Origin of the sequence: Photobacterium sp. TLY01 (assembly GCF_021432065.1) — a bacterium.
GTDB lineage: Bacteria > Pseudomonadota > Gammaproteobacteria > Enterobacterales > Vibrionaceae > Photobacterium > Photobacterium halotolerans_A.
On the sequence record NZ_CP090364.1, the window covers coordinates 2,070,076 to 2,127,746 of the forward strand.

Consider the following 57,671-nt stretch of genomic DNA (forward strand, 5'->3'; position numbering starts at 1 on the left):
TTTTCGTGGAAGGCTCGCCTCGGGCCGTCAATGCTGAACTGGCCCGTCTGGTGATGAGTGGTGCCCCGCTGAAATACGTCGGCGTATTTCGCAATGCAGATGTCAATGCGGTCGCCAAACACGCGAACGCGCTGAAACTGGCGGCCGTTCAGTTGCACGGCAATGAGTCGCCGGATTACATTGCCGAGCTGAAAGCCTTATTACCTGCAGACTGTGAAGTGTGGAAAGCCCACGGCGTCAGTCATGCCCTGCCCGACCTGACAGACTGGCCGGCTGACCGGCATCTGCTGGATACTCAGATCGGTAATCAGAGCGGCGGTACAGGTCAGGCATTTGACTGGTCGCTGCTGGAAAACTGCGAAGAGAAAAACCGCATTATGCTCGCTGGTGGTTTAAACCCGGACAATGCCAAAGACGCTGCCGGTAAAGGCTGCCGTGGCCTTGATTTTAACTCAGGCGTTGAAAGCGAACCCGGTAAAAAAGACAGACAGAAATTACTCTCGGTATTCAAGGCACTGAAGCCATAATCACGTGGGCAAACAGCTTGCGGGCTTTGGGCCTGACACAGATGAAAAGAATAGGACAGCAGACACATGAGTAAACTTGACCCGTATTTTGGTGAATTTGGTGGCCAGTTTGTGCCCCAGATTCTGGTTCCGGCCCTGGACCAGCTGGAAGATGCCTTCATTGATGCGCAAAAAGATCCGGCTTTTGAAAAAGAATTTATCGATTTACTGAAAGACTATGCCGGCCGCCCCACGGCGCTGACTTTATGTCAGAATTTAACCAAGGGGACAAAAACCAAACTCTACCTCAAGCGTGAAGATCTGCTCCACGGTGGCGCACACAAGACCAATCAGGTGCTGGGTCAGGCCCTGCTGGCCAAGCGCATGGGAAAACATGAAATCATCGCCGAAACCGGCGCAGGCCAGCATGGCGTTGCGACGGCACTGGCCTGTGCCCTGCTGGGTCTGAAATGCCGTATTTACATGGGTGCCAAAGACGTTGAGCGCCAAAGCCCGAACGTATTTCGCATGAAACTGATGGGCGCCGAAGTCATTCCGGTTCACTCCGGTTCTGCGACCTTAAAAGATGCCTGTAACGAAGCCATGCGTGACTGGTCAGCAACGTACGACAAGGCGCACTACCTGCTGGGCACAGCCGCAGGTCCGCACCCTTTCCCGACCATAGTCCGTGAATTCCAGCGCATTATCGGCGAGGAAACCAAGGCGCAGATACTCGATAAAGAAGGCCGTCTGCCGGATGCGGTGATCGCCTGTGTCGGCGGCGGTTCAAACGCCATCGGTATGTTTGCCGATTTTATCGAAGACACTGAGGTGAAACTGATTGGCGTAGAGCCTGCCGGCTTGGGCCTGGATACCCATATGCACGGCGCGCCGCTCAAACACGGTAAGCTGGGGATTTTCTTCGGTATGAAAGCCCCGTTAATGCAGGATGAACATGGTCAGGTGGAGGAATCTTATTCCATCTCTGCCGGTTTGGACTTTCCGTCCGTTGGTCCTCAGCATGCGCATCTCAATGCCACCGGCCGTGCGGAATACGGTTCAGTGACTGACGATGAGGCACTGGATGCGTTTCAGGCCCTGGCCCGCCATGAAGGCATCATTCCGGCACTTGAGTCAGCACACGCCCTGGCTTATGCACTCAAGCTGATCAAAGAGGAGCCGGAAAAGGAACAGCTTCTGGTGGTGAACCTGTCTGGCCGGGGTGACAAAGATATCTTTACCGTACATAAGATTCTGGATGAAAAGGGAGCCCTGTAATGGACCGTTATCAAGCATTATTCAGCCGTTTAGCGGCCAAACAGGAAGGCGCTTTTGTTCCTTTTGTGACTCTGGGCGATCCGAGTCCGGCACTCTCTTTACAGATCATTGATACCTTAGTTGAATCCGGCGCCGATGCCCTTGAACTGGGCATTCCGTTTTCAGACCCGCTGGCCGATGGCCCGACCATTCAGGGCGCAACGATTCGTGCGCTGGAAGCCGGCACCACGCCAGATACCTGTTTTGACCTGTTAAAACAGGTGCGTGCTAAATATCCTGAACTACCGATCGGACTGCTGATGTATGCCAATCTGGTGTTTGCGGGCGGTATTGATCATTTTTACCGTCGTTGTCAGGAAGCGGGCGTGGACTCTGTGCTGGTCGCCGATGTGCCGGTGAATGAATCCGCAGAATTCCGTCAGGCCGCAGAGAAATACGGGATTCATCCGATTTTCATCGCCCCACCAAACGCCACGGCGAGCACACTGAAAACCGTGGCGGAATATGGCGGCGGATATACCTATCTGCTGTCACGCGCCGGTGTGACAGGGGCAGAAACCAAAGCAGGTATGCCCATTGACCATCTGCTGGCCTCTTTGGCCGAGTATGAGGCGCCGCCTGCGCTGCTCGGTTTTGGTATCTCAGAGCCGGCTCAGGTGTCTGATGCGATCAAGGCTGGTGCCGCGGGTGCGATATCCGGTTCTGCTGTGGTCAAGATTATTGAGCAGCACAGAGAAAACCCAGACGCTTTGCTTGATGCATTAGGACAATTCATCCACAGCATGAAACAAGCCACCAGAAGCTGATTTATCCCTTCCCCAAACCAAGCCCTGGCGTCGTTACATGCCGGGGCCTTTTTGTTAACAGAACCATTACATCCACATCCTCACCCCATAAAAAACCTAATGCATAACCCCACACGCCAGCTGAAGATAAATTGCCTGAAAGCGTAACGGAGGTAGAAAGTAATGCATTACAGCATTGATTATCGCATTATTCTGCTGTAAAACCTTAACCCGCAAAATATTGACTCAAATTAATCAACATTTACGAAACATAAGTCTTTCATCAATTAACAACTTCCACAATAAAAGGTGTTCAAGGTGCTAAAACAACAAGGACTACTTAGCAACATTGGCGTACAGGTTGTCATTGCCATGTGCTTAGGTACATTGGCTGGTGCGATGATGGGGCATTCGGCGAGCATGTTTGCGCCGCTGGGCAGCATTTTCATCCACCTGATTAAAATGCTGGTAATCCCTCTGGTTGCTGTAGCTATCATCTCTGGCGCCGCCGGTCTGGGTAGCAGCCAGTCAGCCGGTAAGATCGGCCTGGTGACTCTGGGTTTCTTTGGCCTGACGTCCGCGGTTGCCGTTGCACTGGCACTGTTTATGGGCGAAGTGTTCCAGCCTGGCATGGGTGTCGACCTGAGCGGCGTTCAGGGTATGTTCGCAAACACTTATGCTGACAAAGGTGACCTGCCTTCGTTCTGGGCAACTATTTTGGGTATGATCCCAACCAACATTTTCCAATCCCTGAATGAAGCAAACATCCTGCAAATTCTGGTGTTCTGCATGTTCTTCGGTCTCGCCGTTTCCAAACTGGAAAAGGAACGCCGTGACCCGCTGATCAACGGTGTGAATTCCATCGTTGATGCGATGGTCTGGATGATCAATGTGGTCATGAAGATCGCGCCTATCGGCGTATTCGGCCTGATGGCTGATGCCGTAGGTACGTTTGGCTTTGATGCCCTGATGGTGGTGTTCAAGCTGTTTGTTGTCTACATCGCTGCCATCCTGGTGTACGGCTTCGTGTTCTACCCGCTGATGATCAAATGCTTCAGCAAGACATCGCCAATCAAGTTCCTGGCTGCAATGAAGAAGCCTCAGGCGGTTGCACTGTCGACTGCGTCTTCCATGGCAACTTTGCCTGTGACCATGGAAACTTGTGAAGAAGAGCTGAAAGTGAAAAACAGCACAGCGGCTTTCGTATTGCCGCTTGGTGCAACCATCAATATGAGCGGTAACGCTATTTATTATGGTCTGGTCGCTATTTTCTTTGCCCAGCTGTTCAATGTTGACCTGTCTATGAGCGCGTATATCGCCATCATCGTCACGTCCACACTGGGCGCCGTAGGTCAGGCAGGCGTACCTGGCCCTTCATTCCTGGTCGTGGCTGTTTTGCTGTCGGCTGGTATTCCTATCGAAGGTCTGCCTCTGCTGTTTGCGCTGGATCGTATCTTCGACATGATCCGTACTGCACTGAATATCACAGGTGATGCTGCCTGTGCTGTGATTGTGGACAGTCTGATCTCTGACGAGCAGAAAGAAGACGTGCGCATGGCAACACAGAACGAAGCATAAACTGCTGCTTCTGCAATCCCAAAAGGCTGTCAGTTGACAGCCTTTTTTATTTTCTGCCGCTTTGGATCCGATTTTCGTTCAAAGTTCCATCAGACCTGGGTCAGACCAGGCGCTTTCTGCTTGCAAGCTACCGCAATATTGATGACCATATGAATACATCTTCCCAACACATGATTTATGATGAATTCAGAAAATAATGTCCCTCGAGGCCAGTTATTACTTCGCACTTTAGCCATGCCTGCTGATACCAATGCAAATGGCGATATTTTTGGTGGCTGGATCATGTCCCAGCTCGACCTGGCCGGCGCCATTCTGGCAAAGGAAATCTCGCGCGGTAAAGTGGTTACCGTCTCTGTCGACAACATTGTGTTTAAAGCACCGGTTGGTGTGGGTGATGTGGTGTGCTGTTATGGCGAATGTAACCGTATCGGGAATACATCGCTCTCTGTGGCCATGGAAGTGTGGGTCAAGCCCGTTGGCAATGACGGGATTGGCGAGCGTTACAAAGTCAGTGAAGCCACTTTTAATTATGTCGCCATTGATGCCAATGGCCGGCCTCGTCCGATCAAGAAAGCCTGATTTATCCGCCCTGACCGCTGGTTGGGGCTTTTTCATTCCGCTATGATAACGGCTGCATTCCACCACAAGTACAGGGAGACAGAACGCATGTGGTACGTCATTTTTTCTCAAGATGTTGAAAACAGTCTGGAGCGCCGTCTGAGCGTTCGCGAAAATCACCTGGCTCGCCTCAAAGCCCTGCAGGATGAAGGTCGTCTGCTGGTTGCCGGACCTATGCCCGCCATTGACAGCGACAATCCGGGTGAAGCTGGTTTTACCGGCTCTACCGTCATCGCCGAGTTTGGCTCACTGGAAGAAGCAAAAGCCTGGGCTGATGCAGATCCTTACATTGAAGCCGGAGTGTATGACAAGGTCATCGTGAAGCCCTTCAAAAAAGTACTGCCGGCCTGATGATGATGAATCGAGCATCCATCAAGGCCCTGTTTGCCGCCGTCATGGCTGCGGTTGTTCTTACCGGTTGTGCTAAATCGCAGGAAGATCTGACCAACGAACTTGCAGAGCGCCGGGCAGCGGTCATTAACTCTAAAGCGCCTTACCCCAAGATTGATCAGTATCAGATCATGAAAGCCAAAGCGCAGCAGAATATCGTTGAAATCACCATTCTCTACGGCGGTGGCGGTAAAGTGGCCCCGACCCAAGCTGCGCAGGCAGCAGCAGCAAACTTCTGCAGTAACCCGGAACTGACCCCTATGGTCAGCGAAGGATTGGGTTATCTGATTCAGATCCTGGATATGCGGGGCAGACCTGTGGTGCAGCAGCCAATCAACGCACAATTCTGTGCCCAGATTGTGGCGCCCGGCTCCTGACCCTTTGCCAGGCAGAAAAATGAGCTACGATAAAAATGCCGGAGAGATCCTCCGGCATTTTTATTTATCGGGCAAACACCATAGCCTTCAGCGCGCTGTCATGGTCCAGATCTTCAAACTCAGGCGGATTATCAAGCCGCTCGATGAACTTCAGTTCAGGCGCTTCGCCTGCCATGCCATCAATCAGAAACTGGGGGGACACGGCTGGTGAATTGACACACGCCAGTACCTTACCATCGGCGGCCAGCATATCCGGTAGGCGGCGCAGGATTTTGGCGTAATCTGTCGTGAGTGCGAAACTGCCTTTCTGGAATGACGGCGGGTCAATAATAATCAGATCATACGGTCCATGCTTTTTCAGTTTGCCCCAGGTTTTAAAGATATCGTGCCCTAAAAAGCTGACCTGGTTCAGATCGTGGCCGTTCAGCCGGTGATTATCCCGGCCGCGCGCCAAAGCCGCTTTAGCCATATCCAGATTCACCACGTGCGCCGCACCACCGGCAATGGCGGCAACTGAAAACCCGCACGTATAGGCAAACAAATTAAGCACTTTGCTGCCTTTCGCCTGATCCATGACCCACCGACGACCATAGCGCATGTCCAGAAACAGGCCGTTATTTTGCTTCTGGCCCAAGTCGAGTTGAAACTTAAGGCCATTTTCCGTCACTTGCTGCCAGGTTTGCAGCTCTCCCCAGATCACTTCCATGGGTGAGCCGAAACGGTCACGGTGCTGCACCAACAGCGAGACTGCACCCGAGCGCTGCCAAATGTCCGTTTGTACCAGCTCGTGAAGTGCAGCTGTCAACGCAGCCAGAAAGTCAGCATCCTGTTCTTTAAACAGGGATATCTGTACCTGCCCGTCAAGCCAGTCGGCCGTCAGTTGCTCCAGTCCGGCCCAGCGCCGGCCGCGACCATGAAATAACCGACGCACTTCATGAGGCGGAGAAGCCAGTTGCGACAGCAAATGTTGACAGAACAGAGGTAAAGCAGAAGCGTCCATGGATCACCCGTATGGAATGAATAATAAATCTCAGTGAATAGCAGTAATAGCGTTAGTCAACACGCGGTTTAACCAGCCCTGAAGGTAACGAAGGCCAGTGAATGTCCCAGGGGGCTGACCACCCGGCCAGGGCGGTCTGCACTTGCGCCCCTTGCCATAACTCGCCTTGTTCAGGCGGACAAATAAAGCAATAGACTTGCCCCTGAAAGGTAAACTGCAGAGCAAATGCGTGTAAATATCCCCGGTCGGCTGCTTCCTGGCCATAAATGTCATCACCGGTAATACCGGCACCGACACTTTTCAGCGCCACCCGGATTTGATGGGTTTTCCCTGTACAGGGTTTACACAGAAACAGCCGGCGGCCATCGCCGGCAGCGGTTGAAATAAACTGGGTAATGGCCGGATTCTCTCGTGTCGTCTCCAGTTTCCAGCTGCGACGACGTGAACGGCTCATATCACCAATCACTGTGCCCTGCTTCTTTTTGGGTTTCTTGCTGCTGATTGCGAGATAAAACTTCTGTACTTCACGACGGGCAAAATTACCCGATAACTCGGCGGCAGCTTTGGCGTGACGGCCCAGCAGCAAAATGCCGGAGGTCATCTTATCGAGACGGTGGATCAGATACAGCTGTTGATCACCGGTTGCCGCAGCGACATCTGCCAACAATGGCTGATCATTGTCATCTTTATGCACACTCACGCCCGCATGTTTGCAAATAACGAGGAAATCCGGGGTTTGATGCAGCAGTGTAAACATGGTTCGCCGTTCAGTTGACTCAGGAAAGCGGCAGTATACCCGCTCTGCTGCCTGACGCCAGCCTTGTGACATCATCCGTTACTGGACGAAAAAAACCAGGAGCATGAGTACCGGACAGACAATGCGCACATACCAGGGCCAGATCCGCCAGAACAGACTGGACTCAACGGCCGGATAGCCTTTGCGGATTTCTTGCAACACTTTGTCTCTGTGCCAGATCCATCCCACCAGCAGCGCGAAAATCATGCCGATGATCGGCTGTGCATAGGCTGTGGTCATGATCACGACCCGGCCGAACAAAGCGTCAAAATTAAAGACAATGACCGCCGAGATGACACAGATGAAGCCACCTATCCACCAAACAGCGGTATGCCGCTTCAGGTTCAGCTCTTCAATGGCACAAGACACAGGCACCTCCAGCATAGAAATGGAAGAAGTCAGCGCCGCAATGATCATCAGTACAAAAAACAGAATGCCGACAATCATGCCCACCGGCCCCATGGTGTCGAACATGGTTGGCAGCACGCTGAAGACCAGTGTATCTGACGCCAGTAATGCCCCGCTTTCGTCATAAATCACAACCCCGTTATGCTGAGCTACAAACATCGCCGGGAGGATCAACATGCCGGCAATAAAGGCGACCCCCGTATCGAGCAGTGCAACCTGCGCCGCTGTTTTCGGTAAATTCGCCGACTTACTCAGGTACGAGCCGTACACCATCATGGTGCACACCCCCAGAGACAGAGAGAAAAACGCCTGCCCCATCGCACTCACAATTAACTTGGGCGACAGATGGCTGAAATCCGGCACCAGATACAACCTCAGACCCGCCCAGGCACCGTCCTGCGTCAATATATAGATCACCATAACCACGAACAGCAGCAGCAGAACAGGCATCAGACGGGTGGACCATTTTTCGATCCCATCGGCGACGCCGCTCCTGACGACCATGACAGTCAGCCACATAAAGATCAGCATGAGTACCAGGTTGCGGCCGCTGCTAAAGGTTTCCAGCCAGTGAGCCAGTGAAACCAGCCCTGCCGCCTCACAAATCGGTGCCAGCAAATATCCCAGCAGCCAGCCGGCAACAATCGCGTAGAAACTCAGTATCAGCGACACTGCAATCATGCCCGCCAGCCCGACCAACCCCATCAGGGCTTTCTGCTGCGGCCAGACTTTCCGCAGTGAAGTGATGGGATCGGCATTGCCATAGCGGCCTATGGTCAGCTCGGCCACCAGTAAGGGATAAGCCAGTGCAAACACCATCAGTAAATACACCATCAGAAAGACGGCGCCGCCATTGCTGGCTGCCTGAGTCGGAAAGCCCCAGATATTGCCCAGACCGACCGCGGAGCCAGCCGCGGCCAGAATAAAGCCTATCCGGGAGCTGAATTGCGCTCTGTTCGCCATACGCGATACTCAAATAACAAGGAGGCTTTTACAAGATAAGACATTCTTCAGCCTAAAATGCCTTCACTATTGATACAAACTACATTAAAAACTGTGTCAACTTTTCGCTTAAGCCTATGTTTTACTGAGATTCGGGTGCAAAATAGAGCACAGGTATGCATATAGAAAGAGACAAGCCGCTTTTATGGATCACGTTTATCAAGTCTTAGCCTGGCTCAGCCTGTTCACCTACTGGGTGGCCATTGCGGCTGTGACGATGCGGGTGGTATTCAAACGTCGTGTGGTGGGTGTGTCACTGGCATGGCTGATGATTATCTACATCATTCCGATTGGTGGCATTATTGCCTACCTCTTGTTTGGCGAGCTCAATCTTGGCAAAAAACGGGCATTGCGTGCCGAAGAAATGTTTGAACCTTTTGCCAGCTGGTTCAAACAGTTATATAACTGTCCCGGTCACCAGCCTCAGCTGATGAAGCTGCATACCAAACCGATTCACGACCTGTGCCGGAACCGCCTGGGTATCCCGGCGTTAGTCGGGAACAGCATGACATTACAAAACACCCCGCAAGCGGTGCTGCGTTCACTGATTTCAGACATCCAACAAGCCCATCGCGCGATTCATCTGGAATTTTATATCTGGCACCCGGGTGGCCTGGCCGACGAAGTGGCGACCGCACTGATTCTTGCAGCTAAACGGGGGGTAAAAGTCAGATTACTGCTCGATTCCGCCGGCAGTATGCGTTTCTTTCGCTCTCACTGGCCGCGATTAATGCAACATGCCGGGATTGAATTAACAGAAGCGCTGGCTGTCAGTCCGCTGCGTATGTTCCTGAGAAGGTTGGATATCCGCCAGCACCGTAAAATTGTTGTCATTGATGCGCAGATTGCCTACACAGGTTCAATGAATCTGGTCGATCCCGCATTTTTCAAAACAGATGCCGGTGTCGGTCAATGGATCGATGTGATGGTACGAGTCACAGGACCTGCCGTCTCAGTGCTCAATTGTATTCAGGCCTGGGACTGGGAAGTTGAAACCGGACAACGCTACCTGCCCCCTGTACCTGAATGCGATGCCACCCCTGCAGACGGCGATATGGACATGATCCAGGTGATTCCGTCCGGCCCCGGCATGCCGGATGAAATCATTCATCAGGTCCTGCTGATCAGTATTTATCAGGCCAGAGAGCGCCTTGTCATCACGACCCCCTACTTTGTACCCAGCGAGCATTTATTGCATGCGCTGATCAGTGCAGCAGAACGTGGCATAGAGGTGCATATTGTCATTCCGGCCAAAAACGATTCTGTCATGGTCGAATGGGCCAGCCGCTCGTTTTTTGCTGAGTTGCTCAATGCCGGTGTCTTGATTCACCGTTTTAACGGCGGCCTGCTGCATACAAAATCGGTTGTTGTTGACGACACCCACTGCCTGATCGGCACAGTCAATCTGGACATGCGGAGTCTGTGGCTGAATTTCGAAGTGACACTAGCGGTCGATAATCCCTTATTCACAGCGCAATTAGCACAATTACAGCAAGAGTATATAAAACATGCCACCCGGATTGATCCGGCAAAATGGCGCCAGCGTTCTTTAGGACACAAATTTCTTGAACAATGCTTTTATATGTTCAGTCCGTTACTTTAAGAAAGAACCAGCTTGCAAAATGCATCGATCATACACCGCCGAAAACGTCATCAATCACGGTAGAGTCAAGGCAGATCTCGCCTGAAAATGCGGGCATTTATGCCTGACTTTCCGGGATAAAAAATAAACCAAAGTAGGTACTTCATATATGCAACTGCTTCTGTTTATCCACATTGAGAACAGGAATCATGCTGCAACGCATAGATAAATTCTGTAAATATTCATAACTGAACTATAAAAAACCATTGATGGGACTTTTTCAGCAATAATCACCAAATACGATTTAAAAATGAAATAATTGCATCATTTCCATTGATAAGAGAAAAGTATTGCTTTGCGCTTTTATATAGCTATCTTTGTATTTACACACAAATCACACACAACAATGAGGGATATGTGATTTTCCGGAAGCTTGTTTCACCGCTTTATCATCATGTCCTCATCACAGGCTTGCTGTTTGCAGGTCTTGCGGCTGTTTTTCCTGTTTTTGCTCTCACGCCACCCCCGTTAACATTAAAAGGACAATCAGCGGAAAATGCCCCCATCGAAGTCCGCCTGACGCGGGATGATATCGCCAGTTTCCCCCAGCAATCCGTCACTACCTCCATGCCCTGGGTCAATGGCAAGGCAACATTTTCCGGCGTTAACCTGCAAACGCTGTTAACGCACTATCAACTCAAACCCGGCACCATACATTTGACGGCCCTGAATCAATTTACCGCTGAGTTAAACTGGCAAGATATGGAAACCTATCAACCTGTACTGGCGGTACGTCACAATGATGAATGGATGCGCGTACGTGATTACGGCCCCTTCTGGCTTGTTTTTGCACTGGATACGTACCCGAACCTCATTGATAAGGGCTTTCTAGAAAAAATGGTCTGGCAGATCAACGAAATTAACGTGGTGCCATGACGTGTTATCTCTGAAATCATTAAAAATTTTTCACTTAGCCGGGATGCCCTTGATGAAAAAGCTGCTTTTTTTTGCAGCTCCCCTGCTGATTGTATTTACTTTTGTGTCTGTGAGTTCTCTGGAATCCAACGCAGAGTCTGTCAGTAAAGATCAGAATCTGGCCAGTTGGTTCATGATGCAACTGGGTGATGAATACAATGAATTCATTTACCAGCTTCAGCGCTATGAGGCCGGGCGTGCAGATCATAACGATGTCTTACTCCAGTATGAAATACTGCTCAGCCGCTTTAATTCCATTCAGGTCAACAGTCAGGTGAACCGCCTTCACAGCACATTTGGCTCATTGCAGTCGTTCAACCATCACTATCAGATCGTGAAAGGCTATGAAGCTTCGCTGCAACAGCTCACCCCACAGAATGTGGCTGAGCTGACCCTGACAATCAAAGATAACTACGATCAGTTGATGAACTATGCATTGAAAACATTCCTCTTTACCAACAATGTGTTGCGCTCAAAACTAGACAAGTTTATTTCTCTGCGCTGGCTGATTCATGCATCCCTGTTTTCCACCTTGCTGATCGGTGTCATGATGATTTATTTGCTGATGAAAGAGTCAAAAACACATCATCAGCTGGCAATGTATGACTCATTAACCGGTATCCATAACCGGCTTTGGCTCAACCGGAAGTTAAAGGATCTGGAGAAAGGCGGCAAAGATTTTGCGTTTTTCCTGATCGACCTGAACGGGTTTAAAGAGGTCAATGATACGCTGGGACATGGTGCCGGAGACCAACTGTTAAAAACAGTCGCGCGGCGACTTGATAACCTGACACACGATGGCATGTATGTCGCCCGGATGGGAGGAGATGAATTTGCGGTGATCCAGGTTTTCCCTCAGTCCGTCAATCAGGCGTATGTGTCGAACTTTCTGATGAACACACTGGACCACGTGCTCAAAATCCCCATTCAGCTCCGCCATCGTGAGTTATCGCTGTCGGCCAGTATTGGCCTGAGCGTGTACACCCCGGGCAGTAAGAGCCTGTCCGAACTGTTGCAGGAGGCAGATTTTGCAATGTATGAGATGAAACAGCAATTCAAAGCGGAGCACCCATACCCAATCACCAACCTGGAACACCCGGCTCCAGATGCCTCCCAAGGGTTTACCAAGCGCCAGTAACCGAAATCTAATTGGCTGACCAGATATCACTGGCCATCACATGGCCCGTTTCCAGCAAGGTTTTTAAATTGCTGATCACCGCAGGCCAGCCCTCACTGACATCCTGATAACTCAGCGAACCCGATTGTAAATCACTGTGGATCACTGTGATTCGGGTATCTTCCCCCAGGTTTTCCAGCGCAACACTCACCTGAGATGAATGCATCACGCCATGATGTCCACCGGTTTCCTGCCAGCTCAGCACTAAATGGTGAGGCGGGTGAATCAAGAGTACTTTTCCCGTCACATCTTCAACTTCGGAGCCATCAGCCCGAATATGCGCCCACCGACTGCCCACTTTCCAGTCAGATTCATTCACATGCCCCCAATATTGCTGGGTCATTTTCGGATCCAGCAAAGCGTTCCAGACATCAGTGTCTTTTGCCGCGATATAGCTGACATATTTGAATTGTTCCAAGCTCATGGGCATACCTCATCGTTGGGCAGCAAAGCAGGCTGCTGAGCCAATCTCCCGCTCTGGGCACTTTGGCTCCGCAACCAAAAACGTATTCAGTCATTCTTTATTGAGCGTAGCACTGAGTGTGTCTGCAAGCCGAACCGGATAGTTACAATAACTTCTTCATTTGCAGCAAAGTCCAGGGTTCACCATTGAAAACACGGGTGGCCCTATCTGCCTGATACGTTTCAAAGCCCATCCCGCGATAACAGTTGACTGCACGAAAATTGTGCTCAAACACTGCCAGTGATACCACCTCGGCCCCGAATTCAGACCCTGCTTTTTCCACTGCCATATCCAGTAACTTCCGGCCATAACCCTTGCCGCGGTCCGATTCATCTGCCACTAAGACGCGACAAATCCGGCAGTGTTTGGGCGATGACTGGTATAACTCAATATAGCCTTTTGGCTGATCCTCGACCTGAAATAAATAGGGATGAACTTCGGGGTGGGCAATATGTTTCTTAATCTGTTCTATGGTCAGAGGAAACTGATACACAGGCCCTCCCCAAAGTAAATTAAACTCCTCATCCGTTACCCAGTCCATGAGCAATGAATAGTCTTGTGTAGTAAATGGACTCAGTTGATACCGGGAGCCTGGCCGTTTAATAAGCATGATCGTCCTTGAACAAATTGATACGGTGTTTAGACAGGTGCAACCGTTCGCAGAAATGGCACCAGGTGACGCTCGGGACCATGACAACAGGCTGAAAAGCGGACTCATTTCCACTCATTAAGTTATCAACACACCAATGCACTGAGTCAAGTTGCACACAGCGTTGTAGCATTACGGCAATTGAGAAGCAGTTCAAGGTTCTAAACCTGATTGATTGCGCTAACTCTCACTTTTCACAGAAGAAATACAGATGGGGGACTGATTCGTACCCTTTTGGGGATATTTTATGCCCATCACAACCCGCAAACTAAATGCGGTTATCATCGGCATCAATATGTTTTTGCTTGCTGGAGTAAAAGACGTATCCGGCTTTTTCCGGATCATTTCATGGTAATAAAAAGGTCACAGCCCCGATTGGCAAGCGCTGTGACCATCATTCGACATCAGAACGACTAACCGTCCAGTGAATTCAGGTCGAGTTCCATGAAAATACTGAGCGGGTGCGACTGATACTGACCGTAAGGCTCACAAACCCGATAGCCCAGGGTCTGATATAAACCAATGGATTCAGGCTGATTCACACCGGTTTCCAGACGGGCAATGCTGACTCCATTGTGCTTCAGGTACTGATGCAAAGCATCCATAATTTGCCGGGATATCCCCAGACCGCGGTAATTATCCAGTACAAACATACGCTTGATTTCGCCGTACTGCCCGTCATCATCCATCATTTTCACCGCCCCAATACCGGCTAACGCGCCGCGTACAAAGGCGCCGACCAGATGAACATTGTCCTTCATGAGGGATTCCTCACTCTCCAGATTGTTCGTCTCAGGCGGGTACAGACTATACATATAATCATCGGACGCGCTGAGGATCCCTCGGACGTCATCACGATTGGGCATAACTTTCTGAATATACATAGTATTAACCAAGCATTAATGTTGTTACTGCTACACAGTCAAGAAATAGTGATCAAAATTTTCATCGCGCCAGAAACCAGCGACGCATACAGCGCCCGAGCGTAAATGTTTCTCTGCGATCTTGCTGACGCGATCCCTCTGGCACCAGTATTGCGGGTACATGAGCGAGCTTTTCTATGAGCTGACAGCCTGCTCCCTGCCGGATTTTGTCTTTCACAAGCTATTCTAATCAGGCTGAATACAAGTGCAACAATCGGAACCAGCCTCACATAATAACAATATTGAAATCGGAATGAGAGCTTAAAACGTAAAGTCATAACATTCTGTGCACTTTCGCACATAGCCACAGACCGGGCAAACTCAGCCTGGGTATTCCGATGCGATAAACCAAACGCTAACGCCATGATCCATGCGCTCATCCGGGAGGCGCACCTTACTACAAGGTCACCTAAGATGCTATCGGGAATGAGACACCTCAGGCGTGAGGTGTCTGGTGTGTGATTTGGCAGTCGTCGGACACTGCCAGGACAGAGGTTTTTCCCGCGGTATCAACTGTGATACTGACAGGAAATTGGGCTTTATTGAGCGACATTCTCGATGTGCTGGAACCACTGACAGCAGAGCGCATTTTATTCCCGTTGCCTGAAACCAGTGAATAGGCAACGCGATCGCCACCTTCAGACCTCATCATGATTGTCACTGAATCCCCGTCCAAACTGCAGCTGAGATCAAATGGCTTTTCGGTCTGGCTTATCGCCAGCGATGGATAAAAACAGAAAGCGGCGATAATCGCCGCTTTATTGATCATAGAGTTAAGCATAATTAATCATTCAACTTTATTTCAATAACGTTATCAGAACTGCTGGATATCAACTTCGTTATTAGACGAGTTACTGATATAAAAGGTGGCTGTATCAGCGCGAGTCTGTTCGATGTCCACTTCATTGTAACGAGAGTCACCCAGGATTTTACCGTAGACACGGGCATCATCTGAGTACTGGTCGATATAGACGTCGTTGTGATCAGCGCCGTAGCCTTTGATGTCCACATACACTTTGTTGTCATCGCCATACTGATCAACATCAACACGGTTATCATCACCACCTTCGATATCCACATCGGCGGTATTGTCATCACCATCTTGGTTCAGAACAACATGGTTATCATCGGCATGATCATCCAGGCTGATTCGACCCGTGTTATCGTCACCGTCTTGCAGCACTTCCAACTCGTTATCTTCTGAGTCGTCGGCTACTTCAACTTTACCGTAGTTGCCGGAACCATCTTGTTCAATGTCGATTTCGTTATCATCGGAACCACCGCTGATATCGACCACTGCTTCATTACCCCAGCTTCCTGGAGATTCCTGATAAATCCACACATCATTGTTATCACTGTAACCTGTAATACTCACATCAGCTTCGTTATCTACCGCCAGTGCACCACCAGAGACCAACAGCGCAGAAATTACCAGAGCTAACTTTTTCATGTGATATTCCTTACATTGTGTTAATGGACTGTAATTTGTTTATTCATTCCGTTGACGATTAGTATTTGCTCATTACCCGATTGATTAATATTAAAACCAGAGTAATTCACATTTGGCTTGTCAATGACGTAAGCCACATTGCCATCACCATCCTGGTTGATGGTTTCGCTAAGCCCTATTCCCGCTTGGGAAAGTACCGCACGATTCTGGTTGCCATTTTGTATAATTGCGCCTTCGTTATTCCACCCGGCCTGATAAATGGCAGCATAATTATCATTACCATTTTGTTCGATATAAGAGAGGTTCCCCCCGCCAATCTGATCAATATTGGCATTATTGTTATAGCCTGACTGTCTGACTAATGCTTTGTTACCTGAGCCAAATAAATGCGTTTGGTTAATTTTCGCTGAACTGTCATATGCATTTATTAATTCAACTTTTGCCGCATTATTAAAGTCATCAGACAATTCAGAAACTCGACTTAATTCATTTTTTGCCAAATCACTTGAGAACGCGGAAAAACTTAAAATAACACCCAATAAGGCTACTGCATTCGAATACTTAAAAGCTTGATACTTCATTGCTGCAACCCTCGAAATCACCTTGTCTTGTTTGTAATTTCAGTATGGTATTTATTTGTCTATTTCCTATGAACTTTATGATGATTATATCTATTTTTTTGCTAGCACTTTATGACTATAAAAACAGTTAAAGACATGAGAACAAAACTTAAAAATCAAATACATAGATAACAACTAGCAGTTAAACCCATGAAAAGAAGAACAAGAAAATGAATGGCTATATTTGTTTTCGAAAATAAATACATATCAAACAAAAAAAGGCAATCACCCGAACAAGATGATTGCCATAGACAGCAAAAAAAGGCCTGGAGAAAAAGAAATACAATGCCTCTAACGACTAAATAATCGGCTGAGTGGTGCCTGAATATTTCTGAATCACAGGATTAGACATATCTGAAGGATTTCTAAGTTTCCACAGATTTGTCTTTATCCCATCGACAACCATTTGTATGACTGCAGAATCTATCGCCGACATAACAGCAACATTTACAGGTTCATTTGTTGTGATGCCCAATTCAGCCTCTAAAAGATCTTTATAATCTATAAATTTAAAAATACCGGTTTGCAGCTCCTGAGACAGGATTGTCTTACTGGTTGTCACACTGAGCAAAATACGGCCACTGCGAATATCCACCGCCCTGACATTCACCGTGACCTGATCAGTCCGGTACTGAGAAGATAACCCGATCCCCAAGTATCTCGCACCCGCGCCGCCGGTCTGAATATTGGTATCGTAAGCAATAATCCCGCCTTCAACCATGATATTGGCTGCCATCAAAGAGGGAAGATGATTACCATGATTTTTCGGTGTCTCGTGTTTACTCTGCGCAGCACGAATAATCTTACGTTCTGTCAGTAAGTTCTGTAACCCTTCTCGCTCTAAGGGAATGAACCACTTAGAATTGAGTAATGCGGTTGTTAACATAGCCGCCCCGCCTTGCGGTACAGCAGTAGAGAAGTTACTGTTCGGCTGAGGTTTATACTGACCGGTTTGATCCCGGAAATCATAAACCGACACATAAACCGGGCCTCGGGGTAAAGGCAAAGAGGTTAAATCTAAATAAGTCGCCCCTCGTGGCATCAGTGTTGGCTCATCTTTAGGGGCAGGAATACTCATAGACTGAGAGCAGCCACCTAAAATTAATGCCGAACACAATAAGGCAATGAGTCTCATGATTGTCTCCTTACATATCCGGCACTAAGCCACTAACTTGAATCGTGGATGTTTCGCCTGTTGCCTTATCCGTGACTTGAATCATCAAAGAACCATTGTTGTCGACGATATTCAACAGGAAATCATCCGTACTGAGTTGCCCTGTATTGCCGTTACCGACATCCGAAAGTAACTGGCCGATGAGACGGGACTCCAGGTTCGCCGCCAGCCTTTGTATACTGCTTTCGTCTTCACCCAGCAAACTGTTTTCTTGTGGCGGTTTATAATCATTAATGGCATTGGCTCCCGCTAATAAATAACTACCATTTAATGGGCTTCCACCAAAATTAGGGTTCACCGGTGTATATATCAGTTCGGTTGCTGAGACATCAATTGTCCAGAAACTCATAAACAATAAACAACATACCTTCCCTTTCATGTGCTGACCTCTTAAATTTCGTCGTAGTCAATATCGAAGGTATCTTTTAAATACCTTTCTATCCGCCATCTCAATACATAATTCTTAACCGCTGAAACAGCCTGATCTGTTTTCTCTTCAATATTCTGCCTTCCCGGAGATAACGCCGTTCTGTATATGATGTTCTGCCGATGAAATACAGTAATAATACTGCCCGATAAGGCTGTCGGCCTTTCTTTCACCGAGATATTTTCTTTTAGCTCATCCAGTTGATCTTCTAACTTTTGTGCAAAGAGAGAATAAAACTCTTCACCCAGTCGAGTCATTGTTCTGTCGATCACTACACCATCAATTTCACGCAAACTATCTAAGCTTTCCAATCGGTCCTGAACTTCTAGCGGCTCATCATTCTCCAGTGAAGGTCCATTCTCAATCGGTTTTGATGATTCAATCGATCCATCCTTTTCTGAACTCACAGCAGGCAACACAATGATCAGACAGGCAATTATCAAATATCGAAATTTCATGATAATAAACTATTGAATGTATGATTCTTAGCCCACATAAACGCCTGCAGGCGGTTCTTGACTTTAATTTTTTTAAACACATTATGAAGATGTGTTTTCACTGTATTTTCACTGACGAATAAAGACTCGGCAATTTGTGAATTAGATGCGCCGGACACCAACAACTGCATAATTTCCTTTTCCCGCGTCGTTAATTCCACGCTCATCTTAGGTATATTGGCTTGCGTGCTTCGGTATTCAGAAATCAGTTCCTGGCATAACTTACGGCTGAACCATAACTCCCCATTTTGTATCTTTAACAACCCTTCAGATAACAATTCAAGCGAGTCACTGGTATAGAAAACACCCACCAGATTCGGCCATTTCTTAAGCTCATCAACTTTTATATCTGTGCACACATTAATTAGAATTTCAGAAGGTATCACTTCTTTATCAGCCATGATGCTCAGATACTTTTCACTAAATTTTGATGTCACGCCGGCAGAATCTAAAACGAACAAAGTTTCTTCAATTTGCCTGGCTGATAACTTACTGATTTCATCCAGTTTGATACAACTTATAGAAAAGGTAAGCTTCTTCACCAAATACTCTTTCAGAATAGAAGACTGGATACTCTCGTCGGACACTAATGCCAATCTAGTGTATGATTTTCTAGACATTCCTACTCGTCCTTTCTTTATTATATTAGCGTTTTAATAAAGTTAACTTTAGTTCACGTCAAAAAAATAACAAACAATAAAGTCACTGTGAAAAACAACAAAAATTAACTCTTTAAAAACATGACGTTACAATAAACCCTGCATTTTATCTCTGATACTTTTTTGTCTTAAAGATCTCAATAAAGTGATATAAAAAATGACCTTCTTATTTTTAGCACTGGAAGTTTAGTTTGGTAGTAAACTTAAGTATTAAATTTCAATTGTCCAGTTAAATTAGATAGTTGATAAAGGCATTTCATGTATAAACATTTTTATCAGAAATATTAGTGTCAATATTTTTTACGTTTGTCTTTTTAGGCAGGCTCACTCTGAGATAGAACGACTCAACATTCACTGTGTGGTATATGGCAATAAAGTGAGCCGCATCGATATCAACATTGGACAAGTAGGAGGATGAATGTAAAACAGTTCAGAAGGAGGGTCGTGCATTTCCGTCTGACTGATTTGTTTGATCTGCATCGAGCTGGAGCAGGGTTTATCACTCGGCTGAGACTGGCCGTCCGCACCCTTCTAGGCTTCTTCACCCTATCTCATTGTGCCAAGGTTCAGGCGAAAAGAAACCGCTGATAGTTCAGCGGTTTCTTCGAATGTGGCGGAGCCAGACAAGGTATAGAGGGATTTTCAAATCCCGGAAAACCCACGCTGAAGCTAAATAAAAAAGCCCTGACTAATGACGGGGACGCCTAGTCGGGACTTTCAAATGTGGCGGAGAGATAAGGATTTATCGCTCGCAAGCTCGCGCCCCTTCGGGCGTTGCCTGAAGGCAACGTGGTCTCGCTTCGCTCGGCTGAGACTGGCCGTCCGCACCCTTCTAGGCTTCTTCACCCTATCTCATTTTGCCAAGGTTCAGGCGAAAAAAAACCGCCGATAGTTCAGCGGTTTCTTCAAATGTGGCGGAGCCAGACAAGGTATAGAGAGATTTTCAAATCCCGGAAAACCCACACTGAAGCTAAATAAAAAAGCCCCGACTAATGACGGGGACGCCTAGTCGGGGCTTTCAAATATGGCGGAGAGATAGGGATTTGAACCCTAGATACGCTATTAACGTATGCCGGTTTTCAAGACCGGTGCTTTCAACCACTCAGCCATCTCTCCTGAATGTGGCGGTGAGGGAGGGATTCGAACCCTCGATACGTTGCCGTATACACACTTTCCAGGCGTGCTCCTTCAGCCACTCGGACACCTCACCAAATTGTTGCCAACGCCTGTCGCGTCGACGGCGGCTAATTTACTGACTTGTGCTAATCGGGTCAAGGTTTTTTCCCAATTAGTTGTACTTTCTTATCTTAAGCGATGATCAAAAGATCAAATCGGTTTTTTCTTAGGCCTAACACACGCTTATTTCTACACTTGTAAGATAATTCTTATTTGAGTCTTACCACTTCGCTATGCGCAATCTCACCGTATTCGTACTCTCGTTCGTCTTATTGATCACCGTCTTTCCCTGCTACGCCAGTGAAGAGCCAGATTCCGCCGCCGCCACACAGCAAACGTCCGATTACAGTGAAGCACTGGACAAACAGATTGCGCTGGCCAAGGAGCTTGAGACAACACCTGATAATGAGAAATTGCTGGAGAAACTGCTTCAGGCACAGGATCAGTTGCAAAAAACGGAAACCTATAAAACGCAAATTGAAAAGAACCGGCAGCTGCTTGATAACTTCAATGAGCAGACGGAAACTATAAAAACGCAAATCAGTGACTTTAATGCCTCAAACTTTCCAGACTTCAGCCAATGGGGTCAGGATCAGCTGACCCTTGAAATCGCTGAGCAGGACAACAAGTTAGAACAGCTTGAATTACAGCGACATAACTATCGCAACGAGATTGAAGACATAGAACGCAGTATGGATGCGTTTCCCAAGCGGGTCGAACAGCTACGTCAGCAGATAGATAATGCCGATAAAGCCCGCAAGCAGGCGGAAAGAGATCGTGATAACCCGCTCTTGCTGGTTCATAACATTGAGTATGAGTTTTATGATACTCAGTTGTCAGCCCTCGAAGCCGAACAATTGACAGGTGATAATCGCCGCACGCTCAGCAAACAAAAGCTCCAGCTGGTCAATGTAGAAATAGAGGCCAGACAAGCATACCGTAACAATCTGCAATTGATGCTGAACCGGCTGCTCAGAACCGATGCCGAACAATCTGCCGTCGATACCGATGAGCTGGTACAAGAGCTGGTCGATCTTCCCCCTGAACTGAAACAACTCAGTGAAGAAAACCGGCGTTATGCCAGTGTGTTATCTTCACTGTCCGATCAACTGGATCAAGTTCAGTTGCAACAGGAAAAAACCGATCAGCAATCAGAACAGGTGGCAAAAACGGCAGAGGATCTGAATAACATGGCCGAGTGGCTGTCTCTCAGCCCGGCTTTCAGTGAAAACATGCGTACCCGGCTCAAGAGACTGCCAGATCCGCCGGATATGTCAGGGCTGGACAATAACATCGCTCAAAATCAGATCCGTAAGTATGAATACCAGCAGCGATATGAAGATCTGACAGAAAGCGCAAAGTCCGCGCCAGAGAAAAACCTGTCAGAGGAACAACAAACGCTGCAATCTGAACTCATTCAGAATAATCTGTCTTTGTTAGAAAAGCTGATCGACAGCAGCGATATTCTGATTTATCAGCAAGCCACCTTAAAAGTTGCCTATGACAAACTGAATTCCTCACTCAACAACCTGAAAAACAGAGCGGCACGCTTGCTGTTCCTGGCCCCGGACAGCAACGCTTTCAGTCTGAAATTAGCCAGCGACACACTGGAAAAATTACAGTGGTTTTTTTCACCAGCCCAGTGGCTGGGACTGCTCAAAATCCCGATGGTCGCCGATCCTGTGCTCCTGACTTTCTGTCTGATCATTGTCGCCCTGCTGATCATCGCCCTCAGCTGGAGTCGTGCACGCTGGAAGAAATACCTGAAAGAAACCAGTCAGTACATCGGGAAAGTGACCAAAGACAAATTCAGCTTCAGTATGATCAATGTCATCTGCTCTGGCCTGTTTGCCTGGCCGGCTCCGCTGGTTGTGGCAGTCGTTGGCGCCCTGTTAAGCGCGCTCTGGCAACTGCCTTTTATCCATCATTTAGGTCAGGCGCTGGCGTTACCATTGCCCCTGGTCATGTACTGCTTCATGAGAGAACTGGTGCGGCCAGACGGCCTGCTCATTAAGCATTTTGACTGGCAGCCCAGCCTCGTCATGCGCTGTTTCGGCCATTACCGCCGATTGATCTGGATCTACCTGCCGATGATGGTTATCCAGAACTTTGCTTTCTATTACAACGACATTGATGTGAACGCCACGCTGGGCCGGCTTGCTTTCATTATCAGTAACTTAGCCGTTAGTTATTTTCTGTGGAAAATGGCCAATGAGCGTATTCCCATGACGTACCGGGATTTACCCCAAGGCCATTTACATCTGGGCCATCACTTATTCTGGTGGCTGTTGATTTTATTGCCGCAGGCACTCAACTATTTTGCACTGATGGGCTATCTGGGTTCGGCGCAACAGCTAATGTCCAAACTCGAATATGCTGCCGTCCTGGGGGTATTTACCCTCCTGGTGTATTACCTGATCAAAAGACTGATGCTGATTCAGCGACGCAGACTGGCTTTCGAGCGGGCCAAAGCAAAACGTCAGGAAATACTAGCGCAACGCAGAGCCGAATTGCTTGAGGGCAAAGAGGAACCCTCCAGCAGTGAGCTGCATATTGAAATTGAAGAGCCGGAAGTCGACTTAGATGTCATCAGCGCGCAGTCGCTGCGGCTTTTGCGCTCACTATTACTGCTGATTTATCTGTTTATTCTTGCGCTCTTGTCATCGGATTTATATCAGGCCACCAGCTTCCTCGAAGACATTACCCTCTGGGATGTCAATGCCAATATTGACGGGATAGAACAGCTCAGCCACATCACGCTGAAAAGTGTGCTGCTCGCGATCCTGGCACTCTGGCTGACGGCCATTCTGGCCCGTGATTTACCCGGTGCAATGGAGTTGCTGGTACTGCAGCATATCAGCCTGAGTCCGGGCACCGGCTATGCGATTACCTCCCTGACCCGCTATATGGCCATTTTCTTTGGCATCATTATCGGTTCGGCATTGATCGGTTTTGACTGGTCAAAAATGCAGTGGCTGATTGCGGCACTGGGTGTGGGTTTGGGTTTTGGCTTGCAGGAGATTTTCGCCAACTTTATATCCGGCTTGATTATTTTATTTGAAAAGCCGATCCGGATTGGTGACACGGTCACCATTCGCGATCTGACCGGGATAGTGGCAAAAATTAATACGCGGGCAACCACTATCGTCGACTGGGACAGAAAAGAAGTCATCGTTCCGAATAAAGCTTTTGTGACAGAGCAGTTTGTCAACTGGTCACTCTCGGATTCCATTACCCGGGTCACCATTGCCATTAGTGTGAAATATCTGGCCGATACCGAGTTGGTCACCCGACTGCTCTTTGAAGCGGCGGATGAATGCGAGCTGGTTCTGGACAATCCTGAACCCGAAGTATTCTTCCTGAGTATTACCGCTGATGCGCAAAATTTTGAAGTACGGGCCTATGCCGCGGAAACCGGCCACCGGCTCAGTTTAACCCATGATCTTCACAGCCGGATTAAGCGTAAATTCCTGGCACACGATATCAGTATTGCGCATCCGCAACTTGAAATTGCCATTAAAAAACAACAGCGCCACCCTTTGAGCCGCTAGCGATCACAACGAAAAAGGCAGTCCGTTGGACTGCCTCTCATCAAAGACGTTTTAGCTCACTGTTTCAGGCCTGCTGGTAGTAACCAGGGACCCTGAACATACGGCGGCATACTTCAAGAAACTGACCGTAAACACCCCCCAGCACACCACTCACCAATGCATTCGTCGCGACCGCAGTCATAATTTGCTCGGGCTCTGCCCCGACAAACCAAAGGATAGCGGCATAGACAGGTGACTGAAACAGCACGTAAGCCAGCATATCGGAGACGAACTTCATCCGGCCTGACGGACTCACTTTTGCTCCGCGGCGGATCATCCAGTCGCGAAAAACACCGTAAGGCCAGGCAATGGCAATGTTCACCGGAATTGACAGTGTCCGGGAGGCCAGCGACTGCTGAAAGGTCATCCCAGAGATAAACACTTCGATCATCATGCCAGTGATAAAGCAGAACACCACCATTGCAAACGTGTCTGCTGCCGCATTGCGCACATTAAATTGTTCTTTCACTGCCGCTCCGAACCATTAACCAGAGATAAAAGCCAACATAGGCAATTCAAAAAGACCATATGACCAGAATCATCATAAATAACCAGTCATTCGTCATATTAAATCAACTTTTAAGTAAAATATCTCACTGTATTAATATTAATGTTGTCTATTTACAACCAATAATCGTGATCAAAGCCGCATCTTTAGCTGCTTGCGCACTACTGACGTGCTACTCAGATCGTATTCACCATTTGTTACGCTCATTTTCTGCATGTTTACTGGTACAAAAGTGGCTATAAATTTCATTTTATCAGTTGATAAAAACAGCTTATCGACAGAAATCAGATGATTGATATAAAAACCAGTGATAAATCATGTATTCCTTTTTCATCAATTTTTTTATTTTGTTTTCATTAGGTTAATGGACAGGTAGTTGCAACATCGGTATCAGACTGGCAATTACCCCTGGTAAAATTGCTTAAAATCGCGAACAGAAGATGCATTTTACTGAGTCACAGCTGAGGATTCTGCCAAATTGAGATAAAAAAGCAGGCTTTTATCGCGGAGATCACAGGGCTAAAAAGAGATTAAACCACAAAAATGAAATTTAATTACGCATCGCAATCCAATCGTCAGCAAAGAAAAAGGGAGCACTAGGCTCCCTTCTGGTTGGTTACGTTGAAAACGGCTTAATAGTTCAGGCTCAGTGTCACACCTGAGAAGTTGCTGTAGCCACGCAGCATCACGTAGTAAGTCTGGCCAGAAGAAACGGCGACATTACAGGTTTCATTGTTCCCACCAACATAAGGACGGCAATCCCAGGATGTCGTGGTGGGCTTGCTGCCGGCTTTCACATACAGGTCTGCATCGCCAGATCCGCCAGTAATACTGACAGAAGCGCTGGAGACTGAAGCGGGAACCGTAAATGTGTAGTGAAGCTCGCTACTTCTGTTACCGGAAAGACCACTGATTGGCTTACCTTTTTCCAGCGTATCACCCGTTGGTGGTGCTACCCCACAAGCGGCATTGACACCGACAGTATTGAAGGCATCGACAACATCGGCAGTGTTATAGCCCAGATCCTGGGTTGCTTTCACAACACCACAGCCACCCTGGTCAAAGGTCGAGTTGGCCGTCCAGTACAGCTGGTTAGCAACCGCAAAAACTTCGAAACCTTTACGGGCATCCCAACCGGCTTTATTGGCCAGTAAGTAGTAAGCACGGTTGAAGACACCGCTTGAATAGTGCACATTCAGACCTGATGTGTACTGCGAAGCATGATCAATTGAGCGGCCATCTCTGGAGGGCTGATCAAAATAACGTAAACCGCCAGACTGTTTGAAAATATCGCTGCCGACGACCCAGTCCACGCTGCCGCGCATATAGAATTCAGCCGCTTCCCCGGCGATATCAGAGAAGGCTTCATTAATACCACCCGACATATTGCGGTATTCCAGACCTGAGTTCTGCTCGGTAAAACCATGGCTGACTTCATGAGCACTGACGTTGATATCCACCAATGGATAGAAGGTAGAATAACCGTCACCAAAGGTCATTGCGCTCCCGTCCCAGAATGCGTTCTCATATTGGGAGCCATAGTGTACACGCATGGTCAGCTGGAAGGTTAACGGTGCCGTATTCAGCCAGTCTTTGTACATATCAAAGACTACCTGGCCAAAATAGTGCGCATCGTTCAGTGGTGAGTACGCGCCATTGATCTGTTTGTGATTATTGGCATTGCTGTCTGTCGGGCAGTTATAACTAAATGCGTTATAGCCTGACGTCGCACCATTCAGATCGACGGTTTTGACTGCACTGTTATTCATGGTACAGGTGGTACCGTTCTTCTCTACCATGAAATTCGGGAAATCGACACCAAACTGGTATTGCCCGGTCTTGGTATTACCGCCAGGGCCAGAACCGGGCGCCTGGATATGAGCAATGCTATCCCAGGTGTCCAGTACATCCCCTGTGTTGGCATCAATAAAGAAATAAGGACGGGATGGCTCTTCAGAAGCAACAAAGAAGCTCACCTGATAAACCAGCTCGGCCAGATTGTTTTCATCCAGACGAACCATCAGTGTCACTTGCTCATTTTCAAGTGGCAGTTCACCGGTGAATTGCGGTGTATGTAATGAAGCATGATGTGATTTCGCAATATTCAGCGCTTGTTTTTCATCAATACTTGCCTGAATGACTGGCAGATCTTGCTCAACATTTTGTGCCATCCGACCATGAACCTGAGTCAGGCCTTGATTACTTGTCGTTGCCACAACGGCAGAATTATAAACGGGTAACCCTTTATAAAGCTGCTGATAGCGGACCTTTTGCTTACCATTTGGTAAAGTGACCGATTTTACAGGTTTAAAACTGTTATTTAATGGTGTCAGTGAACGTGCCATTAACCCTTGCTCCAGAACCGCAGAATCGGTGACGTCAACCATTTCTGCAGCCATCGCCGGCAAGGTGAAAAGTGAACCTAGTGTCAATACAGCCAATGCTTGTTGTTTGTTTGTTTTCATTACTCATTCCTAGAGATTTTAGTGAGCTGCCCTGCTATCCCAACCAACAAACCATTCATAGAGAAAATGCTTTATCGCCAAACTTCTGAGAACATACTGTTTCAGCTCCGTGATACACATGTGCTTTTCAAGAAAGCGATTCAACTTTGGCTCAGCATTTCAATGCTTTGCAAACAAAACAAACAAAAAAACAACAATGAAATGTACAGAAAAATTAACATTTAATTAACAAGAACAACAATAGATAAGAGTTAATACTCTAATGTCAAATAAAATCAACCAGTTGAACTGAGCGTGGTTGTATATAAAGATTTACAATTTAGCGATTGCTAATTTACAAATAGAATGAAAATGAAAAAGGTGATGTAACGAATAAATATAAAATGAATGATGACTCGCAAATATTTATAGCTTGCCCATTTCGCTCAACAGCAAATTAAAAATGTGTTTTTCTTGAATAAACCCGTTCGCTGCCATTTAGAATGAACGACCTTGTTTTCAATATTCAATACAGAATCAATAACAATTCATGAATAAAGACTGAGTCAGGAATGAAAGAATGAAAGAATGAAAGAATGAAGACCAGCTTTAATTTTTCTGGCTGATAAACCATATGGATAAAACTGAAAACCGCCAAATACAAAAAGACCCGCTGATTGCTCAACGGGTCTTTTCTGAATGTGGCGGTGAGGGAGGGATTCGAACCCTCGATACGTTGCCGTATACACACTTTCCAGGCGTGCTCCTTCAGCCACTCGGACACCTCACCAAATTTGAGTTACTGCACTTGCTCAGCAACGGGGCGTAACTATAGTGTTGCCCCAGACTGAGGTCAACCCAAATCATCACATTATCAATCAAGTGGATACTTTTGCAGCACTGACCGGCTCACAGCTCCCTTTTTCCATGTTTTCCCGTCACAAGGCTATGTCTTCTGCTTCTCCCTGCTACAATACCGTTATTCTGCTCACGGACGCTGGAACAGCGTGCCTGCCCATTTGAAAGAGAAACTGATCATGTCTGCGCAACTCTCGGCAATTTTGCAAGACCCTGAACTAAGCCAGCATCTGCTGTCTGAGCATCAAACCCGCGGCTTTGTCACTGCAATGGCAGCGGCCCCTCATTTACTGGATCCGGCTGAATGGCTGGCGTACCTGTGGGGTGGCGATGAAACCTCCCCATTTACCAGTCATGAAGCATTGGAAAATTATGCCAACGCCATCGTTCAGATCTGGAACGATGCGCGTCAGGCCCTGTTGTCCAATCGCTGGGAATGGCCTGAAGGCTGTGATTTGGACGACAGAGAACTGGTCACGCCTGCTACCCGTGAATTTGCCGAAGGTGTATTACAAGGCTGGCAACTGGCGCGGGATGACTGGGAAACCATCATGCCGGAAAACAGCCAGGACAATGCCCTGCTCGGCGGTGTGCTGCTGTCGGTCAGCCTGCTGTATGATCCGGAAAGTGCCATGGCCGCCTTGTCTGAACAAGGCGCCGAAGGTCTGGCACAATTTGAAGAAATCTTCAAAGCCATTCCTCCTATGCTGTGCGGCCTCACTCAACGCGCCCAACAGCTGACTGAAAATCAGTAAAACCACCGCCGGGCAGAAATGACTGCCCGGCGGATGCAACTGACAGGAAACAATCCTCAGTGACTCATCTCTGTCTTTTGCTGGTTGACCTTGCTGTTAATAATTACAACACCGATGACAGCAGTCAAAGCGGCTAATCTGACTGAGTCGTCCATGAACAGCATGATCAGCGCCAAAGCCAGCAGGACCAGTCTGAATGGCTTATTGAGCGGATGGATCAACCGCCCCTCAATTCCCCCCGCAAAAGCGATAATCAGCGCTGCCGTCGTCGCAATAGCAATCACAAAATGCAATGTCTCCCCATCACCCAGGATCAGCCCGGAAAATGCCATCATCGCCGGGATCAGGAAAAAACCCTGAGCCAGTTTAAACGCCTGTACCGCGGATCGCATCGGCGACGCATTGGCAATACCGGCACCGGCAAAAGCTGCCAGAGCAATCGGTGGTGTGACATTTGACGTTTGTGACAGCCAGAAAACGATCATGTGAGCCGTCAGTATCGGTAAGCCAAAATCATTCAGCGCCGGCACTGCCATCACGGACAGCACAATATACGCTGCAGTTACAGGCAGCCCCATCCCCAGAACCACAGCTGCCAGACCAATCAGCAGAAGAACCGACCATAAATGACCACCAGACAACGCCAGCAGGAACTGAGTAAACTGGAGGCCAATACCGGTTTGTCCGACAACACCAACAACGATACCGGCTGTTGCACAGGCAACGGAAATCGGCAGGGCCATCAATGCCCCTTCTTTCATACCTTCAAGCACTTGCCGCAGACTGACACGGCTGGATTTACGGCACAAGGCGGAAACCAGAACAGCCACACACCCTGCAATACCGACCAGTTCCGGCGAGTAACTCATCATCAGTAATGCAGTGACCAGAATCAAGGGGGCGAGAAAATGCCAGCCGTTTTTGAGCACTTCACGCACACCGGCTTTGACATCCATCCCTTCCAGCCCCAGCTTGCAGGCCATCAGGTGAACGTAAAGCAGCGTGCAGGCAAAATACAAAATCGCAGGTGCGATCGACACCAGCAATATTTCGCTGTAAGGGATCCCCGTAAACTGCGCCATCACAAAGGCGCCCGCTCCCATCACAGGCGGCATGATCTGCCCCCCAGTCGATGCTGCGGCTTCAATACCGGCTGCCTGCTCGGGCTTGTAGCCCAGCTTTTTCATCATCGGAATCGTTAACGAGCCTGTGGTCACTGTGTTGGCGATGGCAGAGCCAGAAATAGAGCCTAACGCTGCCGACGCGATCACACTGGCTTTTGCCGGTCCGCCCCGGTATTTTCCGGCAACCGCAAAGGCAATATCGATAAAAAATTGCCCGGCGCCGGTCACCTGCAGAAAAGCACCAAAGAGCACGAAAATAAACACCACCCCGGCCGCAATCGCTAAAGGCGCACCGTACACCCCGTTGGTGGAAAAAATATGGAAGCGGATGAGCTCTTCCAGTTCAAACCCTTTGCTGGCGATGCCAGAAGGCAAGGCATCACCAAACAGGGCATAAGTGATAAAGACCGCCGCTATCACCACCATCACCATACCGACAGAACGCCGGGTCGCTTCCAGCAAGGCAACAATCGTGATCAAACCAGCCAGTTGATCTGGCCCTTTCAGACCATCGAGCAAAAAGCTGATGTCATCATAATCAAACTGAATGATGTGCCAGGTCGCCCAGATGGTGGCAGCCGACAACGCAAAATCGACACAGCGTGCCGCGAGATATAAAGGAAAAGAATGGCTCTCTTTGATTAACGGCTGTGTGAGAAACACTAACACCAGAATCCAGCTCAGGTGTACCGGACGAAAAACAGGCGCCGCTAGCTCTGCCGTCATCCCTTGCCAAATCTGAAAGGCAGACAAAACGATAGCCGCTAGAGCGGCTATTTTCATCAGCATATCAGCAAGCTTTTGCCCGTGCCGGGCCGTGGCTGTCGTTGACATAAAGACTCCAATTCAGCACAAAGGCCGAGAGACAGATCCCTGATCTGTGCGGCCCAGCCTCTGAAAACAACCTTATTTACTGAGACTGCTCATCCAGATATTGCTGGGCACCGGGATGCAATGGCACACCATCGAGTTTCTTCATATTTTCCAGCGTCGTATATTGAGTCACGCTGATGGCTTTACGAATCTTATCCATATTCTCGAAGGCGGTTTTGGTCATCTCATACGCCAGCTTGTTATCCAGATCTTTATTGACCACTAATACATTCCAGATTGCCGGCGCCTTAAAGCTTGCAACGTTTTTATAGGTGTCAGCCGGAGCTTCGATCAATTGATATGAAGGGTTAGCCGCAGTGATTTTCGCCATATCCGCTTCGGTAAACGACAAAATCCGGATGTTACGAGTCAGTGCCAGCTCTGTGATTGCGCCAACGCCCAGACTGCCGACAATCGCTCCGGCATCAATCTGACCATTGGCAATGGCACTGGTAGTCGCGGTGTAATTGAGTGATTGTGCCTGGATATCTTTTTCCTCAACCCCCAAGGCATTCAGAATATTCACCGCGCTGACTCGCGTACCTGACCCCGGCGCACCCAGTGAGACCTTCTTCCCTTTCAGATCGGTAATACTGTGGATATCTGAATCAGCAGGCACCATAAACTGGACAACATTAGGATATAAAGCAAACAAGACGACTGCGTCCATTTTTCTCGGAAAGGGTTTCGTGCCTTCATAGGCCTGCTCGACCACATTGCCCATCGCAATACCCGCCAGTTGCTTATGAGTCGATACTTTGATCACGTTCTCTACTGAAGCGGCAGTGACTTCAGCCCGCATATCAAAGTTATCAATATTCTCACTCCAGATCTTGGCCAGCATGCCGCCTAACGGGTAGTAAGTCCCACTCTGGCTGCCTGTGCCTATGGTGTAATTTTCCGCACTCGCCTGAACAGAAAGTGTCAGTAATGCTGTTGTCGTGAAGGCCAGCCAGCCCTTTCTGAATTGTGTAAGCATAATGATGATCCTGATTATCAGATAGTTAGTCGGGTTATGACATTATTTTTTATCCCACAAATGTTATTGCCTTGTTGGCATATATGATCAACAAAAAAATACTGACAATGAGATCTCAGGTACCACTAAATGTTACAAATATGATTTATTTTGTTATCTATCAGTCAGTCAAGCAGTCGCTCTGTGTGTCGACAATGACTGACGCCAGCTCAGTATCGGCTTTTCACAACCGGACCACGCGAAGTGCGCATCCCTTCACCTAGACTGAATGGCATAAAAAAAGCGACCCTCTGGTCGCTTTTTTTCAGTGAATCCAAATTCTGTTCGGTCAGGCGTTGCCTTTCACTTGCAATTGCAGTGATGCGGCAAAATCCAGCATACGGTTCAGCGGGATCAGCGACTTCACACGGATGGCTTCATCCACAAAGATCTCATGCTTCTCGCCACCTTCGCGTAAAGCCGCTTCAATGGCTTTCAAGCCGTTCATCGCCATCCAGGGACAATGTGCACAGCTTCGGCAAGTCGCACCAGCGCCAGCCGTCGGCGCCTCAATCAGCTCTTTTTCTGGCACCATCTGCTGCATTTTGAAGAAAATGCCTTTGTCGGTTGCAACAATCAGCTTTTGTTGCGGAAGACTTTTAGCAGCTTTGATCAACTGACTGGTAGACCCGACAGCATCCGCTAGAGCAACAACACTCGCTGGTGATTCAGGGTGGACCAGAATCGCCGCATCCGGATGCAGGTGCTTCATGTCTTTCAGCGCTTTGGCGGAAAACTCATCATGAACCACACACTCACCTTGCCATAACAGCATCTCTGCGCCTGTTTTCTTCTGAATGTAACTGCCTAAATGGCGGTCCGGTCCCCAGATGATCGGCTTACCTTCAGCGTCCAGATGCTCGACAATCTCCAGCGCAATACTGGACGTCACAACCCAGTCAGCGCGTGCTTTGACCGCCGCAGACGTATTCGCGTACACCACGACAGTATGATCAGGGTGCGCATCGCAGAATTCGCTGAATTCTTTTTCCGGGCAACCCAGATCCAGAGAACATTCCGCTTCCAGCGTCGGCATCAACACGTGTTTTTCTGGGGTAAGAATCTTGGCCGATTCCCCCATGAAACGCACACCACAAATAATCAGGGTTTTCGCAGGATGTTGATTACCAAATCGTGCCATTTCCAGCGAATCACCGACAAAACCACCGGTTTCCTCGGCCAGGGCCTGGATTTCAGGATCGGTGTAGTAATGGGCGATCAACACTGCTTCTTTTTCTTCAAGCAGCGCTTTGATTTTCGCTTTGTAATCCACCTGCTCGCTTTGAGTCAGTGGAATCGGTTTCGGCGGAAATGGGTACACCATTTCTGAAGGGTCAAATGTCAGGCTCATTACGTCTTGCTCTACCAGCTCGTCCTTACAATCCGCGCATTATACACTGCAATGACGCTGTAATACTAATCTGGATAAGGCATAGCAAGGGTAAACGACACCGCTAACCCAATTTTTGAGAGGTTAGCGGTGAGGCAGAGTCAAAGGCTGACATCTAGTTATTTAAGATTTTTCAGGCTTTTTTCGGCTTGTTGGGATGTTGCAGTATTGGGATATTCTGCCACGACCTGCTGATAGAGCTTTTTCGCGACATCCGGTTTGTTGCCACGCTCGGCTAACACACCCATCTTCAACAGCGCATCGGCGCGTTTATTCGAGTCTTTGAAACTGGCAACCGCTTCGAAGTGTGTTTGAGCATCCGCCATCTTATTCTGGGTAAAATAAAGCTGCCCAAGCCAGTAATGCGCATTGGCCGCGTACACAGAATCAGGATAAGTCGTCAAAAATCCGTTGAACGCCGTTACCGCACCCTCATAATCCTTTTCTTTCAGGATTAAATTCACGGCACTTTCATAGGCGGTATTTTCATCAGCACTGGCAGCATAGGTTTCACCGCCGGCTGCATCTGATTTCTCAGCTTTGGCGGCAGCAGGTTGCTCACGGCTTAATTTGTCAATTTCACGATAGAGCTCGCGCTGGCGTTCCAGCATTTGCTTCATATCATAACTGTTACGTTCAACCATACCGCGTAAATCGCCAACTTCACGGGACAATTCATCAAGTTGACGCTGCATATCCAGTTGCATCTGGCTACGCGCCTCGAACATACGTTCTAAACGTTGCAGACTGCTTTCGCTGCTTGATGAGCTGCCTTTGAGCTCAGAAACAGGAGCAGGTGCGGCGACCACAGGGGTCGCCGCACCAATCAGCAACGTTAATGCGAGATAACGCATCATGTTACTGTTCATTTTCATAACCTTAATTAGTAAACCAGAACCGAACGACGGTTCTTCGCGTAATCGGCGTCAGTGTGGCCCAGTACCAGCGGCTTCTCTTCACCGTAGCTTACGATAGAGATCTGGCTTGAAGACACACCCAGTGCCTGCAGGTACTTCGCAACAGCATTGGCACGACGCTCGCCCAGTGCGATGTTGTATTCTGGCGTACCACGCTCATCAGCATGACCTTCTACTACAATTTTCACACCGCTGTTGTTACGCAGGTATTCAGCATGTGCTTCAAGCATCGCCTGGTAGCTGGCTTGAATTTCAGCGTTGTCAAACTGGAAGTATACAGTTTGTTCCTGACGCAGTTGCTGGTTGCGGATTTCTTGCTCTGACATCGCCGCTGAACCAGAATCTACAGGTGTTACAACTGTGGTTTCTGAGCCAGTGGTGCCAGCGCCAGTGTTCGTTTGAGCGGCAGAACTGTCTGTGCTGTCGGTAGAACTACAAGCAGCCAGAGTAAACATTGGCAGCGCAATTGCCAAACCCTTTAAAACTTTATTCAGTTGCATTTTTTTTCCTTATTTATCGCTATATTGCAGTGAACCCTATAAGAACGGTCCCCAAGATGGCGCTCTTACTCGTCCACTGGTAGCCGGTAAACGAGCCTTAAAACGACCATCAATTGATACCAGAGACAACTCGTTGGATTTGTTATTTACCGAGCTGTAGATAACCATGCCGCCGTTCGGGGCAATGCTTGGCGATTCATCCAAAAATGTTTTTGTCAAAATCTGTACAGCCCCTGTTTTCAAATCCTGTTTGGCAATGTTGTAACCCGAGTCCGATCGGTTCACCATTACCAAATAACGGCCATCTGGAGTCAGCTGACCACCGAGATTTTGCGATCCTTGCCATGTCAGACGCTCAGTCGAACCGTCAGCTAAATTTACTCGATATATCTGAGGTTTACCACCTCTGTCTGACGTGAAAATCATAGATTGACCGCTTGGATCCCAAAACGCTTCCGTGTTGTTAGCACGCCCGTCCGTCACCTGTTTCATCGCTTTCGTCTGTAAGTCCATCACGTAGACTTGCAAACTCCCACTTTTCGACAAGACCATGGCCAGTTTCTTCCCGTCAGGGGAAAAACGCGGTGAACCATTGTGTCTAGGGAATGAGGCGACCATTTCACGGGTGCCATTCGTAATGTCCATGATAAAAATCTGAGACTGCTGGTTTTCAAAACTTACGTAAGCCAGTTTGTTACCGTCAGGCGACCAGGACGGTGACATCAGTGGTTGTTTGGATTTCAGCACCAACTGTTCGTTATAACCATCGTAATCTGCAATGCGTAGCTGGTACGGATAATCCGAATTATCGTCGATGACCACATAAGAAATGCGCGTCAGAAACGCCCCTTTTTCACCGGTCAGTTTTTCATACACCACATCCGAGATCCGGTGCGCGTACTGACGCAGACGGTTGGTTCTGACAGTCGCTCGGTTATTCAGCAAAACGTGATCACTGGTCTGAACCAGTTTGCCGTCTTCCAGACCACGACTCTCGCCATTGGTGAGCTGACCGCGCACCACATCAATCAGCTGGTAATTGATCACATAATTACCATCAGCGTTCTTGCTGACCGAGCCTGTAACCAGTGCATCGACACCTAGTGCAGTCCAGGCGGCATAATTGATATCTGCTTCACTGGTCGGCGTTTGCGGCATGGCATTTGGGGCGACAGGGCTGAATTTGCCACTGCGACGTAAATCCGAGGCAATCACAGACGCCATATCCACAGGTGCGGCACCACCGCCTTCCCATTGAAAGGGAATAATACCGATGGGGCGTGCCGAATCGACACCTTCAGTAATCACCAGTTCCAGTTCAGCATGTGCCAGTTGGCTCATGGTGAGCAGGGCGGCACACAAGCCCAAAATCCAACGCTTCATTAGCTTTCCCTCTTAACTTACTGGCTTCACGGTTAAGCGAATTGAACGCAGTTTTTCCACCACAGCCGGATCTTCTGGCATGGGAAACTGGCTGACTTTGACAACGGCCGCTTTGGCCGCACGACACAAACCTGTATCGCCACCCACATCCGACACATCCAGCAGCAGGCCGCTCACAGACAGTCGCATTTGCAGGTTACATTCTTTACCCGAGAAATTTTGCTCAAACAGCAAATTTTGCTGAATCATCTGCTTGTAAATTTCACCGTAACGGGCCGTTTCATCCGCGATGAACTGCCCTTTCGCACTGCCGCGCTGCTCGGTTTCCGCTTCCAGACCTGCAAACATGTCATTCAGGGCGGCTTCCTGCTGCCGCTGCAGGGCTTTTGCTTCTTTCGCTTTGCGTTCGGCTTCTTTACGGGCAGCTTCTGCTTTACGTGCTTCTTCTTCCGCTTTCTTCTTGGCCGCTACTTTCGCCTGACGATCAGCTTCAGCCTGACGAGCCGCTTCTTCCGCACGTTTTTGCTCTTCAATCTTCTGCTGACGTGCAAGTTCAGCTTTGCGCGTTGCTTCTTCCGCTTCCTGTTTAGCTTTTAACTTAGCCTGACGTTCAGCTTCCGCTTTTTTTGCTTCTTCACGAGCCAACTTGGCTTGTTCGTCTGCCTGACGCTTCGCTTCCGCAGCTTTTTCTTTTTCACGAGAGATCCGTTCCCTTTCCGCATCCGCTTCGCGCGCCGCTTTTTCAGCCTGAAGTTTATCCGCTCTCAGTTTACGAATACGCTCCTCTTCAGCCTGGCGTTGCTGTTCCAGTGCCGCAGCCTGGCGTTCAAGGCGCTCAAGACGCTCTTGCTCCGCTTTTTTGGCCGCATCTCGCTGCTCACGAAACTGACGGGCCTGCTGATTTACCAAAGCCGGATCAACGACAACGGCCTGAATCGTCGAACCCTGAGGTTTGGGCTTCGACATGGTAAAATCCGTTCCCCAAATCAAAGCAGCAATCAGAACAGCATGGAAAAATAACGAAATAATGATGGCAACTGTATAGTTGTTTTTCTTCATTTACGTCCCTACTGCTCCAATGGCTCAGTCATCAGACCGACAGAACCAACACCAGCCTGATTCAAGGCATCCAGCGTTTCGATAATCGCTGAGTAAGGGACTCTGGCATCGCCCCCCACCATGACGGGTGTTTTCGGATTCAGCTGCAATTCGGCTTTCACGCGCGTCAGCAGCTCCGTCAGTTGCAGGCCGCGTATCATGTCATCGTTATTGACGCTCAGACCCAGTTGCCCGTCTTTATCGACTTCAACAATAATAGGGGCACCGCTGTCATTTTCACCGGCCAGTTCAGCGGCCGTTTTTGCCGTCTGCGTGGCCGGTAGCTCGACATCGACACCCTGAGTCACAAATGGCGCGGTCACCATAAAGATAATCAGGAGCACCAGCATGACATCAATGTATGGCACCACATTGATTTCCGCTGTCATCTTGCGCTTTTTCGGTTGATAAGCCGCCATGATGCTTACTCCTGGTTCGCAGCAAACGCCTGACGGTGCAAAATGCTGGAAAATTCTTCCATAAAGGTGGCGTAGTTATGTTCCAGCTTGGCAACCTTGTTCGTCAGTCGGTTATAAAACATCACAGCCGGGATAGCGGCAAACAGACCCATCGCCGTTGCAACCAGTGCCTCTGCAATACCCGGCGCAACCATCGCCAGCGTGGCCTGCTTTACTGCACCCAGGGCAATAAAGGCGTGCATAATACCCCATACGGTACCAAACAGGCCGATATATGGACTGATAGAGCCGACTGTGGCCAGAAACGGCAGATTGGTTTCCATTTCTTCCACTTCCCGCGACAGTGATACACGCATCGCACGGCCAGCACCTTCCATCACAGATTCTGGCGCTTTGCCATTATTACGGTGCAAACGGGCAAACTCTTTAAAGCCTGCATAAAAAATCTGTTCCGTTCCGCTCAGATTATCTTTACGGCTCTGCACTTCCTGGAACAGATGAGATAAATCAATGCCAGACCAGAAACGATCTTCAAAGCGCTCGGCTTTTGAGGCTGCCTGAGACAATACCTGTGAACGTTTCACAATCATCGCCCAGGAGATGACCGACATTCCCAACAGGATCAGCATAACAATTTTGACCAGCAGGCTCGCCTGCAAAAACAAATCCAGAATAGAAAGTTCAGCACTCACTTAGGCTATCTCCGACAGTATATGTTCTGGTATCACAATGGGTTTCATTGAATGAGGGTTGACACAGGCTACCTGAACAGTAGCTTTACACAAGCATTGCCCTTCATTGTTTACTAAAATCTGACAAAATTCGATGGAGGCTCTGCGTACTTTCAACGGCCAGGTACGAACCTTGAGCTGATCGTCTAATCTGGCACCTTTCAGGTAATCAATTTCAAGATGGCGCACCACGAAACTGAAACCTTGCGCTAACATGTCCTGTAAGCTGACCCCAAAACTTCTGAATAGTTCCGTTCGGCCACGCTCAAAAAATTTAAGATAATTGGCATGATAAACAATGCCGCCAGTGTCTGTGTCTTCAATATAAATAGTGATTGGCCAATCAAAGGCGTTTTCTTCTGTCATCCCACGACCACTAATGATGATGCATATCTGACGCCAAAAAAATGACGTCAGCAGGTAATCCAGCCACAACTATACCGGAGTTAATTTGGAGAATGAAACCCCTGACTTTCAGCCGGTATTATTTCCTTTCAATTTTTGACCTTGTCGGTATTTCCGGGAAATACTGTCACATAAAGCACAGCCCGCTATGTTCAGCGGGCTGTGTCATCAAATGCATGTCTTCAGCTCAGTCGAAGCCATAATATGCCCGCTAATATGGGTAAAGCGGCATAAGGCGTGAAAAACAGCTGCCAGTACCAGCGGCGAGGCACAAAACCGACCCCGAAGATAATCGCGGTACAACATGACCAGATGAGCGCCGGAGAAACAACAGGGCCGAAACCGCCGATCGCTTTGGCAAACGAAACAGGATCCCAAAGCACAAGCCCGGCTGTGACCAGTCCCATCATCAGGGCCAGCACATGCAGCGTACCGTGCGCCAGCCAGGCATGGCTTGTTCTGACCCAGGTATCGATGCGATTACTCACTGTCTGATTGGTTTTCAGCATCCATATTCTCTGTCGTTTCTAACCACAGTGCGTTAATAATACCGAACGAGCAGGCTAACAGAACACCCAGAATCCAGGCGAAATACCACATAGTCAGTCTCCTTAGTACAGTGAATTTTTATTGTCTTCGATATATTGCTTATCGAGACGGCCAAACATTTTGTAATAACACCAGCAGGTGTAAGCCAGAATGATAGGAACCATCACAAAAGCCACCACTGTCATAATGTTCAGTGTCAGTTCGCTGGATGTCGAATCCCAGAGTGTCAGACTGTGGTTGGGGATCTCGCTGGACGGCATGATGAACGGGAACATTGCAAAGCCGAAAGTCAGAATAATGCCCGCCATGGTCAGACTGGAGAACAGGAATGCAAAACCTGCCCGTTCAGCACGACACGCCAGAACCGTCAGCAAAGGCATGATCACCCCCAGTGCCGGTGCAATCCACAACAGCGGTTGTGCATTAAAGTTAGCCATCAGCGCGCCGGTCTGGCGAACCACTTCTTTATTCAACGGGTTGGACGCTGCATCCTTCACCAGCTCAGAAGCAATCACATACCCTTCGATGTTTTTCGCCCAGAATCCAGCCAGCACAAAAGCGACTAAGGTGATTAACGCGGTGATCGGCGCAATGTTTCGTGCCCGAGCATGCAGCTCTTCCGTGGTTTTCATCTGCAGGTATACCGCGCCCTGCGTCACTATCATCGCCAGACTGACAATGCCACACAGCAACGCAAACGGATTAAGCAGACCGAAGAATGATCCCTTGTAACTCGGTATCAGCAGCTCACTCAGCACAAAAGGCACACCTTGCAGCAAGTTACCAAAGGCCACACCGAAGATTACAGGCGGCACCAGGCTACCGATGAAGATCGCGCGATCCCACAGGTTACGCCATTTAGGGTCTTCAATTTTTGAACGGTAATCAAAGCCCAGAGGACGCAGCCAGAGGGCTGCCAGTGTCAGCACCATAGCCAGATAAAATCCGGAAAAAGCCGTCGCATAAACCAGGGGCCAGGCCGCAAATAAGGCGCCACCAGCGGTGATTAACCAAACCTGATTACCGTCCCAGTGCGGGGCGATAGAGTTAATCATGATGCGGCGCTCAGTGTCTGTTTTACCAATAATATTGGTCAGCACACCGACCCCCATGTCAAACCCGTCTGTCACTGCAAAACCGATGCACAAGACACCAATCAGCAGCCACCAGATAAGACGTAACACTTCGTAATCAAACATTTTTAATTCTCCTGTCCGTCCCGACTCACTTCATGACTGGGTTATCAGTTAAGTCATGCGGCGCGACATTCTGTTCAAAATGGTAGCGCCCTGTTTTCAGACTGCTTGGACCCAAACGGGCGAATTTCACCATCAGATAGACTTCCGCAATCAGGAAACAGGTATACAAAGCAATGATCGCAGCCATCGATGTCAGTACTTCCGAGACAGCCAGATCAGACGCCGCCATAGCCGTTGGCAAAATTTCACCCACCGCCCAGGGCTGGCGACCATACTCAGCGACAAACCAGCCCGCTTCAATGGCGATCCATGGCAGTGGAATGGCATACAGCGCCGCGCGGAGCACCCATTTTTTCTCAGTGATCTTATGACGGCAGGTTTGGATAAATGCCGCAGCGAATACGCCCAGCATGATAAATCCACAGCCGACCATGATACGGAACGCCCAGAATAACGGCCATACGGTCGGCAAAGAGTCTGCCGCCGCTTGCGCGATATCCTCTTCCGTGGCATCCACGACCCTGTCGGTATAAGGCTTCAGCAACAGGCCATAACCCAGATCGTGTTTCACGGCATCGAACGCAGCAATGTTTTCAGGGGATTTGTCACCCGCACGCAGTTTCTCAAGCAAACCATAGGCCTGCATACCGTTACGGATACGCACTTCATGTTCATCTTTCAGATCACGCAAACCCGTCACTTCAGTGTCGAATGAACGCGTCGCAATAATCCCCATCACATAGGGGATCTTGATGGCGTAATCGGTATGCATGGTGTCCTGGTTAGGTATCCCAAACAAAGTGAAGGCCGCCGGGGCTTCTTCGGTGTGCCACTCGGCTTCAATGGCAGCCAGTTTTGCTTTTTGAACATCACCCAGCTCGTAACCGGATTCATCACCCAGCACGATCACAGACAGAATAGAGGCCATACCGAAAGAAGCTGCAATCGCGAATGAACGACGGGCAAACGGCAGATCGCGGCCTTTAAGAATGTAGTAAGAGCTGACACCCAGAATGAACATGGCGCCAGTGACATAGCCTGATGCCACAGTGTGAACAAATTTCACCTGCGCAACCGGGTTGAGGATCACTTCAGCAAAACTCACCATCTCCATGCGCATGGTTTCGAAATTGAACTCAGCGCCGACCGGGTTTTGCATCCAGGCATTGGCAATCAGAATCCACAATGCAGAGAAGTTTGAACCCAGGGCCACCAGCCAGGTTACCGTTAAGTGCTGGCGTTTGCTGAGACGATCCCAGCCAAAAAAGAATAAGCCGACAAAAGTGGATTCAAGAAAAAAAGCGATTAAAGCTTCAATGGCAAGCGGGGCGCCAAAGATGTCGCCGACGTAGTGAGAGTAATAGGCCCAGTTTGTACCGAACTGGAATTCCATGGTCAGTCCGGTAGCAACACCCAGTGCGAAGTTAATGGCGAAAAGCTTACCCCAGAACTTGGTCATGTCCTTGTAGATTTGCTTTCCGGTCATCACATACACAGACTCCATGATGGCGAGCAGGAACGCCATGCCCAGGGTCAGTGGGACGAACAAAAAGTGGTACATCGCAGTCATTGCGAACTGTAACCGCGATAGTTCGACGATATCAAACATGATAACTCCTTAAGTCACCAGTCTCCCGGTAACGTACGACATAGTGAATCGAGTACGCCCAGCAAGTGTTCTTCAAGATTACCGTCTATTGATTAAAAATTCAGCAATCATTGATAAATAACCTTACAACGAATGATTCATCGATAGGCTATGTAAAACGCCAGCGAACACGCCTGTCTGATTTACAACATCCTTTTCTGACCAGCGAATCGCTCGACAAACCGAATGTTGCAGACTTGTTTCGAATTATAGATTTTAATGTAAAACCACAGCCGAATAAGCTGAAACTAATACTACTGACTTCGCCACACAGGTTCAAAGGTATTTCTTAAAAACGCGCAGATCCGCCAGGCAGATCGCGATTTAAATCGTATAGATAAGGCATTTCCATGCGGGAGATCAAACTTTCCTCAACTGCATATTTTTGTATCTAACACTTTAAAAAAATGTGATTTTTCAATTATAAAATTACAAAAAATGCACGTTTAATCAGTAAACAAAACACCGGGCTCACCAGAAATAACGGGTATATTTTCTCAGTAAAGTTAACCGCTAATCATAGGGGCCTTACGGAGGATAACGCCTGTAAACGGGCGTAAAAACAGTGTGATTAAAATAAAGGCAACAATATTTATTGATTAGTTTTTCTAATCCAAAAATCAAGTGATGACGTCGACTTCAGACAGCGGGTATGACCACACAGGCGGGCAAAACAACGATCACTTCTCAGCAGAGATCAGGGGAGTCCTATTAACATTTCCCGGTTTCGCCATGGCAGTCATGGCGAAGTTTTAAACAATCACTGCCCTGACTTGACCTAACAAAAAAATCAGTCTCTCGTGGGCGGAATCAGGTATTTGGACCGCTTGCGGCATTTTGTCGGTGTAAAGCATCAGGGTTTCACCCACCGGACCCAAATTCACGGACTGGAATTGTTAATGATATGAGATGAGTCAGCCGAATTTACCGGCAAGACCATGCGTGAAAAACAAACAAAAACGGAGCCTTGGGCTCCGTTTTTAACATTTAATGATCGGTATGATCAGCTGTCCGGGATATCCAGACCAAAATGCAGATAGGCGCGATGGGTTGCAATCCGTCCTCGGGGTGTGCGCTGCAAAAAGCCCTGTTGAATCAGATAGGGTTCGAGTACATCTTCTATCGTATCCTTTTCTTCTCCGATAGCAGCTGCCAGATTGTCCAGCCCGACCGGGCCGCCCATAAACTTATCAATAATTGCCATCAGCAGTTTCCGATCCATATAGTCGAACCCACTGCTGTCCACATCCAGCATATCCAGCGCCTGGCTCGCCACCTCGGCGCTGATACGACCATCACTTTTTACTTCTGCATAATCGCGTACCCGCCGTAACAACCGGTTTGCGATACGCGGCGTGCCCCGGGCACGACGGGCGATTTCCAGTGCCCCTTCAGGCGCCATGGACAACCCGAGACACCGGGCACTGCGCTGCACAATATCCTGCAGATCGGCGACTTTGTAGTATTCCAGCCGCTGGGTAATGCCAAAACGATCGCGCAGGGGTGAAGTCAGCGAACCGGCACGTGTTGTCGCACCCACCAGGGTAAAGGGAGGTAAATCGATCTTGATAGAGCGTGCAGCCGGCCCTTCACCAATCATGATATCCAACTGGTAATCTTCCATCGCCGGGTAGAGCACTTCTTCCACCTGAGGACTGAGACGATGAATCTCATCGATAAAGAGCACGTCATTTTCTTCAAGGTTGGTCAGGAGTGCGGCCAGATCACCGGCCTTTTCCAGCACAGGGCCTGACGTAGTCCGGATACTGACGCCCATTTCATTCGCGACAATGTTAGCCAGTGTGGTTTTACCCAATCCGGGAGGCCCAAAAATCAGCAGATGATCGAGCGCTTCAGCACGCAGTTTCGCAGCCTGAATAAAAATTTCCATCTGGCCACGAACATGATCCTGGCCCTGATAATCCTCCAATAATTTCGGGCGGATGGCACGGTCTATGACCTCTTCTTCGCGGTTGACCGGGTAACTCCCCGAGACCAGGCGATCAGCTTCTATCATACAATCTCACTTACACCATGGAGCGCAGGGCTTCACGAATGATCACTTCACTTGGCATATCATCCTGCGCGACCTGAGCCACCACTTTAGAAGCCTGCTGGGGTTTATAGCCCAATGCAATCAGAGCGCTGACTGCTTCATCTTCCGCCCGGTTCTTCTCGGATGCTGCAGACTGCGCCTGACTGGCAGCGGTATCCAGCGCAGGCGTGAAGAGATCGCCCTCGCCCCAGCCTTTCAGGCGGTCTTTCATTTCAACCAGCAGACGTTCTGCCGTTTTCTTACCCACGCCGGGGATCTTCACTAAGGTAGAAATGTCTTCATTTTCCACACAAAGCACAAACTGACTGGCTGTCAGGGCTGACAAGATAGCCAAACCCAGTTTCGGTCCGACGCCGTTGGCTTTGATCACTTCGCGAAATAAATCCCGCTCACTTTTCTTATTAAAACCGTACAGCAGCTGAGCGTCTTCTCTCACCACAAAATGGGTGGCGATGGTGACTTCCTGCCCTGCTTCCGGTAATTCGTAAAAACAGCTCATCGGCATCTGAACTTCATACCCGATTCCGGCGGCTTCAATCACCACTTCCGGTGGCTGTTTTTCTAGGATGATTCCTCGTAATCGGCCAATCACTGCCTTGCCTCTATCTCGCAAATTAAATTGGCTCTAGCATAATAAAGCGCTGGATGGATATCCAGCGCTTTATCAGGGTATGGCAAGAAATGACAGACCAGATCAAGCCTGATGCCGTGACACCAGTGCATTGAGGCTATCGGCGAGCCCTTTTAGGGTTTCAACCCGGTTCGCCAGCTCAGCGCCCTGCTGAGCCACCTGATCCGAAACCTGGTTGGTCTGCACCACACTTTGCGCCACGTCAGTACTGGCCTGATTGAGCTCTTTGAGTGACTGGACCTGAATCCCCAGCGTATCGGCCAGACGGTTCACATCCTCAGACAACCCTGTGATCTCGGCAATAATGCCGCCCAGCTCAGTGGCCGTGGCATGAATGACTTTTTGCCCCTGCTGCACTTCGTTTTTGCTTTTCTCCAGCAAGCTGCGGATCTCTGTGGCTGAAGCATTACTTTTTGCAGACAGCTTCCGGACTTCATCGGCAACCACGGCAAATCCTCGTCCCGACTCCCCGGCTCGCGCGGCTTCAATCGCCGCATTCAATGCCAGCAGATTGGTTTGTTCGGCAACGGCAGTGATCAGCTCAGCAGCCGACATGACTTCATTATTACTGTGCAGGATGCGGGCGATCGCTTCCGTCGAGGCGTTCAGTGATGCCGAGCTGTGCTGGGCCTGAGTTTCTATGGTTCGGCTGCGCTGGCGCAATTCGATCACAGCGCGGTCTGATTCATCCAGCCCTTCTGTCATCTGTCCGAGTTGCTGGCTCATCTGCTCTGCCGCACTGGCCTGCGACAGACAGTTTTGATTGAGATCTTTCACCTGATGATGCAATGCATCCGACTGCTGCTCCAAATCATCGGCTAACTGCGCCAGCTGGCTGGCATTATCACTGGCACGATCCATAATGCTGCCCAAGGCCTGCTCACCCTCTCTGGCTTGCTCAGCCAGTGTATAGCTGGCCCGTTCAGCCTCAGACGATTTTTCCAGCGCGGCTTCTCGCTGACGCACGGTAAAAGCCTGAGCAACACCAATCACAATCAGAGGCAGCAATAAGCCAGACCAGGTTTCCAGCCGTTCTGCTGCCGGCGTTAATACCAAGTGAGGAAAATCGTGGCCGGCCAGAGATTCCTTGATCATCCAACCCGAGATCACGACAACCAACGCACTCCAGATCATGGCTGTGATCGGTCTGGCTGCCAGGAAAAAAGCCACGATCAGCAACGGCATCCAGAAGGCCTGAGTAGAAACAACAATACCGCCACTTTGATAGACGATATTCACAGCATGGATCACCATACCGAGGAAACCTACGTTCACCGCGAGCTCAATCTGTTTCAGCCAGCGGACAAGCAAACCGGCCAGTATTTCACAGCCAATCAGCGTTACAGAAGTGATAACCAGACTGGTGTGCGCGTGACTTGACCATTTTATCCAGCTGTACAGGCCGACAAAAAACGAGATGAGGGTAAAAAATAGCAGGGTATCAACCAGACGGGCCTGCTCGCCTTGCCACTGATGTGCCGAAGGCAAAAACAGGCCGCGCCAAAAAGCGACTGGGGACATTTGGTCATCCTTGTCATTGTTATTTTTGAACTATCCAACAGCTCCGACCACTATATTCAGTTAACAATGAATTAACAAAGAAAAAAGCAGCACAAGGCTGCTTTTTTTGATCCGTCCAACAGAACACATGCCTGACAGGGATATGGATAATCTGACTCAGCAGCACGTGGCTGCTATCTGTATCGTCCCCGTTTTGAACCAGATGCCTGTCCTGCCATCGCCACCAGGGTTTTATGGGTATGGGCATGACAAATCGCCACGGCCAGGGCATCTGCCGCATCCGCCTGAGGCTTACCCGGTAGTTTCAGCATATGGCAGACCATGTGCTGAACCTGTACTTTATCGGCACTGCCCTTGCCAACCACCGCCTGTTTAATCAATCTGGCCGCATATTCGCTGACAGGGATCTGGGCATTCACAGCGGCAACAATGGCGCTGCCGCGTGCCTGCCCGAGCTTCAGGGCTGAATTGGCATTTTTGCCCATGAAGACTTCCTCAATCGCAAAGTCATCGGGCCGGAACTGGGTGATCACTTCAGTAACCCCGGCGTAAATCTGATGCAGCCGCCCCGGAATATCATCGCAACTGGTGCGGATACAACCGCTGCCCAGATATTCCAGTTGCCTGCCCACCTGACGGATAACACCGTATCCCGTGATTCTGGAGCCTGGGTCTATCCCTAAAATAATGGCCATTCAGATTACAACTGTTCCGCCACTTCGTCAGAGATATCACCGTTATGGTATACCTCCTGCACATCATCCAGATCATCCAGTGCATCAATCAGACGCAGCAGTTTGGGCGCCGTGTCTGCGTCCAAATCGGCTTTAGTGGACGGCACCAGGGTGACTTCCGCGTTCTGGGCCTCAAAACCGGCACTGTCCAGCGCGTCTCTCACCGGGCCAAAATCCGCCGGTGTGGTGTAGACATCAATCGAACCATCCTCATGGGTTTCAACATCATCGGCTCCCCCTTCCAGTGCCGCTTCCATGACGGCGTCTTCATCCAGACCCGGCGCGTAAGAAATCACCCCTTTTTTCTCGAACAGGTAATTCACGCTGCCGTCGGTACCTAAATTACCGCCCGCTTTACTGAAGGCATGGCGTACACCGGATACCGTACGGTTGCGGTTGTCTGTCATGCATTCAACCATCACCGCGGTGCCGCCCGGGCCGTAGCCTTCGTAAATGACGGTTTCCATGTTGTCGTCACCTTCACCGCCGGCACCACGGCTGATGGCACGGTTGATGGTGTCACGCGTCATGTTATTCGACAGCGCTTTATCGACAGCGGCACGCAGACGCGGGTTGCTGTCGGCTTCAGGGCCGCCTTCTTTGGTCGACACCACGATTTCTCGGATTAACTTGGTGAAAATTTTGCCACGCTTCGCGTCCTGCGCCGCTTTACGGTGTTTGATGTTAGCCCACTTACTATGACCTGCCATAACAATGCTCCGGATTAATCGAGGGTGTTGTCCCAGCGTTGCGTCACTGGGAGGCGCTGATCACTGTTCAGAACACGGCGAGAGATCGTCCATCAGATGGTAAGAAGCAGACTGCAATGTTTTGAAGAGTGATCGGGCTGGCAGAGTTGCCAGCCCGGATAAACCTGATGGATCAGGCTTCGGTATTTGGTTCGTCTTTCGCAGCCAGTTTCACCGCAATTGCCAGCTCCTCAAGCGCGGCCGGATTGGCCAGACTTGGCGCATCTGTCATCAGACACGCAGCTGCCGTGGTTTTCGGGAAGGCAATCACGTCACGGATATTCTCAGTGCCGCACAGCAGCATGACCAGGCGATCCAGACCAAATGCCAGACCGGCATGCGGCGGCGTACCGAATTTCAGCGCATCCAGCAGGAAGCCGAATTTCAGTTGCTGCTCTTGCGCGTCAATACCCAGAATATTGAATACGGCCGCCTGCATGTCAGCGTTGTGAATACGCACAGAACCACCGCCCACTTCATAGCCATTGATGACCATATCGTAGGCATTCGAATTAGCTGCCGCAGGATTGGCCGCCAGCTCTTGCGCAGTCATATTCAGCGGAGCGGTGAACGGGTGGTGCATGGCATGCAGGTTTCCTTCTTCGTCTTCTTCGAACATCGGGAAATCAACCACCCACAAAGGTGCCCATGCTGATTCGTCAGTCAGTTTCAGATCTTTACCCAGCTTCAGACGCAGGGCGCCCATCGCTTCATCAACCACATTCTTGCGATCGGCACCGAAGAGCAGAATATCGCCAGACTCAGCCTGAGTCCGCTCCAGCAGCTCAGCAACAATCTCTGCGTTCAGGAACTTAGCCACCGGCGACTGCACGCCGTCAAAACCGGCCGCGCGATCATTGACCTTCATCCATGCCAGACCTTTGGCACCATAGATACCCACAAAGCTGGTGTATTCGTCAATTTGCTTGCGAGACAGTTCCGCACCGCCCGGTACACGCAGCACAGCTACGCGGCCTTTCGGATCATTGGCAGGGCCGGCGAAGACTTTGAAGTCAACGTCTTTCAGGACATCAGCCACGTCCACCAGCTCCAGCGGGTTCCGCAGATCTGGCTTGTCTGAACCGTAACGGCGCATTGCTTCTTCGTACTTCATGACAGGGAAAGTACCCAGATCAACGTTCAGCAGTTCTTGCCACATTTCGGTGACCATCTGCTCAGTCACGGCACGCACCTGGTCGGCCGTCATGAACGAGGTTTCGATATCGATCTGGGTGAATTCCGGCTGACGATCTGCACGCAGGTCTTCGTCGCGGAAACATTTCACGATTTGATAGTAACGGTCAAAACCAGACATCATCAGCAATTGCTTGAAGAGCTGTGGTGATTGAGGCAGTGCGTAGAAGCTGCCTTTGTGCACACGGCTCGGAACCAGATAGTCACGGGCACCTTCCGGTGTCGCTTTGGTCAGGACTGGGGTTTCAATATCCAGGAAGCCGTTTTCATCCAGGAAACGACGCACGAAGCTGGATGCTTTCGCACGCAGCTTGATGCGATCGCTCATTTCCGGACGACGCAGGTCCAGATAGCGGAATTTCAGACGCTGTTCTTCGGTGTTCTTCTGGTTAAAGTCCAGCGGCAGCACATCGGAGCGGTTGATGATTTCCAGGCCTTTGGCAATCACTTCTACTTCACCGGTCGCCATGTCTTTGTTGACCTGGCTGTCCGGACGCTGACGGACTTCACCGGTCAGACGGATACAGAATTCATTGCGCAGTTGGTTCGCCACCTCGAAGATATCTTTCATATCCGGGTCAACCACTACCTGAACGATACCTTCACGATCTCGCATATCAATGAAAATAAGACCGCCTAAATCACGACGGCGGTTGACCCAGCCGCAAAGCTCAACGGTTTGTCCCGCATGGGACTTGTTCAGGTGACCACAATATTGGGTGCGCATAAGAATTTCCCGATCTGTTTACTTACAATCCTGTGTGTCCATCCCAAATGGTATGACAGACACCAACTGTGCCAGTTTCAGCCATCATCAGTGCCCGTTGCGGCCTGACTGACGTCCGAAATAAAAATAACGCGGTATTATAAATGAAAAACACCACTGTAGGAAAAACCTCTGGCGTAAATCAAGCAAAATAGCCAGTTTCCAGCCGCGAATGTTGACCGAATGGCGGGATATTCTCCACAATGTCAGCCAATCTCCTATCCGGATGGATAAAAAGTATTCACTAAGGTTTTTCAATGCCCTTTGCTTCCCCCCTTAAGATTGGCATGGCCATGTGGTCACATGCGCCCTGGCAGCGGAGTCTCTATGGTCGCGGCTGCCCTTCAACCGACAGATTAAGCCGGTACGCTGAAACCTTCTCCACGGTCGAAGGCAATACGACTTTCTATGCCACACCTAAGCCGGCCACGGTACAAAACTGGGCGGATGCCACTCCGGATGATTTTCGATTCACTTTCAAGCTGCCGAAAACCATCACCCATCAATATAAACTGATGCACTGCCAGGGCCAGTTGGGTGAATTTTTTCATGTCATGGCGCCTGTGGCAGAAAAAACCGGTATCTGGAAAATTCAACTGCCCGCCAGCTTCGGTCCTGCAGAACTGCCAGCGCTGTCCGCTTTTCTTAAACAGCTGCCGTCAGAGCTGACGGTTGGTGTTGAGGTCCGTCATCCGGCCTTTTTCAGTAAAGGCGAAGAAGAAAAAGCCCTGAACCGGTTGCTCATCGAGCATCAGGCCAACCGGATTATCATGGATACCCGCCCGGTTTTTTCCGCCCCCGCCACCAGCGAGGCCGTCATTGATGCCCACCAGAAAAAGCCCAGAGTGCCGGTTCATGCCATTGCAACCGCCATGCACCCTGTGGTGCGTTTCATTGGTCATCCGGAACTTGACGCCAACGATCCCTTTTTTGCCAACTGGTTACAACGCCTTCCCCTGTGGCTGAGTGAAGGACGCCAGCCTTATTTGTTCATTCATACGCCCGACAACGACTTTGCGCCGGAACTGGCTGTCCGGCTTCATCGCCAGCTGGCACAACAATTGGCCGGCACAGCACAGACCCTGCCCGAGCTGAAATTACCGCAAGGTGGCGACCAGGTATCACTGCTCTGAACCCGGCCTGACCCACCCGGTAAATCCACAAGACAACTGGCGCTATTTTATCTACAATACGCGACTTTTCAGCGGGAGAAGGACTCCCCATAGCCATAAATCGCCGTGCGGCGAGATATGCAGGAAGGAACCGTCCGAGAATCAGATATCAGGTGTGAGGAAGAGATAATGGCTGGCCACGACAATTTGTTCGCCGCCCCGATCGATAAATTGGGTGATTTTACCTTTGACGAACGCGTCGCCGAAGTATTTCCGGATATGATCCAACGCTCTGTGCCGGGATACAGCAATATCATCTCCGCCATTGGCATGCTGGCCGAGCGCTTTGCGATGCCGGATTCCACGATTTATGATCTGGGCTGTTCACTGGGCGCTGCCACGCTGTCCATGCGTCGTCATATCAAGCAGCCCGGTTGCAAGATCATCGGTGTCGACAACTCCCGCGCCATGGTGGAACGCTGCCGTCTGCATATTGACGCTTACCGTTCCGACACCCCGGCAGACATTATTGAAGCGGATATCCGGGATGTGGAGATTCACAATGCCTCTGTGGTGGTGCTGAATTTCACCCTGCAGTTTCTGGCACCGGAAGATCGCCGCCAGCTGCTGGAAAAGATCTATGCCGGCCTGCGTCCGGGCGGCATTCTGATCCTGTCTGAGAAATATGTCTTCGAGAACGGGCAGGCACACGAATTGCTGATCGACCTGCATCACGATTTTAAGCGTGCCAACGGCTACAGCGAGCTGGAAATCAGCCAGAAACGCAGCGCCATTGAGCATGTCATGCGTCCGGACAGCATCCCGGCCCACCGTGAGCGCTTGGCCGATATTGGTTTTCGCAGCGTAGAAGTCTGGTTCCAATGCTTCAATTTCGGCTCTATGTTTGCCATCAAGTAATCAACCCATTAAAGGTAATTTTGACGCGTCATGTTTAGCTTTTCAGAATTCTATCGCTTATTGGCCAATGACGAGCAACTGCGTCCCTGGCTGAACAGTTTGCCGCAGCAATTATCCGACTGGGAAACCGCCCAGCACGGCGACATGGCCCGCTGGGTTCGGGCGCTGAAAAAGTTTCCTACCGATAAGCCGGACTTTATCGACCTGAAAACCCAAGTCAGTGTGATGAATGAAGTGCCGGTTGCCGAGGGTGAGCAAAAACGCCTGGAAAGCTTACTGCGTCTGCTGCACCCCTGGCGTAAAGGCCCGTACCATATCCATGGTATTCACATCGACACCGAATGGCGTTCCGACTGGAAATGGGATCGGGTTCTGCCGCACATCTCGCCGCTCAAACACAGGAAAGTACTGGATGTCGGTTGTGGCAACGGCTATCACATGTGGCGCATGCTGGGTGAAGGTGCCGCACTGACGGTGGGTATTGATCCGTCGAACCTGTTCCTGATCCAGTTCGAAGCAATCCGTCGCCTGATGGGCCAGGATGAGCGGGCTTACCTGCTGCCGCTGGGTATCGAACAACTACCGGAGCTGAAAGCATTTGATACCGTTTTCAGTATGGGCGTGCTCTATCACCGCCGCTCGCCGCTTGACCACTTGCTGCAACTGAAAAATCAGCTGCGCAAAGGCGGTGAACTGGTGCTGGAAACCTTAGTGATTGAAGGCGATGAGAATGCTGTGCTGGTCCCGGGCCACCGTTATGCTCAAATGCACAACGTCTACTTTTTCCCGTCCGCCAAAGCCCTCAAAGTCTGGCTGGAAAAAAGCGGTTTTGTCGATGTGCGGATTGTGGATGAAAGTGTCACCACCACAGATGAGCAACGCTCTACCGACTGGATGACAAATAATTCACTGCCGGAATATCTCGATCCAAAAGATACCTCAAAAACAATCGAAGGTTACCCTGCCCCAAGACGTGCTGTGCTGGTGGCCGTAAATCCTGACTAAGTGTTAACAAAAGGGTGCTACCCGCATCCTTTTTTGTACGCTAAACTACGGCCCCCTAAAGAAAAATAAATAATTACACGATATCCACTTTTGGGAGAAAGCATGCTTGGCCGCAGCGTTACCTTGATTGCATTGACATTAATTTCCGGCTGCTCAATGCTGAAAACCGAACCCAGCCCGCAGCGGGAAACAAATACACTGACTGCGATTGAAATGATGGAAACCAATGTTCATTTTCGTCTGAATCGCATGTCGCAACAAATAAATGAACAAAATGAAAACATTGCTAAGTTAGAAAAAGAGCTATCATCAATGTCAGAAGAACTGAATAAAGTTGCTTCTGTTTCATCGTCTAAACCTGAAGTCATTGTTGAGAAAAAAATAGTGCCGGTACCACAAAAAACTATTGATATCGATCCTAAAACTGCCCATGGCAAAGTTATCCTGGGCGAAGAAGAATGGATCTGGCTGGACTCAGTGCAATCCTTTTTTAAAGCACGGGTTGACACGGGTGCGACAACCTCTTCGATCAACGCACTGGATATCCAGATCTTTGAACGGGATGGCAAGCAGTGGGCCAAGTTCAATCTCAGCCACAGCGGCGAAGAGAATCAGCCTGCCGATCAAATCGTGGAAGCCCCGATTGTCCGCTGGGTGAAAATCCGTCAGTCTTCCGCCGATGATACCGAGCGGCGCCCCGTCGTTGAAATGTGGCTGAAACTCGGCAAATTGCATGAAAAAGCACAGTTTACTCTGGCAGACCGTACGCAAATGACTTATCCGGTCTTGCTAGGGCGGGAATTCTTTAAAGATGTCGCACTGGTCGATGTCGGGAAACAATTCATCCAGGGACGATAACCGTTTTCATCGTGGGGCATGACAACCTGTCATTGCCCCATTTTCGTTTTCATCGTTTCGTTTGCTTCAACCAATAAAGGAAAAATTAGAGGTTGTCATGACGTCAAGAATTCCATTTTATTTTCTCATCACCTTGCTCGTCATTGCCGGGACAGCGCTGAGTCTCTACCGCCATGATATTTATGGTGTGCCTTGGACACCGGGCGAAGAACGTGCCTTGTGGGAACTGGAAGCCAGAGTCGAGTTTGATGCCATCGGCAAGCCGGTCAAGGTTTCAATGGCCGCCCCGGAATCACAGCAGGGCTTCACGCAAATCGACGAAAGCACCTCATCACCAGGTTATGGCGTCGCACTGATCGATACCGATCAGGGACGCCGGGCGGAATGGTCAATTCGTCAGGCATCCGGCAAACAGGTGCTGTATTACAAAACACAGATGCTTGTCGACCCGCTGGCCAGTTACTCGACGGATAAACCCAGAGGCAAGCCTGAGACGCCCAGCCTGGATAATCCTCAGGAAACAGCAGCCAAAGCCATGCTGGCTCAGGCAAGAACGCTGTCGGCGGATAATCTGACACTGACCCGGGAAATTCTGAAACAGCTCAATGACAGGAATAACCAAAACGCTTCCTTGCTGCTCAATGCTTTTCCCCGGGAAAATGTGGTGGTTTTTTTACTCTCGATGGAAGGGATAAATTCCCGCATCGTGGGTGGCTTGCAGCTTGAAGATGGCCGACGTCGTCAAAGCATCAGCCCTATGGTTGAAGTGTGGGGCGGTGAGAAATGGCACTTATTCGATCCGCAAACCGGCCAGGAAGGCAAACCAAACGATGTACTGGTCTGGAATCAGCAAGGTCACTCCTTACTGGATGTGATCGGTGGCCGTAACTCCAATATCAGCTTCTCGATCATTTCGCAGGATATTACCCCGCAGCAGGCCACCCGTGAAAAAGTCCAGGCGGAAGATCTGCTGAACTTTTCAATCCACAGTCTGCCGATTGAAGAGCAGGCGATGTTCAAAACCATCATGCTGGTCCCGATAGGCGCGTTGATCGTGGTCTTCCTCCGGGTCATCGTGGGCCTGAAAACCTCGGGGACTTTCATGCCGGTCCTGATTGCGGTGGCCTTTGTACAGACGCAACTGATTACCGGTGTGCTTGGCTTTTTGTTGATTGTCGGGACAGGTTTAATCATCCGCAGCTACTTATCGCGGCTGAACTTACTGCTTGTGGCCCGAATATCAGCCGTCATTGTGACCGTTATACTCATTATTTCGATCTTCACCGTGGTGGCCTTCAAAATTGGCCTGGTAGAAGGTCTGACAATCACCTTCTTCCCGATGATCATCCTGTCCTGGACGATTGAGCGGATGTCAATTCTGTGGGAAGAAGAAGGGGCGAAAGAAGTCTTTATCCAGGGTGGTGGCTCGCTGTTAACGGCGATCATCGTTTATCTGGTCATGACCAATGATCTGGTGCGTCACTTGACCTTTAACTTTATCGGCCTGCAACTGATTATAATGGCGATGATTCTGATGCTGGGTAACTACACAGGCTACCGCCTGAGTGAGCTCAAACGCTTTAAGCCGTTAGCGGAGGATTAAGCCATGTTTTTATCGCGTTATACTACGCCATGGCGTCTGCGCGAGCGCGGCATCATGGGCATGAACAAGCGCAACCACAGCTATATCGGTCGATACAACGACCGCAGTCTGTACCCGCTTGTCGATGATAAGCTGAAAACCAAGATCATCGCCCAGCGTGCAGGTGCCACTGTGCCTGAACTGATCGGGGTCATTCGAAGCCAGGTGCACGTGAAAGAGATTCACGACATGGTGCGGGACTGGCCGGGTTTTGTGATCAAACCGGCTCAAGGCTCTGGCGGGAAAGGGATCCTTGTCATTATCAAGCATGAAAACGGCTTATACACCAAGCCGTCCGGAGCGGTGATTAATAAACAAGATGTTGAAAGACACATCACCAATACCCTGGCCGGGCTCTTTTCTCTCGGGGGCAAGAACGATGTGGCCATGGTCGAAAACCTGATCCAGTTTGATAATGTCTTCGACGGCTTCAGCTTTGAAGGGGTACCAGATATCAGGGTGATCGTATTTAAAGGTTACCCTGTCATGGCCATGATGCGCTGCTCAACCTCAGCCTCTGACGGTAAGGCCAACCTGCACCAGGGAGCCGTTGGGGTGGGTATTGATATTGCGTCCGGCAAAGCGGTTCGTGCAGTGCAGTTTAACCTGCCGGTCGAGCGCCACCCGGACACGGAACGTTTACTCAGCGAACTGGCCGTTCCCAACTGGCCTAAATTGCTGGAACTGGCAGCCAGTGCATGGGAAATGACAGGCCTGGGCTATCTGGGGACTGACATGGTACTGGATAAAGTCAAAGGCCCTATGGTTCTGGAACTGAATGCCCGTCCGGGTCTGGCGATCCAGACAGCCAATGGCTGCGGCTTGCTGCCGCGACTTCATCACATCGAAAGCCTGGGTACGCCGTCGAAAATGCCCACACCGGCTGAACGCGTCGCGTATGCCGCCGAGCAGTTTGGTGCAAAACCACTGTTCTGATCACTTCAACAGCCCCGGTTTCTGACCGGGGCTTTCTTCTTCAGGCCAATTCGGCGCATAATAGCTCAGTCATCATATTCATTGATTTCAACTGGTTATTGGAGAGCCTATGTCAGAGATCCTGCGTTTATTTGACCAGCCGGTGGATCGCACCAAAAGTAACAGCACAAAGTGGCTGAAGTATCAGGGAAAAGATATTCTGCCAATGTGGGTAGCAGACAGTGACTTCAGAGTACCGGACGCGATCACCCAAGCTCTCCACCAGCATGTCGAGCACGGCGTCTTTGGCTACGGATCAGTCCCTGAATCACTGAGTGAGTTGCTGGTTGAACGCATGGCGACACTCTATCACTGGCAGATCAAACCGGAATGGATTGTCTATTTACCCGGTCTGGTTTGCGGTCTCAACCTGGCTGTTCGTGCCTGTACCGAGCCACATCAGACTGTGGTCAGTCCCAGGCCGATCTACCCCAAGTTCTTTACTGCGGCAAAATACGCATCACGCCCACTGGCCTACTCCCCCGTAACCTTACAGCAAGGGCGATGGCTGATGGATCTGGACGCAACCGAGGTCCCGGCCGACAGCAAACTGCTACTTTTTTGCAATCCGTTAAATCCCGGCGGGACTGTCTACACACGGCAGGAGCTGGAGGCGCTGCACCATTTTGCCAAAAAGCATGACTTGTATGTCTGTTCCGATGAAATCCACTGCGATTTGCTCCTGAATGAAAACGCCCGTCATATTCCCTTTGCCAGTCTGAATGAAGATGCCGCGCAGCGCTCCATCACCCTGATAGCGCCAAGCAAGACGTTTAATATTGCCGGACTTGGCGCATCAATGGCAATCATTCCCAATTTCGAACTGCGACGCCGTTTCAACCGTACACGGGCCGGCATAGTCCCTGAGGTCAATGTGCTGGCTTATACCGCCGCCGAAGCCGCGTACCGTGATTGCCAACCTTGGCTCGACAGCCAGCTGCACTATCTGCGTCAGCACAGAGACAGGCTGATGACAGCTATCAACAGCATGCCAGGACTCAAACTGCATCCAATTGAAGCGACCTACCTGGCCTGGATTGATGCCTCCGGCCTGCCTGTGGCAAACCCGCATGCCTTTTTTGAAGCCGCCGGTGTTGGCTTCTCACCTGGTGCTGATTTTGGCCATTCCGGATTTGTCAGAATGAATTTTGGCTGTACCAGTCAGACTTTGGAACTGGCGATATCGCGCATGAAACACGCCATTGATTCAATCGGTTAATAATTAGCCATCTGATAGCCATTACCGCTAAAGATTTTCACTGCCTGTCCGATAGAGTTAACACTGGTTTTAATTTCTGTCGGACTCCATGCAAATCCATACCATAGACAAAGCACAGCTGATCAACGAAGTGCAGCTTGGTAACCAGCTTAACCGTGCGGTTGAGCAAGGGCGCCGATCTGACTTCGCACTGATGCTGGCTATGTTATCGCCGGACTATCTGGAAACCACGCCGACCGAAAAACCACTGCCGCCCGCAACCACAGAGGAACAGTTGCGGGCCTATTTTGAGTTGCAGGAACCGGCTCCTTTATCCACCTCTGAATTCTGCTACCCGCGGGGTGCAGAACAATCCAATGCTTTTCATTATGG

The 57,671-nt window shown here is 49.5% G+C and carries 55 protein-coding genes and 3 tRNA genes (2 of these 58 only partly in view); 20 read left to right on the forward strand and 38 right to left on the reverse strand.

The window, feature by feature from the left end; translation table 11 throughout:
* The 7 genes from trpCF to gspS2 form a co-directional block, all read left to right on the forward strand.
* Window positions 1-527 carry the 3' portion of a bifunctional indole-3-glycerol-phosphate synthase TrpC/phosphoribosylanthranilate isomerase TrpF gene (gene trpCF / locus LN341_RS09845; protein WP_234203192.1) on the forward strand. It extends 844 nt beyond the left edge of the window, so 527 of the gene's 1,371 nt are visible here — the last part of the coding sequence; the start codon falls outside the window, past its left edge; the stop codon is at window positions 525-527.
* A gap of 66 nt (window positions 528-593) precedes the next feature.
* Window positions 594-1,784: a tryptophan synthase subunit beta gene (trpB, locus tag LN341_RS09850; protein ID WP_046219660.1), complete on the forward strand. Its 1,191-nt coding sequence runs from the start codon at window positions 594-596 to the stop codon at window positions 1,782-1,784.
* Window positions 1,784-2,590, forward strand: coding sequence for a tryptophan synthase subunit alpha (trpA, locus tag LN341_RS09855; protein ID WP_234203193.1), 807 nt, complete (start codon window positions 1,784-1,786; stop codon window positions 2,588-2,590). The genes trpB and trpA overlap by 1 nt, the downstream gene beginning before the upstream one ends.
* Window positions 2,591-2,941: 351 nt before the next feature.
* Complete coding sequence (locus LN341_RS09860; protein ID WP_234205003.1) at window positions 2,942-4,147, forward strand: dicarboxylate/amino acid:cation symporter; 1,206 nt, start codon at window positions 2,942-2,944, stop codon at window positions 4,145-4,147.
* A gap of 180 nt (window positions 4,148-4,327) precedes the next feature.
* Window positions 4,328-4,726, forward strand: coding sequence for an acyl-CoA thioester hydrolase YciA (gene yciA, locus LN341_RS09865; protein ID WP_046219657.1), 399 nt, complete (start codon window positions 4,328-4,330; stop codon window positions 4,724-4,726).
* Between the two features lie 87 nt (window positions 4,727-4,813).
* Window positions 4,814-5,116: a YciI family protein gene (locus LN341_RS09870; RefSeq protein ID WP_234203194.1), complete on the forward strand. Its 303-nt coding sequence runs from the start codon at window positions 4,814-4,816 to the stop codon at window positions 5,114-5,116.
* On the forward strand, window positions 5,116-5,532 hold the full coding sequence (gspS2, locus tag LN341_RS09875; protein ID WP_234203195.1) for a type II secretion system pilot lipoprotein GspS-beta: 417 nt from the start codon (window positions 5,116-5,118) through the stop codon (window positions 5,530-5,532). The genes LN341_RS09870 and gspS2 overlap by 1 nt, the downstream gene beginning before the upstream one ends.
* A gap of 64 nt (window positions 5,533-5,596) precedes the next feature.
* Here gspS2 and LN341_RS09880 read toward each other — a convergent pair whose 3' ends face one another.
* The 3 genes from LN341_RS09880 to LN341_RS09890 all read right to left on the reverse strand — a co-directional run bounded on the left by LN341_RS09880 (window position 5,597) and on the right by LN341_RS09890 (window position 8,699).
* On the reverse strand, window positions 5,597-6,532 hold the full coding sequence (locus LN341_RS09880; RefSeq protein ID WP_234203196.1) for a class I SAM-dependent methyltransferase: 936 nt from the start codon (window positions 6,530-6,532) through the stop codon (window positions 5,597-5,599).
* A 52-nt stretch (window positions 6,533-6,584) separates the two neighbouring features.
* The gene (locus tag LN341_RS09885) at window positions 6,585-7,289 is read right to left on the reverse strand and encodes a TIGR01621 family pseudouridine synthase (protein WP_234205005.1); all 705 of its coding nucleotides are present in this window, start codon (window positions 7,287-7,289) and stop codon (window positions 6,585-6,587) included.
* 78 nt (window positions 7,290-7,367) lie between these two features.
* A complete protein-coding gene (locus LN341_RS09890; RefSeq protein ID WP_234203197.1) occupies window positions 7,368-8,699 on the reverse strand; it encodes a sodium-dependent transporter in 1,332 nt (443 codons plus the stop codon).
* Window positions 8,700-8,883: 184 nt separating this feature from the next.
* Between LN341_RS09890 and cls the strand changes: the two genes are divergently transcribed.
* The 3 genes from cls to LN341_RS09905 all read left to right on the forward strand — a co-directional run bounded on the left by cls (window position 8,884) and on the right by LN341_RS09905 (window position 12,433).
* Entirely contained in the window at window positions 8,884-10,341 is a 1,458-nt protein-coding gene (gene cls, locus LN341_RS09895; protein WP_234203198.1) for a cardiolipin synthase, read from the forward strand.
* A gap of 312 nt (window positions 10,342-10,653) precedes the next feature.
* A complete protein-coding gene (locus LN341_RS09900) occupies window positions 10,654-11,256 on the forward strand; it encodes an oxidoreductase (RefSeq protein WP_234203199.1) in 603 nt (200 codons plus the stop codon).
* Window positions 11,257-11,308: 52 nt separating this feature from the next.
* Window positions 11,309-12,433, forward strand: coding sequence for a GGDEF domain-containing protein (locus tag LN341_RS09905; protein WP_234203200.1), 1,125 nt, complete (start codon window positions 11,309-11,311; stop codon window positions 12,431-12,433).
* A 7-nt stretch (window positions 12,434-12,440) separates the two neighbouring features.
* Here the strand turns inward: LN341_RS09905 and LN341_RS09910 are convergent, their stop codons facing one another.
* The 12 genes from LN341_RS09910 to LN341_RS09965 all read right to left on the reverse strand — a co-directional run bounded on the left by LN341_RS09910 (window position 12,441) and on the right by LN341_RS09965 (window position 20,544).
* Window positions 12,441-12,896, reverse strand: coding sequence for an SRPBCC domain-containing protein (locus tag LN341_RS09910; RefSeq protein WP_234203201.1), 456 nt, complete (start codon window positions 12,894-12,896; stop codon window positions 12,441-12,443).
* 142 nt (window positions 12,897-13,038) lie between these two features.
* Window positions 13,039-13,545 carry a GNAT family N-acetyltransferase gene (locus LN341_RS09915; protein WP_234203202.1) on the reverse strand — a complete coding sequence of 169 codons (507 nt, stop codon included), beginning with the start codon at window positions 13,543-13,545 and terminating at the stop codon, window positions 13,039-13,041.
* A 452-nt stretch (window positions 13,546-13,997) separates the two neighbouring features.
* A complete protein-coding gene (locus tag LN341_RS09920) occupies window positions 13,998-14,345 on the reverse strand; it encodes a GNAT family N-acetyltransferase (RefSeq protein ID WP_200896173.1) in 348 nt (115 codons plus the stop codon).
* 598 nt (window positions 14,346-14,943) lie between these two features.
* Entirely contained in the window at window positions 14,944-15,288 is a 345-nt protein-coding gene (locus LN341_RS09925) for a hypothetical protein (protein ID WP_234203203.1), read from the reverse strand.
* A 33-nt stretch (window positions 15,289-15,321) separates the two neighbouring features.
* Entirely contained in the window at window positions 15,322-15,957 is a 636-nt protein-coding gene (locus LN341_RS09930; protein ID WP_234203204.1) for a hypothetical protein, read from the reverse strand.
* Window positions 15,958-15,977: 20 nt separating this feature from the next.
* Complete coding sequence (locus tag LN341_RS09935) at window positions 15,978-16,538, reverse strand: curlin subunit CsgB (protein WP_234203205.1); 561 nt, start codon at window positions 16,536-16,538, stop codon at window positions 15,978-15,980.
* Window positions 16,539-16,875: 337 nt separating this feature from the next.
* Window positions 16,876-17,712: a CsgG/HfaB family protein gene (locus LN341_RS09940; protein WP_046219647.1), complete on the reverse strand. Its 837-nt coding sequence runs from the start codon at window positions 17,710-17,712 to the stop codon at window positions 16,876-16,878.
* A gap of 10 nt (window positions 17,713-17,722) precedes the next feature.
* Window positions 17,723-18,130 (reverse strand): curli assembly protein CsgF, encoded by a 408-nt coding sequence (locus tag LN341_RS09945; RefSeq protein WP_046219646.1) that lies wholly within the window; start codon window positions 18,128-18,130, stop codon window positions 17,723-17,725.
* An 11-nt stretch (window positions 18,131-18,141) separates the two neighbouring features.
* Entirely contained in the window at window positions 18,142-18,636 is a 495-nt protein-coding gene (locus LN341_RS09950; protein ID WP_234203206.1) for a curli production assembly/transport protein CsgE, read from the reverse strand.
* Window positions 18,633-19,217, reverse strand: coding sequence for a LuxR C-terminal-related transcriptional regulator (locus tag LN341_RS09955; RefSeq protein WP_160296954.1), 585 nt, complete (start codon window positions 19,215-19,217; stop codon window positions 18,633-18,635). Before LN341_RS09955 ends, LN341_RS09950 begins: the two co-directional genes overlap by 4 nt.
* A gap of 1,142 nt (window positions 19,218-20,359) precedes the next feature.
* Window positions 20,360-20,450, reverse strand: a tRNA-Ser gene (locus LN341_RS09960).
* 6 nt (window positions 20,451-20,456) lie between these two features.
* Window positions 20,457-20,544, reverse strand: a tRNA-Ser gene (locus tag LN341_RS09965).
* 199 nt (window positions 20,545-20,743) lie between these two features.
* On the opposite strand from LN341_RS09965, the gene mscM reads away from it, so the two are divergent.
* The gene (gene mscM / locus LN341_RS09970; protein WP_046219643.1) at window positions 20,744-24,061 is read left to right on the forward strand and encodes a miniconductance mechanosensitive channel MscM; all 3,318 of its coding nucleotides are present in this window, start codon (window positions 20,744-20,746) and stop codon (window positions 24,059-24,061) included.
* A 64-nt stretch (window positions 24,062-24,125) separates the two neighbouring features.
* On the opposite strand, the gene LN341_RS09975 is transcribed toward mscM, so the two are convergent.
* The 3 genes from LN341_RS09975 to LN341_RS09985 form a co-directional block, all read right to left on the reverse strand.
* Window positions 24,126-24,521: an L-alanine exporter AlaE gene (locus LN341_RS09975; protein WP_046219861.1), complete on the reverse strand. Its 396-nt coding sequence runs from the start codon at window positions 24,519-24,521 to the stop codon at window positions 24,126-24,128.
* Between the two features lie 719 nt (window positions 24,522-25,240).
* Window positions 25,241-27,073, reverse strand: coding sequence for a M4 family metallopeptidase (locus tag LN341_RS09980; protein ID WP_370643630.1), 1,833 nt, complete (start codon window positions 27,071-27,073; stop codon window positions 25,241-25,243).
* Window positions 27,074-27,754: 681 nt separating this feature from the next.
* Window positions 27,755-27,842 (reverse strand) — tRNA-Ser (locus tag LN341_RS09985).
* A 247-nt stretch (window positions 27,843-28,089) separates the two neighbouring features.
* Here LN341_RS09985 and LN341_RS09990 point away from each other — a divergent pair.
* A complete protein-coding gene (locus tag LN341_RS09990) occupies window positions 28,090-28,665 on the forward strand; it encodes a UPF0149 family protein (RefSeq protein ID WP_046222351.1) in 576 nt (191 codons plus the stop codon).
* 56 nt (window positions 28,666-28,721) lie between these two features.
* Here the strand turns inward: LN341_RS09990 and LN341_RS09995 are convergent, their stop codons facing one another.
* The 20 genes from LN341_RS09995 to aspS all read right to left on the reverse strand — a co-directional run bounded on the left by LN341_RS09995 (window position 28,722) and on the right by aspS (window position 49,531).
* The gene (locus LN341_RS09995) at window positions 28,722-30,623 is read right to left on the reverse strand and encodes a TRAP transporter fused permease subunit (RefSeq protein ID WP_234203207.1); all 1,902 of its coding nucleotides are present in this window, start codon (window positions 30,621-30,623) and stop codon (window positions 28,722-28,724) included.
* Between the two features lie 76 nt (window positions 30,624-30,699).
* Window positions 30,700-31,641, reverse strand: coding sequence for a TAXI family TRAP transporter solute-binding subunit (locus LN341_RS10000; protein WP_046222343.1), 942 nt, complete (start codon window positions 31,639-31,641; stop codon window positions 30,700-30,702).
* 328 nt (window positions 31,642-31,969) lie between these two features.
* A complete protein-coding gene (gene nadA / locus LN341_RS10005) occupies window positions 31,970-33,031 on the reverse strand; it encodes a quinolinate synthase NadA (RefSeq protein WP_046222342.1) in 1,062 nt (353 codons plus the stop codon).
* 158 nt (window positions 33,032-33,189) lie between these two features.
* Entirely contained in the window at window positions 33,190-33,939 is a 750-nt protein-coding gene (ybgF, locus tag LN341_RS10010) for a tol-pal system protein YbgF (RefSeq protein ID WP_046222341.1), read from the reverse strand.
* Window positions 33,940-33,953: 14 nt separating this feature from the next.
* Complete coding sequence (gene pal, locus LN341_RS10015) at window positions 33,954-34,487, reverse strand: peptidoglycan-associated lipoprotein Pal (protein ID WP_046222340.1); 534 nt, start codon at window positions 34,485-34,487, stop codon at window positions 33,954-33,956.
* Window positions 34,488-34,523: 36 nt separating this feature from the next.
* Window positions 34,524-35,870, reverse strand: a complete 1,347-nt coding sequence (gene tolB, locus LN341_RS10020) for a Tol-Pal system beta propeller repeat protein TolB (protein ID WP_046222339.1) — start codon at window positions 35,868-35,870, stop codon at window positions 34,524-34,526.
* 12 nt (window positions 35,871-35,882) lie between these two features.
* Window positions 35,883-36,929 (reverse strand): cell envelope integrity protein TolA, encoded by a 1,047-nt coding sequence (tolA, locus tag LN341_RS10025; RefSeq protein ID WP_046222338.1) that lies wholly within the window; start codon window positions 36,927-36,929, stop codon window positions 35,883-35,885.
* A gap of 8 nt (window positions 36,930-36,937) precedes the next feature.
* Window positions 36,938-37,387 (reverse strand): protein TolR, encoded by a 450-nt coding sequence (gene tolR, locus LN341_RS10030; RefSeq protein ID WP_046222337.1) that lies wholly within the window; start codon window positions 37,385-37,387, stop codon window positions 36,938-36,940.
* 5 nt (window positions 37,388-37,392) lie between these two features.
* On the reverse strand, window positions 37,393-38,079 hold the full coding sequence (gene tolQ, locus LN341_RS10035; protein WP_046222336.1) for a protein TolQ: 687 nt from the start codon (window positions 38,077-38,079) through the stop codon (window positions 37,393-37,395).
* Window positions 38,080-38,484, reverse strand: coding sequence for a tol-pal system-associated acyl-CoA thioesterase (ybgC, locus tag LN341_RS10040; RefSeq protein ID WP_234203208.1), 405 nt, complete (start codon window positions 38,482-38,484; stop codon window positions 38,080-38,082).
* Between the two features lie 221 nt (window positions 38,485-38,705).
* Window positions 38,706-39,032: a cyd operon YbgE family protein gene (locus LN341_RS10045; protein ID WP_234203209.1), complete on the reverse strand. Its 327-nt coding sequence runs from the start codon at window positions 39,030-39,032 to the stop codon at window positions 38,706-38,708.
* Window positions 39,004-39,123 (reverse strand): cytochrome bd-I oxidase subunit CydX, encoded by a 120-nt coding sequence (cydX, locus tag LN341_RS10050; protein ID WP_046222334.1) that lies wholly within the window; start codon window positions 39,121-39,123, stop codon window positions 39,004-39,006. The genes LN341_RS10045 and cydX overlap by 29 nt, the downstream gene beginning before the upstream one ends.
* Before the next feature lie 11 nt (window positions 39,124-39,134).
* Window positions 39,135-40,271, reverse strand: a complete 1,137-nt coding sequence (cydB, locus tag LN341_RS10055; RefSeq protein WP_046222333.1) for a cytochrome d ubiquinol oxidase subunit II — start codon at window positions 40,269-40,271, stop codon at window positions 39,135-39,137.
* A 25-nt stretch (window positions 40,272-40,296) separates the two neighbouring features.
* The gene (cydA, locus tag LN341_RS10060) at window positions 40,297-41,880 is read right to left on the reverse strand and encodes a cytochrome ubiquinol oxidase subunit I (RefSeq protein WP_046222332.1); all 1,584 of its coding nucleotides are present in this window, start codon (window positions 41,878-41,880) and stop codon (window positions 40,297-40,299) included.
* Window positions 41,881-42,922: 1,042 nt separating this feature from the next.
* Window positions 42,923-43,936 (reverse strand): Holliday junction branch migration DNA helicase RuvB, encoded by a 1,014-nt coding sequence (gene ruvB, locus LN341_RS10065; RefSeq protein WP_046222331.1) that lies wholly within the window; start codon window positions 43,934-43,936, stop codon window positions 42,923-42,925.
* A 10-nt stretch (window positions 43,937-43,946) separates the two neighbouring features.
* Complete coding sequence (ruvA, locus tag LN341_RS10070; RefSeq protein ID WP_046222330.1) at window positions 43,947-44,567, reverse strand: Holliday junction branch migration protein RuvA; 621 nt, start codon at window positions 44,565-44,567, stop codon at window positions 43,947-43,949.
* A 102-nt stretch (window positions 44,568-44,669) separates the two neighbouring features.
* Window positions 44,670-46,127 (reverse strand): methyl-accepting chemotaxis protein, encoded by a 1,458-nt coding sequence (locus LN341_RS10075; RefSeq protein WP_234203210.1) that lies wholly within the window; start codon window positions 46,125-46,127, stop codon window positions 44,670-44,672.
* A gap of 173 nt (window positions 46,128-46,300) precedes the next feature.
* On the reverse strand, window positions 46,301-46,822 hold the full coding sequence (gene ruvC / locus LN341_RS10080) for a crossover junction endodeoxyribonuclease RuvC (RefSeq protein ID WP_046222328.1): 522 nt from the start codon (window positions 46,820-46,822) through the stop codon (window positions 46,301-46,303).
* Window positions 46,823-46,827: 5 nt separating this feature from the next.
* The gene (locus LN341_RS10085) at window positions 46,828-47,571 is read right to left on the reverse strand and encodes a YebC/PmpR family DNA-binding transcriptional regulator (protein ID WP_046222327.1); all 744 of its coding nucleotides are present in this window, start codon (window positions 47,569-47,571) and stop codon (window positions 46,828-46,830) included.
* A gap of 172 nt (window positions 47,572-47,743) precedes the next feature.
* Complete coding sequence (gene aspS, locus LN341_RS10090; RefSeq protein WP_046222326.1) at window positions 47,744-49,531, reverse strand: aspartate--tRNA ligase; 1,788 nt, start codon at window positions 49,529-49,531, stop codon at window positions 47,744-47,746.
* A 296-nt stretch (window positions 49,532-49,827) separates the two neighbouring features.
* On the opposite strand from aspS, the gene LN341_RS10095 reads away from it, so the two are divergent.
* The 8 genes from LN341_RS10095 to LN341_RS10130 all read left to right on the forward strand — a co-directional run.
* Window positions 49,828-50,703, forward strand: a complete 876-nt coding sequence (locus LN341_RS10095; RefSeq protein WP_046222325.1) for a DUF72 domain-containing protein — start codon at window positions 49,828-49,830, stop codon at window positions 50,701-50,703.
* 168 nt (window positions 50,704-50,871) lie between these two features.
* Window positions 50,872-51,600: a carboxy-S-adenosyl-L-methionine synthase CmoA gene (cmoA, locus tag LN341_RS10100; protein ID WP_046222324.1), complete on the forward strand. Its 729-nt coding sequence runs from the start codon at window positions 50,872-50,874 to the stop codon at window positions 51,598-51,600.
* Between the two features lie 30 nt (window positions 51,601-51,630).
* The gene (cmoB, locus tag LN341_RS10105) at window positions 51,631-52,605 is read left to right on the forward strand and encodes a tRNA 5-methoxyuridine(34)/uridine 5-oxyacetic acid(34) synthase CmoB (RefSeq protein WP_234203211.1); all 975 of its coding nucleotides are present in this window, start codon (window positions 51,631-51,633) and stop codon (window positions 52,603-52,605) included.
* 102 nt (window positions 52,606-52,707) lie between these two features.
* Window positions 52,708-53,463 (forward strand): ATP-dependent zinc protease, encoded by a 756-nt coding sequence (locus LN341_RS10110; RefSeq protein ID WP_046222322.1) that lies wholly within the window; start codon window positions 52,708-52,710, stop codon window positions 53,461-53,463.
* A 97-nt stretch (window positions 53,464-53,560) separates the two neighbouring features.
* Window positions 53,561-55,066, forward strand: a complete 1,506-nt coding sequence (locus tag LN341_RS10115) for an inactive transglutaminase family protein (protein WP_234203212.1) — start codon at window positions 53,561-53,563, stop codon at window positions 55,064-55,066.
* Window positions 55,067-55,069: 3 nt separating this feature from the next.
* A complete protein-coding gene (locus LN341_RS10120; RefSeq protein ID WP_046222320.1) occupies window positions 55,070-56,041 on the forward strand; it encodes an alpha-L-glutamate ligase-like protein in 972 nt (323 codons plus the stop codon).
* Between the two features lie 109 nt (window positions 56,042-56,150).
* Window positions 56,151-57,299, forward strand: coding sequence for a MalY/PatB family protein (locus LN341_RS10125; RefSeq protein WP_234203213.1), 1,149 nt, complete (start codon window positions 56,151-56,153; stop codon window positions 57,297-57,299).
* A gap of 88 nt (window positions 57,300-57,387) precedes the next feature.
* Window positions 57,388-57,671 carry the 5' portion of a VC2046/SO_2500 family protein gene (locus tag LN341_RS10130; protein WP_046222318.1) on the forward strand. The gene runs 238 nt beyond the window's last position, so 284 of the gene's 522 nt are visible here — the first part of the coding sequence; its start codon is at window positions 57,388-57,390; its stop codon lies off the right edge, out of view.

Excerpts from the sequence above, each read along its gene's own strand:
- trpB (WP_046219660.1), top strand. The coding sequence starts at position 594 with ATGAGTAAACTTGACCCGTATTTTGGTGAATTTGGTGGCCAGTTTGTG.
- trpA (WP_234203193.1), top strand. The coding sequence starts at position 1,784 with ATGGACCGTTATCAAGCATTATTCAGCCGTTTAGCGGCCAAACAGGAA.
- LN341_RS09860 (WP_234205003.1), top strand. The coding sequence starts at position 2,942 with ATGTGCTTAGGTACATTGGCTGGTGCGATGATGGGGCATTCGGCGAGC.
- yciA (WP_046219657.1), top strand. The coding sequence starts at position 4,328 with ATGAATTCAGAAAATAATGTCCCTCGAGGCCAGTTATTACTTCGCACT.
- LN341_RS09870 (WP_234203194.1), top strand. The coding sequence starts at position 4,814 with ATGTGGTACGTCATTTTTTCTCAAGATGTTGAAAACAGTCTGGAGCGC.
- gspS2 (WP_234203195.1), top strand. The coding sequence starts at position 5,116 with ATGATGATGAATCGAGCATCCATCAAGGCCCTGTTTGCCGCCGTCATG.
- LN341_RS09880 (WP_234203196.1), bottom strand. The coding sequence starts at position 6,532 with ATGGACGCTTCTGCTTTACCTCTGTTCTGTCAACATTTGCTGTCGCAA.
- LN341_RS09885 (WP_234205005.1), bottom strand. The coding sequence starts at position 7,289 with ATGTTTACACTGCTGCATCAAACCCCGGATTTCCTCGTTATTTGCAAA.
- LN341_RS09890 (WP_234203197.1), bottom strand. The coding sequence starts at position 8,699 with ATGGCGAACAGAGCGCAATTCAGCTCCCGGATAGGCTTTATTCTGGCC.
- cls (WP_234203198.1), top strand. The coding sequence starts at position 8,884 with ATGGATCACGTTTATCAAGTCTTAGCCTGGCTCAGCCTGTTCACCTAC.
- LN341_RS09905 (WP_234203200.1), top strand. The coding sequence starts at position 11,309 with ATGAAAAAGCTGCTTTTTTTTGCAGCTCCCCTGCTGATTGTATTTACT.
- LN341_RS09910 (WP_234203201.1), bottom strand. The coding sequence starts at position 12,896 with ATGAGCTTGGAACAATTCAAATATGTCAGCTATATCGCGGCAAAAGAC.
- LN341_RS09915 (WP_234203202.1), bottom strand. The coding sequence starts at position 13,545 with ATGCTTATTAAACGGCCAGGCTCCCGGTATCAACTGAGTCCATTTACT.
- LN341_RS09920 (WP_200896173.1), bottom strand. The coding sequence starts at position 14,345 with ATGAAGGACAATGTTCATCTGGTCGGCGCCTTTGTACGCGGCGCGTTA.
- LN341_RS09925 (WP_234203203.1), bottom strand. The coding sequence starts at position 15,288 with ATGCTTAACTCTATGATCAATAAAGCGGCGATTATCGCCGCTTTCTGT.
- LN341_RS09930 (WP_234203204.1), bottom strand. The coding sequence starts at position 15,957 with ATGAAAAAGTTAGCTCTGGTAATTTCTGCGCTGTTGGTCTCTGGTGGT.
- LN341_RS09935 (WP_234203205.1), bottom strand. The coding sequence starts at position 16,538 with ATGAAGTATCAAGCTTTTAAGTATTCGAATGCAGTAGCCTTATTGGGT.
- LN341_RS09940 (WP_046219647.1), bottom strand. The coding sequence starts at position 17,712 with ATGAGACTCATTGCCTTATTGTGTTCGGCATTAATTTTAGGTGGCTGC.
- LN341_RS09945 (WP_046219646.1), bottom strand. The coding sequence starts at position 18,130 with ATGAAAGGGAAGGTATGTTGTTTATTGTTTATGAGTTTCTGGACAATT.
- LN341_RS09950 (WP_234203206.1), bottom strand. The coding sequence starts at position 18,636 with ATGAAATTTCGATATTTGATAATTGCCTGTCTGATCATTGTGTTGCCT.
- mscM (WP_046219643.1), top strand. The coding sequence starts at position 20,744 with ATGCGCAATCTCACCGTATTCGTACTCTCGTTCGTCTTATTGATCACC.
- LN341_RS09975 (WP_046219861.1), bottom strand. The coding sequence starts at position 24,521 with ATGGTGGTGTTCTGCTTTATCACTGGCATGATGATCGAAGTGTTTATC.
- LN341_RS09980 (WP_370643630.1), bottom strand. The coding sequence starts at position 27,073 with ATGAAAACAAACAAACAACAAGCATTGGCTGTATTGACACTAGGTTCA.
- LN341_RS09990 (WP_046222351.1), top strand. The coding sequence starts at position 28,090 with ATGTCTGCGCAACTCTCGGCAATTTTGCAAGACCCTGAACTAAGCCAG.
- LN341_RS09995 (WP_234203207.1), bottom strand. The coding sequence starts at position 30,623 with ATGTCAACGACAGCCACGGCCCGGCACGGGCAAAAGCTTGCTGATATG.
- LN341_RS10000 (WP_046222343.1), bottom strand. The coding sequence starts at position 31,641 with ATGCTTACACAATTCAGAAAGGGCTGGCTGGCCTTCACGACAACAGCA.
- nadA (WP_046222342.1), bottom strand. The coding sequence starts at position 33,031 with ATGAGCCTGACATTTGACCCTTCAGAAATGGTGTACCCATTTCCGCCG.
- ybgF (WP_046222341.1), bottom strand. The coding sequence starts at position 33,939 with ATGAACAGTAACATGATGCGTTATCTCGCATTAACGTTGCTGATTGGT.
- pal (WP_046222340.1), bottom strand. The coding sequence starts at position 34,487 with ATGCAACTGAATAAAGTTTTAAAGGGTTTGGCAATTGCGCTGCCAATG.
- tolB (WP_046222339.1), bottom strand. The coding sequence starts at position 35,870 with ATGAAGCGTTGGATTTTGGGCTTGTGTGCCGCCCTGCTCACCATGAGC.
- tolA (WP_046222338.1), bottom strand. The coding sequence starts at position 36,929 with ATGAAGAAAAACAACTATACAGTTGCCATCATTATTTCGTTATTTTTC.
- tolR (WP_046222337.1), bottom strand. The coding sequence starts at position 37,387 with ATGGCGGCTTATCAACCGAAAAAGCGCAAGATGACAGCGGAAATCAAT.
- ybgC (WP_234203208.1), bottom strand. The coding sequence starts at position 38,484 with ATGACAGAAGAAAACGCCTTTGATTGGCCAATCACTATTTATATTGAA.
- LN341_RS10045 (WP_234203209.1), bottom strand. The coding sequence starts at position 39,032 with ATGCTGAAAACCAATCAGACAGTGAGTAATCGCATCGATACCTGGGTC.
- cydX (WP_046222334.1), bottom strand. The coding sequence starts at position 39,123 with ATGTGGTATTTCGCCTGGATTCTGGGTGTTCTGTTAGCCTGCTCGTTC.
- cydB (WP_046222333.1), bottom strand. The coding sequence starts at position 40,271 with ATGTTTGATTACGAAGTGTTACGTCTTATCTGGTGGCTGCTGATTGGT.
- cydA (WP_046222332.1), bottom strand. The coding sequence starts at position 41,880 with ATGTTTGATATCGTCGAACTATCGCGGTTACAGTTCGCAATGACTGCG.
- ruvB (WP_046222331.1), bottom strand. The coding sequence starts at position 43,936 with ATGATAGAAGCTGATCGCCTGGTCTCGGGGAGTTACCCGGTCAACCGC.
- LN341_RS10075 (WP_234203210.1), bottom strand. The coding sequence starts at position 46,127 with ATGTCCCCAGTCGCTTTTTGGCGCGGCCTGTTTTTGCCTTCGGCACAT.
- ruvC (WP_046222328.1), bottom strand. The coding sequence starts at position 46,822 with ATGGCCATTATTTTAGGGATAGACCCAGGCTCCAGAATCACGGGATAC.
- LN341_RS10085 (WP_046222327.1), bottom strand. The coding sequence starts at position 47,571 with ATGGCAGGTCATAGTAAGTGGGCTAACATCAAACACCGTAAAGCGGCG.
- aspS (WP_046222326.1), bottom strand. The coding sequence starts at position 49,531 with ATGCGCACCCAATATTGTGGTCACCTGAACAAGTCCCATGCGGGACAA.
- LN341_RS10095 (WP_046222325.1), top strand. The coding sequence starts at position 49,828 with ATGCCCTTTGCTTCCCCCCTTAAGATTGGCATGGCCATGTGGTCACAT.
- cmoA (WP_046222324.1), top strand. The coding sequence starts at position 50,872 with ATGGCTGGCCACGACAATTTGTTCGCCGCCCCGATCGATAAATTGGGT.
- cmoB (WP_234203211.1), top strand. The coding sequence starts at position 51,631 with ATGTTTAGCTTTTCAGAATTCTATCGCTTATTGGCCAATGACGAGCAA.
- LN341_RS10110 (WP_046222322.1), top strand. The coding sequence starts at position 52,708 with ATGCTTGGCCGCAGCGTTACCTTGATTGCATTGACATTAATTTCCGGC.
- LN341_RS10115 (WP_234203212.1), top strand. The coding sequence starts at position 53,561 with ATGACGTCAAGAATTCCATTTTATTTTCTCATCACCTTGCTCGTCATT.
- LN341_RS10120 (WP_046222320.1), top strand. The coding sequence starts at position 55,070 with ATGTTTTTATCGCGTTATACTACGCCATGGCGTCTGCGCGAGCGCGGC.
- LN341_RS10125 (WP_234203213.1), top strand. The coding sequence starts at position 56,151 with ATGTCAGAGATCCTGCGTTTATTTGACCAGCCGGTGGATCGCACCAAA.